We start from the raw sequence: 57,101 nt of genomic DNA, 5'->3' as shown, positions 1-57,101 counted from the left end.
ATTCGGCTCTCGCCTATGCGACGGCCTCGGAGCGTTGCGGCTGCGTCGAACCGCTGGCCGCGCCGGTCGATGCCGACGGCGCCGTCGGCATCCGTTCCGTCCTGGTGACGCGCGACGGAAGGCTCACCGACCTTGCGGCGATGGCTTCGCGCCGGATCGCGATAGCGCAGGCCGGAAATGTCGGTGCGCTGCTGCCGCTGGCGGCGCTCTCGGCCCAAGGCGTCAAAATCGCGCAGGATTCGCCCTTCCTGGCGCGCGCGGTGTCGGCGACGGCCGCCGAGACGATGCTGAGCGGCGGCGAGGCGGACGGCCTGTTCGGCTGGGAACCGGTCGATGCCGGTGGTCAGCCCACCCATGCCGACGGCACGGTCGCGCGGCTGGAGGCTGCCGGCATCCCGGGCGCGTCGCTTCGGGTGTTATGGACCTCGGGCTTGTTGCGCTACGGCCCGCACGCCGTCCGCAGCGATCTCGATCCCGAGGCAAAGCGCCGGCTGACGGTTTTCCTGACCAATCTCAAGTCCCAGACGCCTGACGTGTACGACCTGCTGGAATCGACGCATTCCGGTGGCTTTGTGCAGGCCGCACCGAAAGACTATGCGATGGCTCTGGCGATCGTGGAGCGGCAAACGGCCGGAAAGGAATAGTTCGTCAGCAGTCGCTGCAGGGAATCGTCGGGCTCCGGCGAGGCCGCAGGTAATAGGTTTCGCTCATCGATATGTTGCTGAAGGCCGAGGTCAGCCCAAGCGCCTGCGAATTGCTGGCCGACCAGGCGATGATCGGTTTGTAGCCGAGGTCGCTTTCCACGCGGATGAGGAAGGTATTGCGGATTTTCAACGTCGCTGGGACCGTGGTGACGCTGTTGACAGCCGCGTCGGCGCTGTAGGTGGTGCCTACCAATTTGCGTGACCATGCCACCAGCACTCTTGGTGTCGTCTCGTCCGTGATCTGGATGGCGGTGATGATGATCGACGGCGTCGAGCGGTTATAGGGCCGCAGCGTCGATGTGCCGATTTGCATGATCGCGTCGAGGTTCGCCTTCGCCACCGCCTGCTGTTGCGTGACGAGATCGGCCACCATGCTGCCGATACGGCTCACCTTCTTGCTGGTTTCGATGGCCTGCGAGGCTTCCATCGTGATGAAGTACATGATCAGCAGCACCGGCACGATGAAAGCGAACTCGATTGCCGCGACGCCGCGGCGATCGCGGCAAAACCGCTCCGCTTTCGCAGAAATCCCGCGCAGTGCCCCCGCACTAGACATATCATCCTCCACGCCGCGGTCTTGGCCGCCGAGCCGTCTCAATTGTCGTCGAATGGTTCGTTCTGCCAAGTCACCGATGCGAAATGCAGCGTGGTGCCATCGGTGAAATTGGCCATCTGTTTGGCCAGGAGATCGGTCATCACCGGCCATTTGTAGAATACCCGCAGCATGTTGATGGATTCTGCCAGCCCGGGTGCAACCGTGAAGTTCGTGTCGCTTCCCCCTTGCGTCAGAATGATCTGGTTGCCCGATATCCTGAAGCCTGCGCTGGCGGCGTTCGCAAAGCTCGAATATTCGCGCAGATCGACCTGCAATCCCGGGCAGTTCTGGGCCACTATGATCTGCAGGCGGCTGCAGATCAGCTGTTTTATCGAAGAGTCGGTGACGTTGCTCTTTTGCAGCTGTCCGGTCCGCAACTGACGCGCAACGTCATCGGTGACGTTGGCCATCACCTCCTGGCCGGCGAACGAAATGCAGCTCTCAAGGATGGCGAAGACCAGAAGCGCGAACGGAATGGCCAGCATCGCGAATTCCATCGCCGTGCTGCCGCGCCTGTCGCTGAAGAAGCCCGGGCGGGATTTGGCGCGCGCCTTGCTGTCCGTGCCGTCGCCGGATGTGGCATCCTTGCTCATTTTATGTTCCTGCCGATCCCCATTTCGGTACCGGCGGCAAGGTTAGAGAAAACCCATTGAGGTCCGGTTTTGATGATCGTTAAATTCGCCGGGACACCTTTAAGCTGTCTTTAACGCCTGCTGGTTTCGGCATCCGTTGGGATTAGTGCGACGCGCTCATTTCCGCTTCGGAAGCCTTCTCGGCCTCGGTCTTGAACGCGCTCTCGCAGTAGGGCGTGCAGGACATGGTCTGGACTTCGGCGCGTCTGTAGATGCGTACCGAGGAAGCTGCCTGTCGCACCACGGTCACCTGTTCATCGATGATAGGGCTGCCGTCGGAGTCGAGCACCACCAGATTTGTGACGCCGAAACCCTTACCGGTGAGAACGATGGTCGAGGCATCCTGGACCGAGGCGTCGGCGATCGCCGGATTGCCGACGACGACCGTGTCGGCCGCGCGTGACAGTTTGATGATCTTTGCCTGGTTCATGGTGACTTCTACGCCTGTGCCGGCTTTCGCCGGCATGACCAAGGCGGCAGTTGCCAGCAGCGCGGCGACTGGAAACAGCGATCTCGACAAGGTCATGAAGCGCTCCCGGTGGGCAGATTCTTCAACGGAACATGAACGAGATTGGTGAACCAACGGTTAAGTCGGGCCTGGTCACGATGAACGATTGGCTTGTCTCACGCATCGCGCATCGAGGGCGTTCGCTGTTTTAGCAATATTGCGGGAGCCGCTGGTTTGCGCTGTTTTGCGGGGCTCGCGGGCTGGCCGACAATGCTTAGGCGGCGGTTAACCACGCAACGCGTTCAGCACGGGAAAGGAATCGGTAAGGCTGTTTATTAAGCCGATTGAAAGGGCTTCTCCCTAGATTTGCAGCATCCGATCAACCGCAAAGAGAAGTTGACGGAAGTGCTGTAACACGTGGAGTAGGAGCTCTCGAATGTCTAATCTCATTGCACGTTTCGTGAAGGACGAATCCGGCGCGACCGCCATCGAATACGGTCTGATCGCCGCCCTCATCGCGCTCGCCATCATGGTTGGCGCTACCCAGCTCGGCGGCGCGCTGAACGCCAAGTTCGCGTCCATCGCGACCACGCTCAACGGCGCCACGGCTCCGTAATAGGCCGCGATATCGCGCCTTTTCGACAAGAGAAAAAAGGGCCGCCAACTGGCGGCCCTTTTCATGCCGTCGGCCGGTTTTGATCGTCCGGCCTCATCGATCGTTAATCCAGCGCGCCTAGGATGCCGCTGGAAAACCTGCCACGGGCACGCCGCATCCATGCTTGAAGCCGTGATCTTCGTCGTCTTTCCCTTCTGCATGTTGTTTGCTGCGATCTCGGACACCTTGTCGATGACGATCGCCAACCGCGTTCCCGTGCTCCTTGTGGCGACGTTCGCGCTTGTCGCGCCGCTCACCGGTATGGACTGGGCAACCTATGGCTGGCACTTCGCCGCCGGCGCCCTCGTGCTTGCGGTGACGTTCGGCCTTTTCGCGCTCGGCGGCATGGGCGGCGGGGACGCCAAGCTTCTGGCCGCGACCGCTCTATGGATGGGCCTCAACATCAACCTGATCGGCTATCTGGTGACATCGGCCTTCATCGGAGGCCTTTTGACGATCGCAATCGTTGCCTACCGGAAATCGCCGCTGGCGATGTATACCGGCCATAGCCGGTTTCTGCGCTATTTCGCCGACGAGAGCGTGGGCATCCCTTATGCCGTCGCGCTTGGCGCCGGCGGACTGATCACCTTCCCGGATTCGCCGCTGATGGTCTGGGCGCTGCAGACGCTCACGACTTAGGTTTCCAGGACATCGATTGCGGCGATCCCGGGCGGCATAGCCGCTTTTTTGTCAGATCCAAAGGCGGCCTGGCCGCCTTTTTTGTTAACGCCGGCGCCGTTCCATCTAATTTGAGTAAACCTTAAATTAATCACGATCGTAAGCATTGCATTAACCTTGTTTTGACGATTGCAGCTGCAAAGTCCGGCCTGGCGAGGTGGTTTGCCTCGAGGCGAAGGGTTTCGGACGAATGCCAGCATCCCGATTGATAATTCTCAGCGTGGCTGCGGTCGCGGCGGGTGGCGCGGGCTATGTCGCGAAGAACATGGTCGTGGCGCCGCCGCCCCAGGTCGTTGTCGATGCGCCCAAGCAGCCGGCGATCGCATTGCAGGAAGTGCTGGTGCTTTCCGGCGACGTGGCGATGGGCAGCCAGCTCGGCAATAACATCAGTTGGGAAGAATGGCCGGCCGACGGCATCAATGCCAATTTCATCACCCGCGCCGCCGAGCCTGATGCCGTCGAAAAGCTCAAGGGCTCCGTCGCGCGCGTCGCCATGTACACGGGCGAGCCGCTGCGACGCTCCAAGCTGGTCGGCGAGGGCCAGAGCTTCATGTCGTCGATCCTGCCTTCCGGGATGCGCGCCGTCGCGACCGCGATATCGGCCGATACGTCGGCCGGCGGCTTCATCCTGCCAAACGACTTCGTCGACGTCATCATGACCCGCCGCGCCGACACCGGCAATGGCGGCAGCGGCTTCAACACCTCGACGATCCTCAAGAACATCCGCGTGCTGGCTATCGACCAGACCATCCAGGAGGACGAGGAGGGCAAGAAGACCAGGGTCGGCCAGACCGCGACGCTGGAGCTGACGCCGCAACAGGCCGAGATCATCACGGTGGCGCAGCAGATGGCGGACCGGCTCACGCTGGCGCTGCGTCCGATCACCGACATCCATGAAAAGAGTACGGACGAAGCCGACTATCTGGTCAACGGCAGCGGCCGGCGCGGAACGGTGCGGCTGATCAAGTCGGGTGAGGTTTCCGAGGTGGGAGCAAGGAAATGAGGCTCAACGCTAAACTGCTTCCCTTCCTGGCGGCCGCGACGATCGGCTTGTTCCTGTTCGGCGCCAACGCTCCAGGACTGGTCGAAGCCAGGGCAGCGAGCGCCGGCGTATCGGCTTCCGTCGCCACGCAGCGCGTCAAGCTCGGCCTCAACAAGTCCGTGGTCATCGACCTGCCGAGCGACGCCTACGACATCCTTGTCGCCAATCCGGCGGTTGCCGATGCCGTGACCCGCACAGCGCGGCGCATCTACCTGTTCGGCAAGGCGGTCGGCGAGACCAACATCTTTGTTTTCGGACCCAATGGCGAGCAGATCGTCAGCCTCGACCTGGCCGTCGAGCGCGATGTCGCCGGGCTGGAGGACTATCTGAAGCGCTTCATCCCGTCCTCGCAGATCAAGGTCGAGCTGCTGAATGACAACGTCGTCCTGACGGGTATGGTCGACACGCCGCTCGATTCCAAGCGGGCCGTCGACCTGGCAACCATCTTCGTGTCAGGCGGTGAAGCGACGACGGGTCAATATTCGCAGACTGCCGCCGGCGGCTCGGTCAACGGCGGCGTCGACATCAACAACCCCGACCAGGAGCGCCGGACCTCCAAGATCGTCAACCTGTTGCAGATCATCGGCGACGATCAGGTGACGCTCAAGGTGACGGTCGCCGAAGTCAGCCGCTCGGTGATGAAGCAACTCGGCGTCAACATGGTGGGCAGCGGCAGCGCCAACGGCATAACCTTTGGCGCCACCGTCGACACCTATCCCGGCCTCGGCAAGCCACTGTCCGATTCGGGCCTCGGCATCAAAAGTTCATCCCTGCAAGGCACCATCAACGCCATGGAACAATCCGGCGTCATGAAGACCCTGGCGGAGCCGACACTGACGGCCGTGTCGGGCGAGAAGGCGACGTTCAAGGTTGGTGGCGAATACAACATGGTGAGCACCGTCACCAGCAACAAATCGACAGACAATCAGACTGGCGAAAGGACATGGACGGCAGACAAGGTCGAATACGGCATCGGGTTGGAGTTCCAGCCGGTGGTGTTGTCTGCCGGCCGTATCAGCCTGAAGGTAAGAACCGCGGTTTCAGAGCCGACTACGGAAGGCTCGTTCGCGTTGGGCGACACCAACATCATATCGCTGCGCAAACGCTTGGCGGATACGACGGTGGAATTGCCTTCCGGCGGCTCGATGATGATCGCCGGCCTCGTCCGCGACGATGTCCGGCAGGCTGTCGACGGCTTGCCGGGGCTGACAAAAATTCCGGTGCTCGGCACGTTGTTCCGCAGCCGCGATTTCGTCCGCAACGAAAGCGAGCTCGTCATCATCATCACGCCCTATCTGTCGCGCCCCGTGGCGCGCAACGACCTGGCCAAGCCGGATGACAATTTCAATCCAGCGAGCGACGGCGCCGGCATGTTCCTCGGCCGCGTCAACCGCGTCTACGGCACCATGCAGACCGACAGGCCGCCGGGCCGCTATCACGGCGTCGTCGGCTTCATCTACAAATGAGTGGGAATGCGGATATGTCCAAGTCAGCATCGAAGGTCATGACCGTCCGGACAGCATCCGGTATCGTAAGGATCCGTCGGCGGATGGTCCCGGCGCTGGCGATCGCCCTCGCGGCCTCGCTCGCCGGCTGTGCCAATCGCGACAGCATCACGGTCGGGTCAATCCCGGACGATTATCGCACCACCCATCCGATCGTCATCGCCGAGAAGAACCAGAAGATCGACCTGCCGGTCGGCGCCGGCGATCGCGGCATGACGGGCGCGCAGCGCGATGCGCTGCTCGGCTTCCTCGACGGCTACGACAAGAGCGCCGCGCCGACGCTGACGATCGCGATCCCGGCCGGGTCAGCCAACGAGCTTGCCGCCCGCTCGGCCGGCCGCGATTTTGCCAGGCTCGCCATGGCGGCCGGCGTCAAACGCAACCGCATCGTAATGACATCCTATCAGTCGGCCGTGCCGGAGGCATCCGCGCCGGTGCGCGTCGCCTTTGTCGCGGTGCGGGCCCAGACCGACAAATGCGGCCGTTGGCCAGATGATCTGACGGAGACGTCCGAGAACAAGCACTATGCCGACTTCGGCTGCTCCTATCAGAACAACCTGGCGGCCCAGGTGGCCAATCCCAACGATCTGATCGGGCCGCGCAAGCAGTCCGAAATCGACGCTGAGAATCGCGGCGCGGTGATCGACGTCTACCGGGCGAGAGGCATCTCGGACGAGTTCCTCGGCAACTCGGAAGTGACTTACTAAGCCGCGCCGGACGACGAAGAGAGCAGTCACGGAAAGAGCATGACGATGAGCAATCTTGCCTACGACACGCCCGCGGAGACCGGCGACCTTTCGCAGCAGGACATCGCCGCCATGCAGGCGCTGCGTCCGGTACCGCGCATTTCGATCCAGGCCTTCTGCGAGACCGAAGGCGTCGCCAACCCCGTGGAGCGCGCGGGCGAGGATCGCCGCATGGCCAAGGCCCATCTCAAGGTCCATATGGGCGGCGTCCCGACGGCGATCGAGTTCTACCAGTCGGCGCCGACGCCGAACCTGATCCTGCTGGAATCGCGCAGCGAGCCGCAGCAGCTGCTCGAACAACTCGGCCAGCTCGCGGAATATTGCGATCCGTCCTCCAAGGTCGTGGTCATCGGCCACTACAATGATGTCGGGCTCTACCGCGAGCTGATCCGTTCAGGCATTTCCGAATATGTCATCGCGCCGGTCTCGATGACCGATATCGTCAGCGTCGTGTCGTCGATCTTCGTCGATCCGGAATCCGAGCCGATCGGCCGCTCGATCGCCTTCATCGGCGCCAAGGGCGGCGTCGGCTCCTCGACCATCGCCCACAATGTCGCCTGGGCGATGTCGTCGCTGTTCAAATCCGAAGTCGTCATCGCCGATCTCGATCTCGCCTTCGGCACGGCCAACATCAATTTCGACCAGGACCCGGCGCAAGGCATCGCCGAAGCTGTATTTTCGCCCGAGCGGGTGGACGAGGTCTATCTCGATCGCCTGCTCGCGCAATGCGCCGAACATCTGTCGCTGCTCGCGGCTCCTTCCACGCTCGAGCGCGTCTATGATTTCGACGCCGAGGCCTTCTCGCAGGTCATCGAGACGGCGCAGCGCAGCGCGCCTCTGCTTGTTCTCGATATGCCTCACGTCTGGAGCGGGTGGACGAAGAGCACGCTGATCAAGGCCGATGAGATCGTCATCACCGCCACGCCCGAGCTCGCAAATCTTCGCAACACCAAGAACATGGTGGACATGCTGAAGCGGCTGCGTCCGAACGATCCGCCGCCGAAGCTGATCATCAACCAGGCAGGGGTGCCGAAGCGGCCGGAGATCGCGGCTGCCGATTTCGCCGAACCGCTTGGCATCACGCCGATGGCGGTGATCAACTTTGAACCGCTGCTGTTCGGCAATGCCTCCAACAATGGCCGCATGCTGAGCGAGATGGACGCCAAGAACCCGGTCGTCGCCACCATCAATGAAATCGCGCATGTGCTGACCGGACGCAGCGAAATCAAGGCAAAGAAGAAGGCAGGCCTGGGCTCGATCCTCGGCAAGCTCTCGCGCAACAAGAAGTGACGTTGATTGAGCGGCATCGGGTAGTCGATCATGTTTGGTAAAAGAGGCACAGACGACGGCAACCGGGTAACGCCCGAATTCCGTCCGCCGGCTGCTCCCGCCGCTCCCGCTCCAACCGGAACGATGACGGCCGAGCGGCCGCCCGCGCCGGCACCCAGCGCGCCAGCCGCGCCACCGACCCGCCGCCCTGTCGAGGCGCCGCCGATGGCGCCCGAGCCGCCGAGAAGGGTCCAGCGCGAGCGTTCCGAAACCTACTACGATACCAAGAGCCAGGTTTTTTCCGCGCTCATCGATACGATCGACCTGTCGCAGCTTGCTAAGCTCGATCCCGAGAGCGCGCGCGAGGAAATCCGCGACATCGTCAACGACATCATCGCGATCAAGAACTTCGCGATGTCGATCTCCGAGCAGGAAGAGCTGCTCGAAGACATCTGCAATGACGTTTTGGGCTACGGACCGCTGGAGCCGCTGCTTGCCCGCGACGACATCGCCGACATCATGGTCAACGGCTCCAAGAACGTCTACATCGAAGTCAACGGCAGGGTCGAACAGACCGGCGTCCGTTTCCGCGACAATCAGCAGCTGCTCAACATCTGCCAGCGCATCGTCAGCCAGGTCGGCCGCCGCGTCGATGAATCGAGCCCCATCTGCGACGCGCGCCTTCCCGATGGCTCGCGCGTGAATGTCATCGCGCCGCCGCTCTCGATCGACGGCACCGCGCTCACCATCCGCAAGTTCAAGAAGGACAAGCTGACGCTCGACCAGCTGGTAAAGTTCGGCGCTATCTCGCCGCAAGGCGCCGAAGTCCTCAAGATCATCGGCCGCGTTCGCTGCAATATAGTCATCTCGGGCGGCACTGGCTCCGGCAAGACGACGCTGCTCAATTGCCTGACCAACTATATCGACCGCGAGGAGCGCGTCATCACCTGCGAGGACTCGGCGGAACTGCAGCTGCAGCAGCCGCATGTGGTCCGTCTCGAAACCCGCCCGCCCAATCTCGAGGGCGAGGGCGAGGTGACCATGCGCGATCTGGTCAAGAACTGCCTGCGCATGCGGCCGGAGCGGATCATCGTCGGCGAGGTGCGCGGACCGGAGGTGTTCGACCTTTTGCAGGCGATGAACACCGGCCACGACGGCTCGATGGGGACGATCCACTCGAACAGCCCGCGCGAATGCCTTAATCGTATGGAATCGATGATCGCCATGGGCGGCTATTCGCTGCCGCAGCGCACGGTGCGCGAGATCATCGTCGGCTCGATCGACGTGATCATCCAGGCGGCCCGCCTGCGCGACGGCTCGCGCCGCATCACCCACATCACCGAGGTGATCGGCATGGAAGGCGATGTCATCATTACGCAGGATCTGGTCCTCTACAACATCAAGGGCGAGGACGCGGCCGGCCGGCTGGTCGGCGAGCATGTGTCGACAGGCATCGGCCGCCCGCATTTCTGGGACCGCGCCCGCTATTATGGCGAAGAGCAGCGCCTCGCCAATGCGCTCGAGGCGATGGAGAAACGTGCTGACTGATGCATTTGGAGGATTGAAGCAATTCCAGGAAAAGTGTGAAGCGGTTTTCCGTCCGGAATTGCGTCTAAACAAAGAGACAAGGCGGCTCGCCGTTTCGCCGAAACGGCGAAATGTCCTGGGAATCCCGATCGATGTTCGGAATTGACACCACCGTCCTGGCGTTCGTCGTGCTTGCCGGCCTCAGCGCCGGCGCGGTGGCCTATGCTTTCCTGTTCACGCGCATCGACAACGAGAAGCAGGCCGGCAAGCGGCTTCAGACCATCAAGACGGCCGAAACCGACCGGTCCGTGGTGAAAGCCACGCGCGACCGCGCGGCGGAAGCGGTCAAGCGGCGCAAGAGCCTTCAGGACTCGCTCAAGCAGCTGGACGAGAAGCAGAAGAGCAACGATCTCAACGTCAAGAAACCGCCGCTGAAGGTCCAGATCCGCCAGGCCGGGATGACGGTTTCGATCGAGCGCTTCTATATCTATTCCGCGGTTTGCGGCCTCGTGCTCACGGCCCTTCTCTTTTTCATCAACGCGCCTCTGTGGGCTCTGCCAGGCGCGCTGCTCGCGGGTGGCCTCGGCCTGCCGCGCTGGTTCGTGTCGTTTCGCCGCGCACGTCGCGTCAAGGCTTTCCTGGAAGAGTTTCCGAACGCGCTCGACATCATCGTGCGTGCGGTCAAGTCCGGCCTGCCGCTCAACGATGCGATCCGCCTGATCGCCAACGAATCGCCCGAACCGGTTCGGGCCGAATTCCGTCGTATCGTCGATTCCCAACAGATGGGCCTGTCGGTGCCCGACGCCGCCATGCGCATGTCCGAGACCATGCCGTGCACCGAAGCGGGCTTCTTCGGCATCGTCATCCAGATCCAGTCGCAGGCCGGCGGCAACCTGTCCGAGGCGCTGGGCAACCTTTCGCGCGTTCTGCGCGACCGCAAGAAGATGAAGGCCAAGGTCCAGGCGCTGTCGATGGAGGCCAAGGCGTCCGCCGTCATCATCGGCGCCCTGCCTTTCGTCGTCGCCTTCCTAGTCTATCTCTCGAGCCCGAACTACATCATGCCGCTGTTCACCACCAGTGTCGGCCACCTGATCCTGGGCTGCTCGGGTGTCTGGATGTCGATCGGCATCCTGGTGATGCGCAAGATGATGAACTTCGAAGTGTAGGGGCACGGGTCCAATGACAGAACAGGTCATCAAAACACTCACCGACCCTTCCTTCCTGATCGCGATGCTGGTCGCCATCGCGGTGTTCGCGACCGTCTTCACCCTCATGCCGGCGCTCGGCGGCACGTCGCTCAAGTCGCGCATGAAGAGCGTGGCGCTCGAACGCGACAAATTGCGCGCCGAGCAGCGTGCGCGGCTGGCCAGCGAGGCCGACCGCCGCCGCAAGGGCTTGCGCGAGGAACAGTCGATCGGCATGCGCAACATCGTCGACCGCCTGGATCTCAGGCGCGCGCTTGCCGACGAAAGCACGGTCCAGAAGCTCAAGGTCGCGGGCTTTCGCGGCCAGAACCCGCTGACGCGCTTCCTCTTTTTCCGCCTCGTCCTGCCATTCGTCGGCTTTGCGCTCGCGGCCATCTATCTGTTCGTGCTCGGCGGCCTGCCGCAGCAGCCGGCCTTCATCAAGCTGTTCGTCTGCGTCGTCGTTGCCTATGGCGGCTTCTACGCGCCGATCCTCTACGTCAACAACCGCGCGACCAAGCGCAAGCAGTCGATCCAGCTGGCCTGGCCTGACGCGCTCGACCTGATGCTGATCTGCGTGGAATCCGGCATGTCGGTGGAAGCGGCCCTGCGTAGGGTTGCCGATGAGATCGGCGCGCAGTCGGTGCCGCTTGCCGAGGAATTCGTGCTCACCAACGCCGAGCTGTCCTATCTGCAGGATCGCAAGATCGCTTATGAGAACCTGGCGAGCCGCACCGGCCTGGAATCGGTGAAGTCGGTCTCCCAGGCCCTGGTCCAGGCCGAACGTTACGGCACGCCGGTGGCGCACGCGCTGCGCGTGCTCGCCTCGGAAAGCCGCGACATGCGCATGAACGCGGCCGAGAAGAAGGCGGCGGCACTTCCGCCGAAGCTCACCGTGCCGATGATCCTGTTCTTCCTGCCGGTCCTGTTCGCCATCATTCTGGGCCCGGCCGGCATCCAGGTCAGCCAGCGCGGCATCTTCGGCGACCAGCACAGCTCCTCGAGCCAGTAAACTATCGGTTCGCCTGATCAAAAAAGCCGCGCGGGATTCGCGCGGCTTTTTTGATCAGGCAGCAGTCGACGCTTGCCGGCGCCCGCGGTCAGTTCGTGGCGACCTTCGCCTTGTCTTTGTTCTTGTCCTGGTCCTTCAGCTGGGTCCAGGCGTTCTGCTGGGCAAGCATCTGGCGCAAATAGGCGACGTTGGCCTGCGCCTGCTCGGGCGACAATTCCTGCGAGGCGATCTTCTCGGCCTCGTCGAAGCGGCCCTGCAGGCCCACCACCAGTGCCAGGTTCTGTCGTACCCGGCTGTCGGCGCCCGGCTGTTGCGCGGCCGAGCGCATATAGGTCTCGGCCGTGCGCAGGTCGCCTTCGAGCACATAAGACATACCGAGATTGGACAGCACCGAAGGCTCGTTCGGCTTCAGCTCCAGCGCCTTGCGGTAATCCTGCCGGGCCTCGTCCTTCTGTCCCATCTGGTCGAGAATGGCGGCTTCCGCCGACACCAGCTTCCAGTCCGGATATTCGGGCGTCTGCGCGCGGCGCACGGCGTCGAGCGCCGGCTCGAACTGGCCGTTGGCGGCGAGCGCCTTGCCATAGGCCGCCAGCACGTCTCGATCCTTGGGATAGGCGATCGCCAGCTTGCGCATCACGGCCAACGACTGGTCGGCATCGCCGTCCATCTGCAGCGCCGCCGCGAAATTGATCGCCAGGCGCTTGTCGTTCGGGTTGCGGGCGTAGGATTGGCCGAGCCTGGACGTCGCGGTGTGCAAGTCGCCGGCCGACATCGTTTCCAGCGGCTTGCTGTCGGAACGCGAGATGGAGCCGGTGGTGAACTTGCTGGTGCTGCCGCAGCCCGCAACGCTGGCTGCCAATGCCGCCATGAATGCCGTGGTGATCAGACGCTTGGCTGCAAGGTTCAAGGCTGTGGTAGGCATCTGCGCCTGGTCTCCATTCCTGTGCGGCCATTGCCTGGCCGTCTTCCCTCCCGCAGAAATATTCTGTTAACCCTAACGGACCGTTAAGAAGCGCTGACTCATCGTGTTCGGCCGGAGATCATCGCATGCCCGTCGAATTGGTCGAACAGAAGCCGCAAGCCGCCCTGCCAGTCTATCTGGTGGCAAAGGATGCCCTCGAAGCAACGGCATTGCCGCCAGCCGCCATCGCCTGGGCAAGGGCCAACGGTTTTTCCGGCGAGGCGGGGCGTACCCTGGTCTTGCCGGGCGAGGACGGTGGCCTTGCCGGCGCGCTGTTCGGCATGGGCGACGGCGAAAGCGCTTTGGCCCTCGGCGCGCTTGCAAGGGCGCTGCCGGAAGGCGATTGGCATTTTGCGTCGGACTTGCGCCAGCCCGACCTGGCCGCGCTCGCGCTGGTCCTCGGCGGCTATGTCTTCACCCGCTACGGCAAGAAGCCCGGCAAGGCTCTGCGCTTTGCGCTGCCGGAAGGCGCCGACGCGGCGCGTCTGCGCCGCATCGCCGACAGCGTGTTCCTGGTGCGCGACCTCGTGAACACGCCGACCAGCGACCTGGGGCCGGTCGAGCTGGAAGAAGCCGCCCGGCAGCTGGCGGCCGCCCATGGCGCCGATATCTCCGTGACCCATGGCGACGATCTTCTGGCGAGGAATTTCCCGATGATCCACGCCGTCGGCCGCGCCTCCACCGGCGCGCCGCGGCTGATCGACATGACCTGGGGTCCAAGCGATGCGCCGAAGGTGACGCTCGTCGGCAAGGGTGTCTGCTTCGACACCGGCGGCCTCGATATCAAGCCGTCGTCCGGCATGCTTTTGATGAAGAAGGACATGGGCGGCGCCGCCAACGTGCTGGGCCTCGCCTCGATGATCATGGCGGCGAAATTGAATGTCCGGCTGCGGGTGCTGATACCCGCCGTCGAGAATTCGATCGCCGGCAATGCCTTCCGGCCCGGCGACGTGCTCAGGAGCCGCAAGGGTATCACCGTCGAGATCGGCAACACCGACGCTGAAGGCAGGCTGATCCTGGCCGACGCGCTGGCGCTGGCCGACGAGGAACAGCCCGCCTTGCTGATCGACATGGCGACGCTAACCGGAGCCGCCCGCGTCGCGCTGGGCCCGGATTTGCCGCCTTTCTACACCAGCGACGAGACGCTCGCCGCCGACCTTGCCGCCGCGTCCGTGGCGGTCGAGGATCCGCTGTGGCGCATGCCTCTGTGGCGTCCTTACGATCAGAAGCTTTCCTCGAAGATCGCCGACATCAACAACGTCACCACCGACGGCTTTGCCGGATCGATCACCGCGGCACTTTTCCTCAAGCGCTTCGTCGAGAAGACTGGCAGCTGGGCGCATTTCGACATCTTCGCCTGGAACCCGGCCGATCGCCCTTACGGCCTGACCGGCGGCGACGCGCAGGGCATTCGCGCGCTGGAGCGCATCATTACGCAGCGATTTGCCTGAGCAATTGGCGGGCGTCCCCCACTGAAACGGAACCGAAACAATTTACCGGCATGCTTGGGCGATGTCGATCTCGATGCGCCCGAGCCAGGCCTTGCGACTGTGGCAGCAGGTGATGCTGGCGCAGGTGCGCGATGGCGAGCCCGATCTCACCATGCGCCAGACGGCGATCCTGTTCACCATCTATCTCGATCCGCCGCCCCATACCGTGCGCGGGCTAGCCGCCAGGCTCAACGTCACCAAGCCGGTCATCACCCGGGCGCTGGATACGATGGGGGCGCTGAAGCTGGTCTCGCGCCATCGCGACGAGCTCGACAAGCGCAACGTGCTGATCCGCCGGACGGTGGAAGGCGCGCTCTTTGTCGAGCGCTTCGGCGATGGTATCGTCGCCAGGGCCCAAGAACTGCCCATCTAGAGCATGTCCCGAACCGAAGGACCGCGTCAGCGAAAAGTGGGAGCCGGTTTTCGGATAAGATCATGCTCCGACAAAAAAATTCGACTGGATTATCGATTTGACCGCCAGGGATGCCCGCCTTCATGCTTTCCGTTCCGACCTTGCCGATGCGAGGCTGAAGGGCGAGGTCGCCGCGGAGCGCTTTGTCAGCGGCCGTCCGGCGCGGATCACGGCGTCGGTCGCCGATCTGCGCAAGGCGCCGCGCCCCGATGCGGGCGTCAATACGCAGGCGCTGTTCGGCGATGATGTGCTCGTCTTCGAGGACACGGAAGGCTGGGCCTGGGTGCAGGCCGAGCGCGACGGTTACGTCGGCTATGTCGCCGACAATCTTATAGGCGCGCGTGAGCATGCGCCCACGCACATCGTCTCCGTGCCGCGCACCTTCCTCTATCCCGGACCGGATCTGCGCTTCCCGATAGGCGGACAGCTGTCTATGGGCTCGACCGTCACGGTGACCGGCTCGGCCGAGACGCGCGGCACGCATTATGCGCTGCTGCCCTCCGGCCAGGCGATCGTCGCCGGACATCTGCGGCCGATCGGCGAGCTGGCCGACGACTATGTCACCGTCGCCGAGAGCTTCCTCGGCACGCCCTATCTCTGGGGCGGCGTCTCCGGCTTCGGCATCGACTGCTCCGGCCTCGTGCAGCTTGCGATGCGCATGACCGGCAAGGATGTCCTGCGCGATTCCGACATGCAGGCGGCGTCGATCGGCACGGCGTTCGAGCCGGGTCCGGATTATTCCGGACTCCGGCGCGGCGATCTCGTCTTCTGGAAGGGCCATGTCGCTGTCATGACCGACGCAAAAGACATGATCCACGCCAACGGCCACACCATGCTGGTCTCCCGCGAAGGTCTGAAAGAAGCCGTCGAGCGCATCGGCTATCTTTATGGCGGCCCGACCGGGTTCAGGAGGCCGTAGCGCCACTTCCCCTTCTCCCCTTGTGGGAGAAGGTGGCTCGGCGCGTAGCGCCGAGACGGATGAGGGGTGTTGGACAGATCGCTACGTTGAAGAGCTACGCATCTTTAGCACCTCTATCTTGTCAGGTCTCGTTTCTTCCAACACCCCTCATCCGTCTTGCCGCTGCGCGGCAATCCACCTTCCCCCACAAGGGGGGAAGGAAAGAATGACTGATCCCCTTTTGTTCCGATTTTCCTTGGCGATCGCGTGCCGCCGCGCTACCTGTTGCGCGTGACCGAGCAGCCGCGCCTTGCCGAACAGAACGCCGCCGTCCTGCTGCCTGAGCCATTCGTCAGATGGTTCGGCCAAAAGGGCTGGTCGCCGCGTGCCCATCAGCTCGAGCTGCTGGCGAAGGCGCAAAGCGGCCAATCGGTGCTGCTGATCGCGCCGACCGGCGCCGGCAAGACGCTGGCCGGCTTCCTGCCGTCGCTCACCGAACTCGCCAACCGTCCCAAGCGCAAGCCTGGCCAGGCCCATCGCGGCATCCACACGCTCTACATCTCGCCGCTCAAGGCGCTGGCCGTCGATATCGAGCGCAATCTCGGCAAGCCGGTCGAGGAGATCGGCCTGCCTGTTACCATCGAGACCCGCACCGGCGACACGCCCTCGCACAAGCGCCAGCGGCAGAAGCTGGCGCCGCCCGATATCCTGCTCACCACGCCAGAGCAGCTCGCGCTTCTGATCGCCTCGAACGATGCCAAGCGCTTCTTCGAGGATTTGCGCTATGTCGTGCTCGATGAGCTTCATTCGCTCGTCACCTCGAAGCGCGGGCATCTTCTGGCGCTTGGCCTGGCGCGGCTGCGCGCTTTCGTTCCCGATCTCCAGACCATCGGCCTGTCGGCAACGGTCGCCGACCCCGACGAATTGCGGCGCTGGCTGGTCAGCCAGGCTTCCCCCGGTGCCATGTCCGAGCTCATCGTCGTCGCGGGTGGCGCCAAGCCCGATATCTCGATCCTCGATTCCGAAGAGCGCGTTCCCTGGGCCGGCCATTCGGCCCGCTACGCCACGCCGGAAATTTACCGCGAGATCAAGCGGCACAAGACCACGCTGCTCTTCGTCAACACCCGCAGCCAGGCCGAGCTGCTGTTCCAGGAACTATGGCGCGTCAATGAGGACACCCTGCCGATCGCCCTCCACCACGGTTCGCTGGACGTCGCCCAGCGCCGCCGCGTCGAGAAGGCCATGGGCGAGAATGCGCTGCGCGCCATCGTCGCCACCTCGACGCTCGATCTCGGCATCGATTGGGGCGATGTCGACCTGGTGGTGCATGTCGGCGCGCCGAAGGGCGCCAGCCGGCTTGCACAACGCATCGGCCGCGCCAACCATCGCATGGACGAGCCGTCGAAGGCGATCCTCATCCCCGCAAACCGCTTCGAGGTTCTGGAATGCCGCGCCGCGCTCGACGCCAACTATCTCGGCGCCCAGGACACGCCGCCGCTGGTCAATGGCGGGCTGGACGTCTTGGCTCAACACGTGCTCGGCTGCGCCTGCGGCGCGCCGTTCCATGCCGATGCGTTGTTCGATGAAGTAAGGACGGCCGCGCCTTACGCTAGCCTTGATCGCCCGACATTCGACCGGATCATCGACTTCGTCGCCACCGGCGGCTACGCGCTCAGAAATTACGAGCGCTACGCCCGCATCCGGCAGACCAAGGAAGGCTTGTGGCGGGTTTCAAATCCGGCCGTCGCCCAGCAATACAGGCTCAATGTCGGCACCATCATCGAAGTGCCGGCGCTCAATGTGCGCTACGTCCAGGCCGGCAGCCGGGGCGCAGCCTCGCGCGGCGGCAGGGTGCTGGGAAAGATCGAGGAAGCATTCCTGGACACTTTGACCCATGGCGACACCTTTATGTTCGCCGGCAAGATCCTGCGCTTCGAAGGCATTCGCGAGAACGAGTGCTTCGTCTCGAACGCGCCGGGCAGCGACGCCAAGGTGCCTTACTATGGCGGCGGCAAATTCCCGCTTTCGACCTATCTGGCCGAGCAGGTCCGAGCCATGCTCGACGACCCGCAACGCTGGAAGAAGCTGCCCGAGCAGGTTGCGGATTGGCTGCGGTTCCAGGCGGACAAGTCCATCCTGCCGAAACGCGACGACCTGCTGATCGAGACTTTTCCGCGCGGCAACCGCTACTACCTCGTGGCCTATCCGTTTGAGGGCAGGCTTGCTCACCAGACGCTCGGCATGCTGCTCACCCGCCGGCTGGACCGGGCCGGAGCCAAGCCGGTCGGCTTCGTGGCCACAGACTATGCGCTTGCCATCTGGTCGCTGGCCGACATGGGCTGGATGTTCAAGAACAGAAAACCGTCGCTGGCCGCGCTGTTCGATCAAGACATGCTGGGCGATGATCTCGAAGCCTGGTTTGCCGACAGCTGGCTCTTGAAGCGCACCTTCCGCAACTGTGCGCTGATTTCCGGACTGATCGAAAAGCGCCACCCCGGCAAGGAGAAAAGCGGCCGCCAGGTGACCGTCTCGACCGACCTGATCTATGACGTGCTGCGCAGCCATGAACCCGACCATATTCTGCTGCAGGCCACCCGCACCGATGCCGCGACCGGGTTGCTCGATGTCAGCAGACTTGCCGAGATGCTCTCGCGCATCCGCGGTCGAATCATGCATAAGAACCTCGAACAGATATCGCCGCTCGCCGTGCCGATCATGCTCGAAATCGGCAAGATGCCGGTGAATGGCGAGGCAGACGAGATGTTATTGATGGATGCCGCCACCCTCGTCGAAGAGGCCATGGGGCCGGAGATGTTCGACTGAAAGAGAGGGACGAAGAGGGGATGAATTTTTCGCTGTCGCGCGCAACGCTGATCGCCGAGGCCGACCTTGTCGGCATCGCCGGCGAGCGCGCGGTCTGCGACCGGCGTGGCGTGCTCTATTTCCCCGACCTGCGCCTGCTCGCCGTCTCCGACCTGCATCTCGAAAAAGGCTCGTCCTTCGCCAAACGCGGCGCGCTGATCCCGCCTTACGACACCGGCGCGACCTTGCTGCGGCTGCAGGCGGTGATCGCCGACTATCAGCCGCGCATCGTCGTCAGCCTGGGGGACTCCTTTCACGATGGCGGCGGCGCCGAGCGCATGCATTCGAGTTTCCGCGAACGGCTGGAGGCGATGATGGCCGGCCGCGACTGGTTCTGGGTCGCTGGCAACCACGATCCCGAAGCGCCGGCCGACCTGCCCGGCGAAACAGTGCGGGAACTCGCCATCGGCTCGCTGCTCTTCCGCCACGAGCCCTCGAAGATGCGGGTGCAAGGCGAGATATCAGGTCATCTCCATCCTTGCGCGCGCATCGTCCAGCGCGGCCGCTCGGTCAGGCGGCGCTGCTTCGCCGGCGACGGCGGCCGCATGATCATGCCGGCCTTCGGCGCCTATACCGGCTCGCTCAACGTGCTCGACCGCGCCTATGCCGGTCTGTTCCGCCTGGAAACGCTTGTTGCCTATATGCTCGGCGCCGAACGCATCTTCGCGATATCCGGCTCGATGCTCAGGCCGGGCTGAGGCGCTACTCTCGTCCATAGTAGAGCGTGACCGTATGCTTCGCTTCAGCGAAGAACAGCCAGCGCTCGACCAGCATGCCCGCGAATTGCGAGATAGCCGCCAGAACGGACGCTACCGCCGTCAAAGGCCATGGCGCCATGAAGACGAGAATGAGCAGGACGATCGGCGCAATAAACGCCAGAACCTGCGTGATCCGCCGCAGCTTCGCGCTGTGCTTGCGCGCGATGCGGAAGCCCATTTCCTTGAGCAGGTAGTTTTCTTCCGTATGCGGCCATTCGATCGACCGCACGGTGCCGCCAGCCAGGCCCGTCGCCGTGTTGCCGGTGGTCGGGATCGCTAGCTGGTCGTTGTACCGCCAGGTCGCAATCTTCCAAGTCCAGCCGGCGAACGTGGCAAGTATCGCTCCTGTCAACACCGCCGCCGAACCCATGGCGAAACCCTGGAGAAGGGCGTTCAGCAACACATCGCCTGTCATGCCAGCGAAAATAAAATAAGCCGGCAAAGTGTAGCGGCTGTGCCACTGCGCGATCGGCTTCAGCGAGGCGTAGATCATGCCCGTGGTGCAAACAGTCACGACGGCACCTGCCGCTGCAAGCAGGCCGGCGACCGCCACCCAGCCGCCGCCCTTGCCGAAAAACACCCAGCCGATGCCGAACAGCCCGGCCGGGATAAACGTCGCGACCGACGCCACGCCCTCGCGCGACAGCCACGAACTGCGCCATTGCGAGAAGGCCCGCCAGGCACGCTCGGTCCGGCCGAGATGACCGGTCGAGGACAAGAGTCCGGCGACGATCAAACCGAGCGCCAGCGCCACGCCGACAAGGCCAAGCCAGAAATCCGCGGGAATGAATCCCAACCCGCCAAGCACGCCGAGCAAGGCCAGCAGGCCGTAGCCGGCGCCGGTGGCGGTGGTGAAGAAGACGACCGAGAAAGCGGGATGCATGATCAGTTCGAAAGCATGCGGTCGATCCAGCCGAGGAAGCCGCCTTCGGCCCGGATCGGCTCCAACGCTGGCGCGTCGACCCTGGCGGCGCGACCGCTTTGGGCGCGTGGCGGCAGGTATTTGTTGGTCGGCTTGTAGCCAAGCTCCGGCATCAGCTCGACGCCGCCGCGCGCCGCCACCAATTGCGAGATGGCGGAGGCTGGATCGCCGAGATCGCCGAAATGCCGGGCGCTGGTCGGGCAGGCGGCGACGCAGGCCGGTACACGGTCATCCGCCGCCAGATTGTCATTGTAGATCCGGTCGACGCAGAGCGTGCATTTCTTCATCACGCCGACATCGGTGTCGAACTCGCGCGCGCCATAGGGACAGGCCCAACTGCACAGTTTGCAGCCGATGCATTTATCCTCGTCGACCAGCACGATGCCGTCGGAGGCGCGCTTATAGGAGGCGCCGGTCGGGCAGACGGTGACGCAGGCCGGCGTCTCGCAATGCAGGCAGGAGCGCGGGAAGTTCACCGTGCGGCCGCCTAACTCCGTCGTGTGCTCGTAGGCATGCACGCGGTTGAACCACACGCCGTCGACATGCCCGCCATAGGGATCGATATCGGTCAGCGGCGCCATGTGGCCGCCGGTGTTCCACTCCTTGCAGGCGGTCACGCAGGCCTGGCAGCCGACGCAAGTGTCGAGGTCGATGACGAGGCCGAGCTTTTTCTCGGTCCGGGCGGGAAGGCAGGTCATTCGGCGGCTTCCCTCTTCATGCGAAACGCGGCGCCAAAGCGAAGCACATCCGGCGAAGGTTCGAAATGCGGCGGCCGCCGGAAACGCTCGAATTGCGGTTCGGTGAAGCCGGCTTCGTCCGCCGTGCATTTGACGATGCGCACGCGCATGTCGAACCACGCCGCCTGTCCCGTGACCGGGTCTGAATTCGAGTAGCGCTTGCCGTTGGCGTCGGCCTCTGTCTGGTCGCCGATGATGTGGTTGAGCAGGAAGCCGCGATTGCTCTCGGCCGCATCATCCTTCAGCCCCCAGCTGCCGCGCCGCTTTCCGATCGCGTTCCAGGTCCACACCGTGTCCGGGTTGACGCCGTCGATCAGCTTGATCTGCCCCTTCACCCGCCCGTTGATGCTTTCGACCCACACCCAGTCATCGTCAACAAGGCCAAGTCCGGCGGCCGTCCGGCAATGGATGAATAGCCGGTTCTGGCTGGTGATCTGCCTCAGCCAGGCATTCTGCGATCCCCACGAATGGTACATGTGCATCGGCCGCTGCGTCAGCGCATGCAGCGGATATTTTTGCAGGTCGACGGCGTCGTCCTCAAAGGGGGCGTACCAGAACGGCAGCGGGTCCATATAGGCTTCGATGCGGCTGCGTTCGGCGTCCGGCGGCTGGGCCTTGCCATGACCGCGCGCGGCGAGCCGGAAGCGCTGCATCGGCTCCGAATAGAGCTGGAAGATGATGGGCTCGGCCCTGGCGATGAACCCCATCTGCACGGCGAAGTCGAGATAGGCGCGGTTGCCCATTTTGTAGTAGCGCTGGTCGTCCGAAAAATCGTGGTGCCAGAAGCCGCCATTGTCGATGTAGCGCTGCAGCTGGTCGGGGTTGGCGTCGCCCCTGCCGATCGATCCGCCATCCTTGCCGCGCCAGCCGGCTAAAGGGCCGATGCCGGGCGTGCGCTCGTGGTTGACGATGTAGTCGGCATAGTCGCGGTATTTCGCCGAGCCGTCCTCGTTGACGAAACAGGGCAAGCCGAGCCGCGCGCCAAGCTCGATCAGCACCGACTGGAACGGTCGCACGTCGCGGTCCGGCTGCACCACCGGATGGCGGATGGCGTCGCCCGGACCGTCGGCATGGCTGATCGGCCGGTCGAGCAGGCTGATGCAGTCATGCCGCTCGAGATAGGTGGTGTCGGGCAGCACCAGATCGGCAAACGCCACCGTCTCGGAATAATAGGCGTCGGAATAGATGATGAAGGGGATCTTGTAGGCGCCGGCCTCGTCCTTGTCGGTCAGCATATGAATCGTCTCGACCGTGTTCATCGAGGAGTTCCACGCCATATTCGACATGTACATCATCAGCGTGTCGATCGGATAAGGATCGCCGGCCCAGGCGTTGCGGATGACCGAGTGCATCAGCCCGTGCGCGGCGAGAGGCGCTTCCCAGGAATAGGCCTTGTCGATGCGGGTGGGCCGGCCGGCTTCGTCGACGAGAAGGTCGTCCGGGCCGCAGACGAAGCCGAGCGGCATGCCGTCCAGCGGCGTCATCGGCCGGACGTTTTTTCCGCATGGCTTCGGTCCCGGCGGCGCCGGGCGCGGGTAGGGCGGCTTGAAGCGGAAGCCGCCTGGAACGTCGATCGTGCCGAGCAGCACCTGCAGCAGATGGATGGCACGGCAGGTATGAAAGCCATTGGAATGGGCCGAGATGCCGCGCATGGCATGCATCGACACGGGCCGTCCCTTGATCGTCTCGTGCCGGCGGCCTGCCCAGTCGGTCCAGGCGACCGGCAGTTCGATCGCCTGCTCGAAGGCGATATGCGCCAGCTCCGCCGCGATGCGCCGGATCGTTGCGGCGTCGACGCCGCATCGCTCAGCCACGGCATCCGGCGAATGGCTGTCATCCAGATAGCGATCTGCGATGAGTTGGAACACCGGCACGCAGCGCCGGCCACCGACGTCATAGCTGCCGGCCAGCGCCGGCTTTGCTTCGGGGTCGGCTGCCTTGACCGACCGCTTCGCCACCCTGTCCCAGGCCAGCGGGTTGCCGTCGCCGTCGCGAACGAACAACCCGTCATCGGCGGATCCCGACTCCTGCACGACCAGCACCGGCGCATTGGTGTAGCGCAGCAGATAGTCGAGATCGACGCGGCCGGCCCTGAGCAATTCATGGACCAGCGCCAGCACGAACAGGCCGTCCGTGCCCGGCCTGATGCCGATCCAGTCGTCGGCGATGGCATTGTAGCCCGTGCGGCAGGGATTGATCGAAACCACTTTGGCGCCGCGCGCCTTGAGCTTGCCGAGGCCGATCTTGATCGGGTTGGAATCATGGTCCTCGGCGACGCCGAACAGCATGAAGTATTTCGTATTGTCCCAGTCGGGCTCGCCGAACTCCCAGAACGAGCCGCCGATGGTGTAGAGCCCGCCGGCAGCCATGTTGACCGAGCAGAAGCCGCCATGCGCGGCGAAGTTCGGCGTGCCGAATTTCGACGCCCACCAGCCGGTCAGCGATTGCGACTGGTCGCGCCCGGTGAAGAAGGCGAGTTTTTTCGGATCGGTGCGGCGGATCGTCGACAGCCTTTCAGCGGCGATGGTCAAGGCTTCGTCCCACTCGATCTCGCGGAATTCGCCCGAGCCGCGCGGCCCTGTCCTCAGCAGCGGTTTCTTCAGCCGCGCCGGGCTGTAATGCTGCATGATGCCGGCGCTGCCCTTGCCGCAGATCACGCCGCGGTTCACCGGATGGTCCTTGTTGCCGTTGATGTAGCGCACCTTGCCGTCCTTGATATGGACGTCGATGCCGCAGCGGCAGGCGCACATGTAACAGGTGGTCTTGGCGATGTGGTCGGAGACGGTTGGCGAGGTTTCGACGCCGTCGCCTTCATCCGGCGCGCGGCTGTCGGCCAGCGGCCGTTGCGAGGGTGCGGAATTGGCGCCGCGCGGCGCGGCTTTGCTCATGATTGGCGAACGCTCTTGCCGTTCGCCAATTTGGCCTTCGTCTTCGGTCCCGGGCCGCGCATGTAGTGAAGTTCAGGATGATAGCGCTCGCCGGCAAACTGCCGCTTCAGCCGGCGGCTCCAATGCGCGAACAGGGGTTTGAAGCGCCCCACCATTTCCAACTCTCGGCCGTCTGACGGCCAATTTTTTCCAACTTCAAGCAAAAACTTAGAACAAAGCAATTGATCCGTCTAACAAGCAGCTCTTGTAATTCCGATCGATTTTGCTTCTTAGTTGCGCCTATGACTCTCGATCAGTTGCGCATCTTCGTCGCCGTCGCCGAGCATGGCCACATGACCAAGGCCGCCGAGCGGCTTGGCATCTCGCAATCGGCGGCCTCTGCCGCCATCCGCGCGCTCGAAAGCCAGCATGGCGTGCGCCTCTTCAACCGGGTCGGACGCAACATCGAACTGGCCCAGACCGGCCATCGTTTCCTGCCCGAGGCGAAGGCGGTTCTCGATCGCGCCGCGGCGGCCCGCGGCGTGCTGGAAGATGTCTCGCAGACCGTCGCCGGCAGCCTCTCGATTGCGGCCAGCCAGACCATCGCCAGCTACTGGCTGCCGCGTCGCCTGGCCTCCTTCCACGAAGCCTATCCCGCCGTGAAGCTAAGCGTGACGATCGGCAACACCAGGCAGGTCGAGACCAACGTGCTGGACGGCCGCGCCGATTTCGGCCTGGTCGAGGGCCGCACCGAGTCCGACATCCTGCGTCGCGCCACGGTCGACGAGGATCGCATGATGCTGGTGGTGGCGCGCTCGCATCCCGAGATTCCGATGACGCGGGCGGGAAACCTGGACATCAGAGCCTTGCGCTGGATCATCAGGGAAGGCGGGTCGGGCACGCGCGAGGCGCTTGAGGATTTTGCGCTAAGCCAGGGCGTTCCGCCGGCCGAACTGCAGATTTTCCTCGTCCTGCCCAGCAACGAGGCCGTACGTCAGGCGGTAGAGGCCGGCGCGGGCGCCACGATCATTTCGGAGCTCGTCGTCGCCCGCTCCTTGGCGGAAGGCAGCCTCAGGGCCGTGCCGGTCGAATTGCCCAATCGCGACTTCGCCATGATCACGCACCGCGACCGCCAGCCGAGCCTCGCCCAGATGGCGCTGAAGGCGCATCTCACCAGCAAGGCGGAAGCGCCGGCAAGCGCGGAATAATCAGGCGTATTTGCGCTGTGCGTCGAGCGCCAGGCCGAGGCCGACCGAGCCGAACATGTCGCCCTCGATGACAGCAGCCTGCGGCACCAGCGACAGGATTTCGCGCTTGGCCAGCGGGATGGCGGTCGAGCCGCCGGTGAGGAACACGGCGGTGACGGCCGAGGCTGGAACGCCGGCGTCGGCGATCGTTTGTCTGACCGTCGCGGTCACGCGCTCGATGTCGCCGGCAATCGTTTCCTCCAGGCCGGCGCGCGTGATCTCGGCCGCGAAGCGCGCGCCGGGCAACGACACCTTCACTTCGGCCGAAGACCGGTCGGTCAGCGCGATCTTCGCCCTTTCGACCAGGCCCGCCATCGCATGGCCGTAGCGATGCTCGACGACATGGATAAAGCGGTCGACCAGTTCGGCACGCTCGGCCTCGTAGCGGATTTGTCTCAGATCCGACATCGACTTGGCGGTGTAGACGAGGTTGATGCGCTGCCAGGTCGCAAGGTCGATGAAATAGGCCGCCGGCAGATTGCGCTTGTGGTCCTTAGTCCGCGTCAGGTAGCCAAGCTCGGGCATGACATGGGCGATGCTGAGCAGCCGGTCGAAATCGGTGCCGCCGATATGGACGCCGCGATTGGCGAGGATATCCGCCTTGCGGTCGGTCGAGCGGGCGCGCTCCGGCGAGACCCGCACGATCGAGAAGTCGGAGGTGCCGCCGCCCATGTCGACGATCAGCGCCAACTCTTCGCGGGTGACCTTTTGCTCATAATCGAGCGCCGCGGCGATCGGCTCGAACTGGAAGGCGATGTGCTTGAACCCTTGCGCGCGGGCGGCCTTCTCCAACTCGCCTTGCGCCTTCGCATCGGCGGCCGTGTCATCGTCGACGAATTGCACCGGCCGGCCTAGCACCACGCTCTCGACCGGACCGCCCGCGTCTTCCTCGAGCCGCTTCTTCAAATGATCGACGAACATGCCGACAATGTCGATGAAGCCGATCTGACGCGCCTTGATGCGGGTCTTTTCGTTGGCAAGAGAACTGCCGAGCACGCTCTTCAGCGAGCGCATCAGCCGCCCTTCGATGCTGTCGGTGTAGTCGCTGATCGCGCGACGGCCGAAATAGGTGTAGCCGTCCTCGAAATTGAAGAACACGGCGCTCGGCAAGGTGGGCTGTTCGCCCTCCAATGCCACCAGTCGCGCCCGGCCGTCGCGGATCACGCCCACGGTCGAATTGGACGTACCGAAATCGATGCCGCCGAATGCTGGTTGCATCGCAGCCTCCTGTCATTGCTTCATGGCGGCAGGGCGACGCGGCCGGAACGCTCTGCCGAATTGATTGTCTGCTAGGCCCTGAGATTGGGAGGCGGCGATTTATCGCAAAAGCGGGAAATGGGGAAGCCCTCCTTCCCGACAAAGATCAATCCTTGCGGAAGATGATCCGGCCCAGCCAGCCGGTCAGCATGGCGAGCGATATGGCGAACACGCCGTAGAGGAAGGAATAGTCATGCGCGACGCGAAAGACCGATTGCTCGAAACCGGATTTGCGGATTTCGAGCTGGGCCGAGCTTTCCTTGACGAACATGCCGCTCTTGAACAGGAAGGCGCGTGCCTTGTGCGTGCCGACCGGAACATTGGGCGCCAGCCGCACCGTGGCGCGAAACAGGTTCTGCGACAGGAACTGCACGCCGCCGACATTCTCACTGTAGAGGCCGGTCGCCGCCTTGCGCTCGCGAAGTGCTGCGGTGAATTCCTCGATGGTTGCCGGGCTGTCGGTCTCGTCGGCGGGCTTCAGGTAGAGGTTCTGCGCCCCGAGCGAGAGCTGCTTGTATTTGGCAGGCTCGGCGATGTCCTGCAGCGGCCGCGTCGTCGCGACGGAATAGGAGACCGGCACGTTCTCGAAGGTTTCGGAGTCCAGGTTGATCCAGACGCCGAGCACGCGGTCCTTGCGCCGGACGACCACAGGTCGTGGCGGTCCTTCGAGCACGACGACCACGTCGTAGCGTCCCTGGCGCGCGACCAGCGGATCGGGGTTTTCCAGCGATCCGAAGATCGTCAGATCGGCGCCGGAGAAACCCGCCGTGATCGAAATGGCGTCGGTCGACAGGCCGATCTGGATGCTTTCGGTGGGCGGCGTCTGTGCCGTCGCCGGGGAAATGGCGAAGAGCATCGACAACGGGATGGCGGCTGCAAACGCTCTCATTCCCGCCATCAGTTGAGGCCCGCGGCGGAGAGCGAATAGAGATTGGGCGGCGTCACAAAAAGATCGACGGCAAGGCGTATGGCGACGGCCAGCACGAGCATAGCCAGCAGCGCGCGCAACTGTTCGCCGCGCAGCCGCTGGCCGGCCTTGGCGCCATATTGCGCCCCGGCGACACCGCCGGCCATCAACAGGAAGGCCAGGATCACGTCGACGGTCTGGTTCGTCGTGGCGTGCACCAGCGTGGTGTAGGCCGAGGTGAAGATGATCTGGAACAGCGAGGTGCCGATAACGACATTGGTAGGCACCTTCAGCAGGTAGATCAGCGCCGGCACCATGATGAAGCCGCCGCCGACGCCCATGATCGACGACAGGAAGCCGATACCCGCGCCGAGCCCGAGCACCGGGATGACGCTGACAAAGAGCTTGGAGGCGCGGAAGCGCATTTTGAACGGCAGCCGGTGGATCCAGTTGTGCTGACCGGATTTCTTGAGCACTGGCGCGGCTCCGCTGCGCGAGGCGCGCAGCGCGTTGACGCTTTCGACCAGCATCAGTCCGCCGACGGTACCGAGCAGCACGACGTAAAGCAGCGAGATGAACAGATCGAGCTGGCCGAGCCGGCGCAACAGCGCAAAGACGTAGATGCCGGCCGTCGAGCCGACGATGCCGCCGGCCAGAAGCACGCCGCCGAGCTTGAAGTCGAGCGTGCCGCGCTTGAAGTGCGATAGCGCGCCGGAGAAGGATGAGGCGATGACCTGGTTGGCGCCGGTGGCGACGGCGATCGCCGGCGGGATGTTGTAGAAGATCAAAAGCGGCGTGATCAGGAAGCCGCCGCCGACCCCGAACATGCCCGACAGGAAGCCCACCGCCGCGCCCATCGCCAGCAGCACGAAGACATTGACGGAAATTTCCGCGATCGGGAGATAGATGCCCACCCGTCTGTCTCGATCAGTTTGCTTGTCGGCGCATAGTGCCGTCCCCGGACAATAAAGCACCGAAAAGCCAATTTTTTATTGCGCCGGCGCGGCGGCGGTGCCAAACCCCGCCGCCGCGCCGAAACAAAAACCATCTCAATCAGTTAACAGGCAAATGTATGGCAGGGCGTCGCGTATGCGACGCGTCTGCCGTTATTTGTGCGCCAGGAGCGCCTTGACGAGCGGCGCGTCGACCTCTCCGGTGGGCTTCATCTTGTTGTCGGTCTGGAAGGCCATGATGGCGGTCTTGGTCTTGCCGCCCATCACGCCGTCGGCGCTGCCCGCATCATAGCCGTTCTTGTTGAGGATCAGCTGGATGTTCTTGACCGCCTTCTTCATGTCGATGCCGGCGGTCGTCTGCGGCGCGCTGTCCTGCCAGGCTTCCGGAACATCGGCCGAGTTGGCGGCCGCGTTGAGCGGCTTGGCCTTCCACAGTTCCGTGGCGGCGCGTGCGCGCTCGAGCTGCTCGGGCCGCAGCGCATTGGCGATCTCGTCCCGCTTGCCGGCGGCGTCCTTGTCGCCGGTCTTGGCGACCAGCGCGAACCACTTGTAGGATTCTTCCAGGTTCTGCTTCATGCCGACGCCCTTGGCGGCCATGATGCCGAGGTTGAACTGGCTGTCCTTGACGCCGAGGTCGGCGGCTTCCTGGAACCAGTGGGTAGCCGATTCATTGTCGGTCACGCCGTCCGCCGCCATGGCAAACAGCACCGCCAGATTGTGCATGGCGCTGGCGTTGCCCTGTTCGGCGGCGAGCTGGTAATACGTCTTGGCCTTCTTGATGTCGCGCGCGACGCCGATGCCTTTTTCGTAGAAATTGCCGATGCGGTATTCGGCCGGCGCGAAGCCGAGCTCGGCCGACTGCTCATACCATTTCGCGGCTGCCTTCATGTCTTCCTTCACGCCGCGCGATTCCGCGTAGCGCGAGCCGATCTCGAACAGCGCCTTGGCGTCGCCGCCGGCGGCCGCGTCGTGCAGCGCCACCGGGCCGATTTCGGACGGAATGTCGAACTTGGCTGCGGCCGCCTGGCTGCTGGCCGGCGGCACCGCGCCTGTCGTGTCGGCGGAGGTGGTCGCCGGAGCACTGGCCGCGGCACCGTTGGCTACCGGACTGGCCATCGTGGGTTCCTTGGCCGCCGGCTGGGTGTCGCCGTCCGTGTCCGTTGTGGTTGCAGCCGCTGTAGGGGGCTCGGGCGGCATCGCGGAAGCCATCGGCGCTGGCGCCGGTTGAGCAGGCGTTGCAACCGCCACCGGTGCGGGCGCCGGTTCGGCCGGCGTGCCAGCCGCACTTTCGGGACTAGTGGGGACAGCTGCGGCCGGTGTCGTCTCCTGGACGGGCTCCGCCTGCCTGACGGGGCGGGCAGGCGCGTTTTCGGCCTGTGCTGCCCCGGCATCGGCTTTCGGTGTGTCGGCCTTCGGCGCGCCGGCTTGCGACGCGGCTGCTGTATTGAACGAAGCCGTGTCCACCGTCTGCGTCGTGACGAGCGGCGCGGGCTGGTTGTTGGCCACTTCGACCGGATCGGACAAGAACGCCTTGCCCAACTGCAGGCCGGCCAGCGCCAGCATGATCGCGGCCGCCGCCATCAGGATAGGCTTGCGCCGCGCCTTGAGCAGGTCGCCGATCCTCAGCGCCTTCACCGGACCGGTCACGGTCGATTGCCGCTTCAGCGTATCGGCTTCCGCGGCGGCGGCCTGGGCCGCGCGGCGGGCCGCGGCGATGAAATCGGACTTCGCGGCGTCGCTTTCGCTGCGCTTGACCGGCTGGCCGCCGCGCTCGTCACGCACGCGCTTCATGATGGCGTTGAGGTCCGGCGCGCCAGAGCCGGGTTCCAACGGCCGGTTGGCGGCCTTGGGGTCGAGCGGCTCGTCTATGTCGACGCTTGGCACGTCGGCGACGGGCTCGGAGCCGGCAAGCGGCGGCATGTCCGCGTCCTTCTTGCCTTTGAAGGCGCGCGTCAGACCGCTGAACATTGATTTCTTGCGTCCGGCGGTTTTGCCCTTGTCGCGGGCCACGTCCGGCCCGAGGGCGGCCATGGCGGCCGCGGCCGCCGCTTCTGCAGGCGTCCGCGCCGAAGCGGGCTCGCTGCGCATGATGGCCGAGGCGCGGCCTTCGAGATCGGCCATGTCGCCGGTAAGCGGCAGCGGCTGGTCGATATCCATCGAAGGCGCATCCTGCACCGCGATCTTGCCGCCACCGCGGCCGCCGCGCTTGCTTGCCGGTTGGTCGACCAGTTCGCTGACCGCTTCGCTGGTCTCGGTCGATTCAAGCGAGCCCAGCCGGTCGACGATCTTGAGCAGCGTGTCGTGGATCGCCTCGAATGTCCGCGAGTTGCGCTCGTCGGAGCGGCGGGTGAGGGCTTCCAGCGTCTTCAGGTCCTGGGCGAGGCCGGCAACGGCGGTCGCATTGGTTTGGGCCGTGCTGGACGTCGACTCGGCGAGTGATTTGACGGCGCTCTCGGCGGCCTCGCGCGCCACGCTCAGAATGGAATCGCGCGTGCCGGCCAGCGACTTCTCGATCTCGTTGAGGCGCGGGCTGATGTCCTCGAATTCGGGCAGCGGTGTGCCGGGCTTGGAAAGATGCGCCGACAGGCCCGCGACCTGCGCCTCAAGGCTGCGGATCAGCGCCGGATCGATGCCCGCGACCTGCTGTGCGGACGATTCCAGTCGGCTGGAGATATCCTCGAGCCGGCTTTCCAGGCCACGGATCGCCCTTTCGTTGGCGGGATCTGGCTGGCGCGTCTCGATGCGCTGGGCAAGCGCGGTAAAGCGGGCGTCGATCGCTTCCATGATGCCGGCGCCGTCGTCCTGGCGCATGCGCTGGTCGAGCCTGTCCGCCACCTCGTCCAGCCGACGCTCAAGATCGTGGAACAATGCGTTGCTTTGTTCGATTGCGTCGCCCTGGCGGCGCTCGAGCAGCATCGACAGCGCGTCGAAACGCTGCTCCAGGCCCTGGAAGATCTGGTCCGCATCGGGCATGGCCGGCGCGCGGTCCATCTTGTCGGTGATGGAGGCGATCTGTTTGCCCAGCCGCTCCATGGCCTGTTCCGGCAGGTCGGCGCGGCCGGCCAGCTCGTCGACCCGGCTGGTAAGAAGATTGAGGCGGTCGAGGACCTCGGCGCCGGGCCGCGACTGCGCGACCTCCTCGATCTGCACCGCCAGCGAGGCCATGCGATTCTCGATCCGGCCGAAGGTCTCGGGGTCGAAGGCGTTGGACTGCGCGGCCACCGTCGAGGCGACGATGGCGCGGGAAATCTCGTCCAGCCGCTCGTCGATCATGGCGAGGGTTTCGCCGCCGCGCGCGGTCTGCTGGCCGGCGAAACGGTCGACCGCGCCGGCGAGCGTGCGCACCTTTTCCTCCAGCGAGCGCAGCGAAAGCGATTCCGGCAGGCTGTTGACGGCGCTGCTGATCTGCTCGAGCCGGTCTGTCAGCACTGAAAGGCTCGGGCCTTCCGCGCGCTTGCGCTGGTCGGCGTCGACGCGGTCCTCGAAGGCGCTCCAGCGGCGGTCGAAATCGTCCCAGCGGCGGTCGACCTTCTGCACGCTTTCCTCGCGCGCCAGCGTGTCCAGTGCGCCCTTCACCTGTTCCAGTTCGAGCCGCAGCAGGTTGACGCTGCGGTCGTCGCTTTTTTCGGCGAGCGAGTGGATCGCTCCCGAAAGCCGCTCGAATTCGAGGCCGAGCTCGGCGCTGCTCTTGTCCGGCAGGCCGTTCGCGCCGCGCTGGCTGTTGGCCTGCAGGGCGCGGTCGATGTCCTGGCGGAACGCTTCGAACTCGCGCTGCAGGCCAGCCGTCATCTGGTGGCGCAGTTCCTCACGTAGCCCGCGCAGCTCGACGGCGATCTTGCCGACCATGGCGACGCTGTCTTCCTGGCCGCGCACCCGGTCGATGTCGCGCGCGATCGCCTGATAGGCGGGCGCGGGGTTTTGCGGAGCACGTTCCTGTGGCCGCGGATTCTGCGGCGCCCGGTCCAGAGGCCTTTGCGCGGAATAAGGATCCTCGTACCAGCGCGGCGCCTGGCCGTAAGGCTGGGTGCTCGGGTAACGCGGCTCGGCGGTCGGCCGCCGCAGGTCGGGGCGATCGGGCATGTCGGCGCGCGTGCGGTCCAGCCGCTGCTCCAGCGTTTCCAGCGAGCGGTTCAGGTCTTCGAGCGAGGCATGCGGCCGGCGCTGCCTGCCGGCATTGAGTGTATCGAGATAGGACCGCTTGCTGTTCATCGATGCGCCCGTGTTCAGAATGGCCGGCCAGAGGCCGGTTTCCCAGTAGCCTGCCGGGAACGAAGCGAGCCGAGCGGTTTTGCTGCGGAGGAAGACGGGCTTCCCGGGCTTTCACCCGCGCTTCGAAAAACCGTGAGAAATTCGCTACAGGATAAACACGGGTGACCGACATGCGCACATTTCGCCCAACGTGGTAAACAAGGCGTTAACCAAGCTTAAGAACTCGCGCATAAATCGTGAGCCGCCTTGCCGGGTGCGGCATAAAGGTCTGCTTTGACAACGCCCTTGCGTCACCCTGCGGCTGTCGATATAGGATTTACGTAAACGTAAAAGGTGCGAAGCCGTGCCTCTTGCGATTGATTTGTTGTTGCAACCACGATTGGAAGCACGCCCCCGCTTCCATTCAGGCGACGCTTGGTCCGCGACCGCGACGCCACCAGGGGAAAGCCAGTGACCATGAAACTTGTTTCGCCCGGCGAAGCCGCGGCCAATACCAATGACATACCAGCCGAAGCAGGCGAGGAATTCGTCCGCATCGGCGAGATGGCCAAGAAATACGGCGTGACGCTGCGCACGCTGCGCTTCTACGAGGACAAGGGCCTGCTCAATCCGCATCGCGACGGTTCGACCCGGCTCTATACGCGCCGCGACAAGGCCCGGCTGAAGCTGATCCTGCTCGGCCGCAAGGTCGGGTTCTCGCTGCGCGACGTCAAGCAGATGATGGATCTCTACGACCCGACCGGCACCAACACCAAGCAGTTGCGGCTGGCGCTCGACAAGTCGGAGAAGCAGCTCGTCCGCCTGCAGAAGCAGCGTGCGCTGATCGACGACGCGATCGGCGAGTTGAGCAACTCGATGAAGACCGTGCGCCAGATGCTCAGCGAGCGCACGGCGGTGCCGCAGGCCAGCGCCGCCGGCTGATCGCCGGCATTGAACCGCGACAACCCGGAATGGAAAGCCGCGTGGCTATAGCCGCGCGGCTTTTTTGTCGCCACAATGCCTGACCGCTCACAAAAATTTTTGGCTGCGACGAAGTTGACGTTTACGCAAACGTCAATATTTGCTATCGGGCATCGACATTGGCCCGGCCTCCTGTCCAGGACGTGGACAGGCGACTTGCTGGTCGGGCCGGGACCGTAAGGGCGGAGGAAGGCATGACGATCTACAGGGCGCCGATCCAGGACACGCTGTTCGTGCTCAACGATGTGCTGGGCTATCAGCGCTATTCCAATCTTCCGGGATTCTCGGACGCGACGCCCGACGTGATCGAGGCGATCCTCGCCGAAGGCGCCAAGCTCGCCGAAAACGTCATGCATCCGCTCAATCGCGTCGGCGACATGGAGGGCTGCGTGCGCCATGACGATGGCTCGGTGACGACGCCCAAGGGCTTCAAGGACGCCTACGACCAGTATCGCGAGGGCGGCTGGATGGGACTTGCCGCACCCGCCGAATTCGGTGGCCAGGGCCTACCCTACGCGGTCCATACCGCCGTCTCCGAATACATGATCTCGGCCAACATGGCGCTGATGATGTATCCGGGCCTGACGCAAGGCGCGATCGCGGCCATCGTCACCCATGGCAGCGACGAGCAGAAGGCCACCTGGCTGCCGAAGCTCATCGAGGGCGGCTGGACCGGCACCATGAACCTCACCGAGCCGCATTGCGGCACCGACCTCGGCCTGCTGCGCGCCAAGGCCGTTCCCAATGGCGACGGCACCTACAGGATTTCCGGCCAGAAGATATTCATCTCAGCCGGCGAGCACGACATGTCGGACAACATCGTCCATCTGGTGCTGGCCCGCGTCGAGGGCGCGCCGGAAGGCGTCAAGGGCATCTCGCTGTTCATCGTGCCGAAATTCAAGCCCGATGCCTCCGGCAATCCCGGCGAACGCAACACGCTCTCCTGCGGCTCGATCGAGGAGAAGATGGGCATCCACGGCAACTCGACCTGCGTCATGAATTATGACGAGGCGGAGGGCACGCTGCTCGGCGAATTGAACGGCGGCCTGAAGGCCATGTTCACGATGATGAACGAGGCCCGCCTCGGTGTCGGTCTGCAAGGGCTTTCAGTCTCCGAGATCGCTTATCAGAACGCCGTTTCCTATTCCAAGGACCGGCTGCAGGGCCGTTCGCTGTCGGGCGCCAAGGCGCCGGACAAGAAGGCCGACCCGATCATCATCCATCCCGATATCCGCCGTTCGCTGATGACCATGAAGGCCTATAACGAGGCCGGCCGCGCGCTGGCGCTGTGGACGGCAATCAAATCCGACGTCGCGCATCGCTCCGGTGACGACAAGGACCGCCAGGCGGCTGACGATTACACCGGGCTGATGACGCCGGTGGTCAAGGGCGTGCTCACCGACAAGGGGTTCGACCACGCGGTGATGGCGCAGCAGGTGTTCGGCGGCCATGGCTATATCGAAGAGCACGGCATGAGCCAGTTCGTGCGCGATGCTCGCATCGCCATGATCTATGAAGGCGCCAATGGCATCCAGGCGCTCGACCTCGTCGGCCGCAAGCTGGCGCAGAATGGCGGTCGAGCCGTGCAGGCCTTCTTCAAGGAAGTCGGCGAGTTCTGCGAGGAAAACCGCGCCGATGAGAAGATGGCGCCCTTCACCAAGGCGCTGAAGAAGGGCCTCAACGACCTGCAGGCGGCCACCATGTGGCTGGTGCAGAACGCTATGGCCAAGCCCGACAATGCGGGCGCGGCTTCGACCGACTACATGCATCTCTTCGGCCTTGTCGCGCTGGGCTATATGTGGGCGCAGATGGCGAAATCCGCGCAGACGAAGCTCGCGGAAGGCGCCAATGGCGCTGCGTCGTTCTACGACACCAAGCTGGTCACGGCGCGCTTCTTCATGGAGCGCATCATGCCCGAAACGGCGACGCGCCTTGCCCGCATTTCCAGTGGCGCGGACACGCTGATGGCGCTGCCGGCGGAAGCGTTCTAGGTTCGGCGGGCCGGCGCCGCCGGCCCACAATCGTCGGAACGCGGAGGAAATCGTGGCGACAAATCCAGCCGAAATTCTTGGCCTGCCAAAGCCCGCCTGGGCGGCGGACGAGGTCGGCATGCTTTACGACATGGCGTCCCGCTTCATGGCCGAAGAGATCGCGCCGCGCTACGACGAGTTCGAGAAGAACGAGATGTTCGATCGCGAGAGCTGGCTGAAGGCCGGAGCGGCCGGCCTGCTCTGCGCTTCGATGCCGGAAAAATACGGCGGCTCGGGCGGAACTTTTGCGCATGAGAGCGCCATCATCGAGGCGATCGGCCATGTCGGCGTCGACGGCTTCGGCATTGGCCTGCACAATTCGATCGTAGCACCCTACATCCTGCATTACGGCTCCGAGGAGCAGAAGCAGAAATGGCTGCCCAAGCTCGCGACCGGCGAGTTGATCGGCGCCATCGCCATGACCGAGCCAGGCGCCGGTTCCGACCTGCAGGGCGTCAAGACCCGCGCCGAGAAGGACGGCAACCATTACAAGATCAGCGGCTCGAAGACCTTCATCACCAACGGCCAGCTCGCCAATCTTATCATCGTCGTCACCAAGACCGATCCGGACAAGGGCGCCAAGGGCACCTCGCTGATCGTCGTCGAGACCGACGAGGTCGAGGGTTTTCAGCGCGGCCGCAACCTCGACAAGATTGGGCTGAAGTCGAACGACACCTCCGAGCTGTTCTTCAACGACGTGCGCGTGCCGACCTCCAACCTGCTTGGCCACGAAGAGGGCAAGGGCTTCGTCCAACTGATGCAGCAACTGCCGCAGGAGCGGCTGCAGATCGGCACCGGCGCGATCGCCATGATCGAGCGGGCCCTGGCGCTCACCATCGACTACGTCAAGGAGCGCAAAGCCTTCGGCAAGGCGGTCATCGATTTCCAGAACACCCAGTTCAAGCTGGCCGAATTGAAGACCGAGGCCACCATCGGCCGCGTCTTCTACAATGACTGCGTCGCCCGCCACATCGATGGCGGCCTCGACCCGGTGACCGCCTCGATGGCCAAATACTGGCTTTCCGACCTGCAGGGCAAAGTCGTCGACGAATGCCTTCAACTGCATGGCGGCTATGGCTACATGAATGAATATCCGATCGCCCGCATGTATCGCGACGCCCGCGTCCAGCGCATCTATGGCGGCACCAACGAGATCATGAAATTGCTGATCGGGCGCTCTCTCTGAGCGTGGCGGCCGGCAAAGCCAAGGAGCACGAAAATGGCAGAAGCTTACGTCTATGACGCCGTGCGAACGCCGCGCGGCAAGGGCAAGAAGGATGGCTCGCTGCACGAGGTGCCGGCGGTGCGGCTTGCCGCCAGGACGCTCGAGGCGCTGCGCGACCGCAACGGGCTCGACACCGGCAACGTCGACGACATCATCTTCGGCTGCGTCGATCCGGTCGGCGAGGCGGGTTCGGTCATTCCGCGCGCCGCCGCCTTCGAGGCCGGCTACGATACCAAAGCGCCGGGCATGCAGATTTCGCGTTTCTGCGCCTCTGGCCTGGACGCGATCAATTTCGGCGCAGCCAAGATCGCGCAAGGGGCGGACGAGATCGTCATTGCCGGCGGCGTGGAATCGATGTCGCGCGTCGGCATGGGCATGTCCGGCGGCGCCTGGTTCATGGATCCGTCCGTCGGCTTGCCCGGCTGGTTCGTGCCGCAGGGCATTTCGGCCGACCTGATCGCCACCAAATACGGTTTTTCCCGCGACGACGTCGACGCCTATGCCGTCGAAAGCCAGAAGCGCGCAGCGAAATCCTGGTCCGAGGGCCGCTTCAAGAATTCGGTCATCCCGATCAAGGATCAGAACGGCCTTACCATTCTCGATCATGACGAGCACATGCGGCCTACGACCGACATGCAGTCGCTGGCTTCGCTCAACCCGTCCTTCGTCATGCCTGGCGAAATGGGCGGCTTCGATGCGGTGGCCGTGCAGAAGCATCCGGAAGTCGAGGAGGTCAACCACGTCCATCACGCCGGCAATTCGTCGGGCATCGTCGACGGCGCCGCCGCCGTGCTGCTCGGCTCGAAGAAGGCAGGTAAGGCGATGAACCTGAAGCCCCGCGCCCGCATCCGCGCCTTCGCCAATATCGGCTCCGAGCCGGTGCTGATGCTGACCGGCCCGGTCGACGTCACCGAGAAGCTCTTGAAGCGCGCCAAGATGAAGCTGTCGGACATCGACCTGTTCGAGCTCAACGAGGCTTTCGCCTCCGTCGTGCTGCGCTACATGCAGGCCTTCGACATTCCGCACGACAAGATCAACGTCAATGGCGGCGCCATCGCCATGGGCCATCCGCTCGGCGCCACCGGCGCCATGATCCTGGGCACGGTGCTGGACGAGCTGGAGCGCCGCGACCTCAACACCGCGCTGGTCACGCTCTGCATCGGCGCCGGCATGGGCACGGCCACCATCATCGAACGCGTCTGAAGGGGAGAGAGACGATGAGCTACACCAATTTCACCTTCGACGTGGATGCCGACGGCATTGCCCTGATCACCTGGGACATGCCGGATCGCTCGATGAACGTCTTCACCGAAGAGGTGATGCGCGAGCTGAATGGCATCGTCGATCATGTGGCCGGCGATGCCACCATCAAGGGCGCGGTCATCACCTCCGGCAAGGACTCTTTCTCCGGTGGCGCCGACATCACCATGCTGCAGAAGATGCTCGCCACCTTCGCCGTCGACAAGGAGAAGGATCTCGACAAGGCGACCAAGACGCTGTTCGAGAATGCCGGCTATATGACCGGCCTGTTCCGCAAGATCGAGACCTGCGGCAAGCCGTTTGTCTCTGCAATCAATGGCATCTGCATGGGCGGCGCCTTCGAGATGTCGCTCGCCTGCCATGGCCGCGTCGCCGCCGACAGCGACAAGGTGAAGATGGCGCTGCCCGAAGTGAAGATCGGCATCTTCCCCGGCGCCGGCGGCACCCAGCGTGTGCCGCGGCTGACCGATCAGCAGCAGGCGCTGCAAATGCTGACCACCGGGCAGAACCTTTCGCCGCAGAAAGCGAAGCAGATGGGTCTGATCCACGAGATCGCGGAGCCTTCGAAGCTCGTCGAGACCGCCAAGGCGATGATCAGGAACGGCCTGAAGCCGGTGGCGCCTTGGGACGAGAAAGGCTTCAAGCTGCCCGGCGGCCCGATCTATTCGGCAGCCGGCGCCAATCTCTGGCCGCCGGCGATCGCCATCCTGCGCCGGGAGACCTACGGCAATTACCCGGCCGCCGCCGCGATCCTGAAATGCGTCTATGAAGGCCTGCTTGTGCCGTTCGATACGGCGCTCAGGATCGAGCAGCGCTATTTCACCGAGATCATGCAGACCAAGGAAGCGGCGGCGATGATTCGCTCGCTGTTCCTTTCACTCCAGGAATTGAACAAGGGGGCGCGCCGGCCGGCCGGCGTGCCCGACACCAAGTTCAAGAAGATCGGCATTCTCGGCGCCGGCTTCATGGGCGCCGGCATCGCTTATGTTACGGCAAAAGCCGGCATTCCGGTGGTGCTGCTCGACCGCGACCTGCCGTCGGCCGAGAAGGGCAAGGCGCATTCCGACAGCCTGACGGCGGACCAGGTCAAGAAGGGCCGCGCCAAGCCGGAAGACAAGGACAAGCTTCTGTCGCTGATCACGCCGACGGCCGACTACGCCGACCTCGCCGGCTGCGACCTTGTCGTCGAGGCGGTCTTCGAGGATTCGGGCGTGAAGAAGGATGCCACCGAGAAGGCCGAGGCGGTGCTGAAATCGTCGGCGATCTTCGCGTCGAACACGTCCACCATTCCGATCACCGCTCTGGCGAAGAATTCGGCGCGGCCGAAGAACTTCATCGGCATCCACTTCTTCTCGCCGGTCGACAAGATGATGCTGGTCGAGATCATCCTCGGCAAGAAAACCGGCGACAAGGCCTTGGCCGTCGCCTTTGACTTCGTGCGCGCCATCAAGAAGACGCCGATCGTCGTCAACGACACGCGCGGCTTCTACGTCAACCGCTGTGTGCTGCGCTACATGTCGGAAGCCTACAAGATGCTGATCGAAGGCGTGCCGGCACCGATGATCGAGAATGCCGCCAAGGCCGCCGGCATGCCGGTCGGTCCGCTGGCCCTGACCGACGAGACCGCCGTCGACCTCGCCCAGAAGATCATGACGCAGACCATCCGGGATCTGGGCGAAAAGGCCGTCGATCCCAAGCAGATGGCGCTGATCAACACCATGGTCGACACGCATGGCCGTTTCGGCCGCAAGAACGGCAAGGGCTTCTACGACTATCCGGCGAAGCCCGCGAAGAAGAAGCTCTGGCCTGGCCTGAAGGAGCTCTACCCGCAGCTCAACCCCGAGAAGGTCGACTATGAGGAGCTGAAACAGCGCCTGCTGGTCACGATAGCGCTGGAAGCGGCGCGCGTGATGGAGGAAGGCATCGTCACAGACCCGCGCGAGGCCGATGTCGGCTCGATCCTCGCCTTCGGCTTCGCGCCCTTCACCGGCGGCGCGTTGTCCTACATCGACGGCATCGGCGCCAAGCGTTTCGTCAAGATCGCCAAGGGCCTGCAGAAGAAATACGGCGCCGAGTTCAAGGCGCCGAAGCTCCTGCTCGACATGGCCGAGAAGGGCGAGACCTTCTACCAGCGCTTCGACCCCTACCAGAAGGGCGAAGTCCGAGAGGCGGCCTGACGACACCCGACCATGTATGTCTGGGGGCGAATGGCCCGCACCATGGCCACGGCGTCTAGCCGTGGCCCTTATGTTGTCGGCGATGAGAGCCGGCTGGCCTTTCGCTGCCTGCCGACCGACATCGACTTCAACCTACATCTCAACAATGCGCGCTACATGATGCTGGCCGATCTCGGCCGCATCGACATCTTCCTGCGCGTCGGCCTCATCGCGCTGGCGCGCAAGAATGGCTGGGCGCCGATGATCGGCGGGCTGCAGGTCGCCTATGTGCGCGAGATCAAGCTATGGCGGCGCTTCGAGGTGGTGTCGTCGATCGAAACCTGGGAAGGCACGTCCGTCATCGGCAGGCACCGTTTCGTCCTGGATGGCGGTGAGGCCGCGGCGCTGATCCTGACCACGGGCGGCGTCTATGACCGCAGCAGTCGCCGCTTCCTCGACATCGACGAGGTCGTCGCGGCGCTTGGCCATTCCGCCAAGCCACGCCCGCCCACCGAAGCCGAGCGGGCTTTCATGATTTCACACAAGAACCTGCGCGAGCAGGCGAAGCAGGTCCGATCGTAGACGATCCGACCCTTCGCCAGTGGACAATCAGATAGTCGCGCGCTAGACAGGCAGAGGCATTTTTTCCTGTTTTGAAGGAGAGCGCGCGTGCTCTCACACGATCGCGTATGGGCCGCAATCGACGCTCTTGCCGAGCGCTATTCGCTGTCGGCTTCCGGCCTTGCCCGGCGCGCGGGCCTCGATTCGACGGCCTTCAACAAGTCGAAGCGCCTGTCGTCCGACGGCCGGCCGCGCTGGCCGTCGACCGAATCGCTGGCCAAGATCATCGAGGCTACCGGCGCTTCGCTCGAGGAATTCACCGGACTGGTCGAGGGGCGCGTCGGCCCTTCCGTCGCCCAACAGCGCAGCGCCGTCCCCTTGCTTGGTTTCGCTCAGGCCGGCGCGGGCGGCTTCTTCGACGATGCCGGCTATCCGGCGGGGCAGGGTTGGGATCTGGTCGAGCTTCCGGCGCGCGCGACCGAGACGTCCTACGCGTTGCAGGTGCAGGGCGATTCCATGCTGCCGCTCTACCGCAATGGCGACGTGCTGATCGTCGAGCCAGGCGCGCCGACGCGCAAGGGCGACCGTGTCGTGGTCAAGACCACCGCTGGCGAAGTCATGGCCAAGGTGCTCGACCGCCAGACGGTGAAATCGATCGTGCTGGTGTCGCTCAATCCCGCGCATCCGGATCGCGATATCCCGACGCGCGATATCGAATGGGTAGCGCGCATCGTCTGGGCGAGCCAATAGGGTCGGGCGGGTGCGGCTTCTCAAGACAGCCCTGGCGGTTCTGGCAATTCCGGTCATGGCGGCGCTCGTCATTGCCGGCGGCCGCGCAGTCAAAGGCCATGAGAGCGTGATCGCCGTGGACCAGATCGATCCAGATGCGATCGCCGATCCCGGCGCCGGCGCGCCGCTGGAAGAGCCGGCGACCTCTGCCATTCCCGCGCCTGCAGCTCCGCAGCCACCCAAGCCCGCTGTTCATTCGCGAGCCATCGATCCCGGCGTGGTGGCGCCGCCTGCTCTCTCGAACGACGACCTGGAACGGGTGGAGCCGCGCGCGCCGCTCAGCGATCTGTCGCTGGCAGGGCCGCCCAAGCCACCGAAGTCGAAGATGCCGGGCGACTGGAACGGCACCAAGCTTTTCCAGCCGGTCGCCACGGCCGCCGGGCTGATCGAGGCAAAGGGCTTCGCGATTGCCATCACCGGCGTCGACGTCGTCAAGGCGGACGAAACCTGCAGCGACGCGGGCAAGAGCTGGGCTTGCGGCGCGCGTGCGCGGACGGCGTTCCGCTCCTTCCTGCGCGGTCGGGCGGTCGCCTGCACGCTGCCGCCGGAAGGCGGCCGCGATACCATTTCGGCCGACTGCCATATCGGTAATCAGGATGTCGGCCAGTGGCTGGTTGAGAACGGCTGGGCCCGCGCCGCACAGGGTGGCCCCTATGTCGAGGCCGAGAACAAGGCGCGCACGGCGAAGAAGGGCATTTTCGGCCCGGCGCCAAACCTCGGCGGCCTGCCGGCGCTGCCGGCCGCGGCGGAACCGGCGCCGGTCGCGCCGGATTCCATCCTACCGGCGGAAGGCGACGCCGCTACGCCGCCAACTGACCAGCCAGCGCCCGCTCAATGAGCGCGCGCGTCTCGGCAATGCCGTAGAGCGCCGCGAAGGAACCGAAGCGCGGTCCGCGCTCCTGGCCGATCAGCACCTGGTAGATCATCTGGAAGAAGGCGACCGACACGCCCGGTCCGCCTTCCGGGCTCTGCTTGGAATGGTCCTGATAGCGCTCGATCTTGCGTGCCACGTTGAGCGCGGCGTTCTGGATCGCTTCGCCGTCGGCGCCTTGCGGCAGCGCGCCGAGCGCCTCGGAAAGCCTCGCCAGCGCCTCGCGCTCCACCTCGTCGGCGGCGCGGAAAACCTTGGTCGGCTTCACGAAGTCGTCGAAGTAGCGGATCGCGTAGCCGGTCAGCCGGTCGAGTTCCGGATGCGTCTTCGGCGTCACGCCCGGCGCATGCCGCGAGATGAAGCCCCACAGCACCGACTTGTCATGCGCGTTGGAAGCACTCACCAGGTTGAGCAGCAGCGCGAACGGCACCGGTAGGTCGATCGCCGGCGGGTTGCCGTCATGCATGTGCCAGACCGGATTGCCGAGCCGCTCCTTCCAGTCCTGGCGCGGATAGGCGCTGAGGAAGGCGTAATATTCGTCCACCGCCTTCGGGATGACGTCGAAATAGAGCTTCTTCGCCTGCCGCGGCCGCTGGTACATATAGAGGCCGAGGCTCTCGGTCGGCGCGTAGGTCAGCCATTCGTCGATGGTCAGCCCATTGCCTTTAGACTTCGAGATCTTCTGACCTTCCTCGTCGAGGAACAGCTCGTAGACGAAATGCTCCGGCGCGCGTCCGCCGAGGATGTTGCAGATGCGGTCGTAAATCGCCGCGTTGGTCTGGTGGTCCTTGCCGAACATCTCGAAATCGACGCCGAGCGCCGCCCAGCGCATGCCGAAATCCGGCTTCCACTGCAGCTTCACATGGCCGCCGGTTACCGGCAGCGTCGTTTCGGTGCCTTCATCGTCGAAGGTGATGGTGCCGGCCTTGGCGTCGACCTGCTTCATCGGCACATAGAGCACGCGTCCGCTCTTCGGCGAGATCGGCAGGAATGGGCTGTAGGTCGCCTGACGCTCCGGCCCGAGCGTCGGCAGCATCACGCCCATGATCTCGTCGTAGCGCGCGGCGGCGCGCAGTAGCACCTCGTCGAAGCGGCCGGCCTTGTAGTACTTGGTCGCGCTGGCGAATTCGTAATCGAAGCCGAACGTGTCGAGGAAGCGGCACAGCATCGCATTGTTGTGGTCGGCGAAGCTGGCATAGTCGCCGCCGAACGGATTGGGCACCGACGTCAGCGGCATGTGCAGATAGGGCTCGAGCGCCGCGCGGTCCGGCACGTTGTCCGGAATCTTGCGCATGCCGTCCATATCGTCTGAGAAGCACAGAAGCTTGGTCTTGACCTTGTCTTGCGTCAGCACCCGGAAGGCATGCCGCACCATGGTCGTGCGCGCCACCTCGCCGAAGGTGCCGATATGCGGCAGGCCGGACGGGCCGTAGCCGGTCTCGAACAGCACGGTTTCCGGGAAATCCTTGCCCTTGTAGCGGCCGATGATCTTCTTCGCTTCCTCGAAGGGCCAGGCCTTGCTCTCGGCCGCCGCCGCAAGCATCTCGGGCGTGAGATCGATGATGTTTGATCCCGTCATTTCACAGTTCCAATCATGGCCGTCTTTGCGGCGGATAAGATTTGTTGACCGGTCTCTAGGCGCGACAGGCCGGAGCGTCAACGATTTGCGGCGGTTTTCCTTGCGGCGCCACAATCGCGCTCCTACGTTCGAGCCGCACACTCAAGGAGTTTTGAATGCCTTTGCTGACGACGCACGAAGCCTTGATCTACCTGATGGTCATCACCTCGGCTTCCGATCGCGACATGACCGATGTCGAGCTGGCGCGGATTGGCGACGTTGTCCGCTCGTGGCCGGTGTTCGTTGACTTCAACCAGGACAGGCTGGTTCAGGTGGCGCAGGCCTGCCAGAAGGCGCTGAATGACAAGGAAGGGCTGGAGGGCGTGCTGGCGCGCGTCGCCGCGGCGCTGCCGGAGCGGCTGCGCGACACCGCCTACGCTGCCGCCTTCGAGGTCGCCGCGGTGGATCTCGAAATGCGTATGGAGGAGGTGCGCGTGCTGCAGCTCATCCGCCTGAAGCTCGACCTCGACACGCTGACCGTGGCCGCGATTGCGCGGGCGGCCAAGGCGCGGCTACGCACCCTGACTTAGGCTGGCAGCAACCTTCAGAAGAAGCTGACCGGAAAATAGCGCAGATAGAACTCGGCAAAGGTGCCTTTGATCGAGATTTCCTGCAGCGCGTAGTCGAAGGCGGCGGCAAGCGCGGTATCGCTCTTGCGGGTGGCGATCGCCATGCCCGAACCCAGATATTCCGGCGCCAGATACGGACCGCCGGCAAAGCGACAGCAACTGCCGGCATCGGAGCCGCCCAGCCAGAAGGCAAAGCGCATGCCGTCGCCGAAGGCGGCGTCGACCTTGCCGGCCTTGAGGCCGGCATAGAGGTGTTCCGGCGTGTCGAAGGTCACGACCTGCACGGTGTTGAAGTAATCGCGCAGCATTTTCTCATGCGCCGAGGCGGCGACGACGCCGACCCGCTTGCTGCGCAATTTGTCGAGGATCGGCTCGCCGAAGGCCTTCGCCTTTGGCATGATGAAACGCGCCGGAAATTGCATATAGGCGCGCGAGAAGGCATATTTCTCGCGGCTCTCCGGCGTCGCGGCGATGCCGGCAATGATCGCCTCGCCTTCACCTTTCTGAAGAGCGTCCTCGAGTTCGTTCCATGGCAGGGCCTGGACCTGACATTTCTCGACGACGTCCAATTCCGCGCAGATCGCTCGCGCCAGATCGATGTGGAAGCCCGACAGGCGGCCCGAGCCGTCGAGGAAGTTGAAGGGCGGAAAATCGGTGGTGGTGAGGAATCGCAGCCGCGGCAGCGCTGAGAGATCGGGTTTCGGCAGCCGCTCCTTGGCGTCCCACAGCACCGGCACCTGCGGCTCGGCAGCCTGAGTCGCGCCGGCAAACGGCAGGACGCCGGCCAGCGCGGACATCAGGGCCAGAGTTATCCACCGCAAGATCACGATATGGCTCCGAGCTCGTCCCCGTTCGGAGGCTTTTCGTATGAAAATGCGGCAGGCACAACGGTTTTTGATTTCAAGCGGCCAAATTAGGCGTATGGTTTAGCGTGTTTGCAAATGACCACGCGCGCCGGAAGGGGGAAGCTACCGGCTTTGCAGGGGAGATTGCGATCCGGGGGTTGATGGCGAAGGGTGGTTCGGCCATCTACCGTCGGTAACGAAAATGCAGAAGCAACATGGGGTAGATGTTGCGATGGGCCTGTTTGACAGAACTCTGGAATACATAGACCAGCTGCAGAATGCCGGCACCGCGGCTGCGGTGTGCGAGCGGCTGCTGGGCATCACCTCGAATTTCGGCCTGACCGCCTTAATGGCGGGAACCGTGCCGCAGCCCGGCACGCCACGCGGCCAGCAGAAACAGCATGTGATGCTTTGCGATTGGCCCGGCGAGTGGCTGGAGCGCTATGTGGCGCGCAACTATGTCGACCACGATCCGGTGGTCAGTCACATGAAGCAGCTGCAGGCGCCTTTCCAGTGGCGCGATGCCTCCAAGAACGCCGTGAGCGACAAAAGCAGCGACGAAGTCATGGGCGACGCGCGCGAGTTCAAGCTGCGCGACGGCCTGGCGTTTCCGCTAGTCACGCTCGACGGCCAGATCGTCATGGTCTCGCTGGGCGGTGAGTCCGTGGAACTGTCGGATACGGAATTCGGAATGGTCTCGCTGGCGTCGACCTATGCGATCGGCCGCGCTATGCAGCTGCACACCAAGGCCGACAACGTCATCGATCACATAGTATTGACCGCGCGTGAGCGGGAATGCCTGCAATGGGCAGCCGTCGGCAAGTCCGAGTGGGAGATTTCGCAAATCCTCGGCATCTCGGAGCACACATCCGAGAAACACCTTCTTAACGCCAAGAGCAAACTCGGCGCAGCCAACCGAGTACAGGCGGTCGCGGAGGCCATTAGGCGCGGCTATATCAGTTAGGCCGGCCGTGCCGACCTGGAAATTTCAGCTTACGCGATCACGTGATATTTTCAGAAAAAGCGCAGCCGAATCTCCCTCTTGGGAGAGGGCTAATGATTTCTTAACGCCAAATCAAACTGGGCACCACCAACCGTGTGCAGGCAGTCGCGGAGGCCATTAGGCGTGGCTATATTAGCCAGGTCGGCCGTGCTGGCCTAGAATTCTTGCCTACGCGTTCGCGTAATATTTTCGGGAGAGCCCGGCCGTATCATCCTCTTAAGCCCAGGAGACGGCTAATGCTTTTCGCCCTTACCACTCAGGAATTGATGGAACGTCCCGACCTCTGGGAGGCTGTCCACCGCCTGCGCTACAAGATCTTCGTCGAGGAGATGGGATGGACCGATCTCGATCGTCCGGACCAGCTCGAGATCGACCAATTCGACCATGACGAGGCCGAGCATCACCTCGTCATCCGCAATGGCGAGCTTGCTGGCTACCAGCGCATGCTGCCGACCACCCGGCCGCATCTTTTAACCGACGTGCTGTCGGATCTCTGCGAGGGGCCGTCGCCCTCGGGGCCGAATGTCTGGGAACTGACCCGTTACGCGGTGGCTCCCGGCTTTCGCGACGGCAAGCGCGGCGTCTCCACGGTCGGCACCGAACTGATCGCCGGCTTCGTCGAATGGGGCCTGAAGCGCAACGTCAATCAGGTCATCATCGAGTTCGAGCCGATGTGGGTGCTCAGGGCGCTGCAGCTGCACTTCCTGGCAAAGCCGCTCGGCTACCAGCGCACCTATGGCAACCAGCAGGTCGTGGCGACGCTGCTCACCTTCACCGAGCATACGCTCGATATCGTGCGCCAGCGCCGCAACCACTTCCTGCCGGTGCTCAACCGGGGTTATCCCGGCCTGCTCGGCCTGAAGCAGGCTTCGTGAGGGAGGCGGTCATGAGCTTCCATCCCGAACCGGAACTACGCGGCCATACGCTGGTCGTCACGGTGTCCTCGCATGACGGCAGGCCGGTGCTCGACAGGCATGCCTATGCGAGCCTTGCCAGGACCTTGCACGAGGCGGCCGTCAACGACGAGATCCGCGTCGTCATGCTGCGCGGTCTTGCCGGCTGCTTCTGCCTCGGCGGCGACTTCTCGGAGTTCCTCGACGCCACCAAGCACCGAGAGCTGATCGCCGCCGTCACCGATATGTTTCGCATGCTGGCGACCTTCCCCAAGCCGGTGCTTGCCTGTGTCGACGGCGATGCCGTCGGCGTCGGCTGCACCATTCTGTTCCATTGCGACATGGTGATCGCTTCCAAGGGCAGCACGTTCAGGGTGCCGTTCGTCGATTTCGGCCTCGTGCCGGACGCGGCGACCAGCATCCTGGCGCCCCAGAAGCTCGGCTATGCCGGCGCCTTCCGCTTCTTCTGCCTGGGCGACACGCTCGGCGCCGAGGATGCCAAGGCGCTCGGCCTGGTCGGCGAGATCGTTACGCAAGGCAGCGCCGAGGAGGCAACGCTGGCGAGGGCGAAACATCTCGCCAAGAAGCCGGTGGCGGCATTGCTGCAGACGCGCAGTCTCCTCAAGGGCGATACGGCGGTGTTGTGCGACCGCATCGACCACGAGATCACGCTATTCCAGCAGGCGCTTCAGGATGACACCACGCTGAAGCGGCTGCAGCGGATCGCGCGCCTGGCCGCCTGACCGGCCGGCATGAAAGTCTCAGCGCCGCGCGAGCCGAAAGCCGCGCGGCGCTGTAATTTATCCAGAGCAATTCCAGGAAAAGTGTGAGCGGTTTTCCCCGCAATTGCGTAAAAACAAAGAGATGGAGCGGTTCGCCGTTTCCGTGACGGTAGAAATACTTTAGTCCTTCAGGAACCCCGGCCCTTCGCCGATGATCTTCTTGTCGGCCTTGCCGATGGCGTCGAGGTCGCGGCCGTCATAGGGCAGCGACAACAGGATGCGCTGGATCACCGCCAGCCGGGCGCGGCGCTTGTCGTTGGCCCGCACGATAATCCAGGGCGAGAACTCCTTGTGCGTGCGCTCGATCATCTTGTCGCGCGCCTTGGTGTAGTCATCCCATTTGCTGATTCCTGCGACGTCCATCGGTGAGAACTTCCAGTTCTTCAGCGGCGACCAGCGGCGGTCGTGGAAGCGTTCGAGTTGCGTCTCGCGGCCGATGTTCAGCCAGAATTTGAAGAGATGAATGCCCTCATTGGAGATCATCCGCTCGAAATGCGGCGTCTCGTCGAGGAATTTCTCGTGCTGCTCCGGCGTGCAGAACCCCATGACCGGCTCGACACCAGCCCGGTTGTACCAGGAGCGGTCGAAGGTGACGAATTCGCCCGAAGTCGGGAAATGATCGACATAGCGCTGGTAGTACCATTGCCCGGCCTCCGTCGGCGTCGGCTTGGTCAGCGCCACATTGCGCGCCGTGCGCGGGTTCATGTATTGCCGCAGCACGAAGATCGTGCCGCCCTTGCCGGCCGCGTCTCGGCCCTCGAACAGCGCCATCACCCGCTTGCCGGTCGCCTGCAGCCAGGCCTGCGCCTTGACCAGTTCGATCTGCAGCCGCTCGAGCTCCTTTTCGTAGTCCTCGCTCTTCAACTTCTTGTCGTAAGGATAGCCGCCGGCGGTCAGCTTGTTGTCCTCGATCCAGTCCGGCAGCACCGGATTGTCGATGTCGAACGCGCGTTCCGTGCCCCCGATCTTGATCTTGATCGGTCCCGTGGCCGGCACCGCTTCAGCCGTTTGCTTGGCTTTTTTCATCCAGACGAACCTTCCCAGTTTGCGGACTCATGCTATGGAGCCTTGGCGGCGTGGCGCCCCTCCGGACGCAAACACGCTGTAGCATTTTGATTTTGCGCATGAACCTTCGCGAAAATCGATCCTGATTTTCAAAAGGCTATGCGCCGGGCCGATCCAGCGAACCGCTGACCGGTCGACGGGATGCGGGGTGACGCGGGCCTATGGCAGAGACGGGCGCGGGGCAAGAGAGCAGGGGGCAAGCCTTGGCGGCGCGGCTTTGGCGCAACCGCTGGCTGCTTGCCGCCGGCGTCGTCGCGGTCCTTGCGGTTTATTCGTTCGCCGGCGCCCCCGTCTATGTGCCCCTGCTGGCCGTGGCCCTGTTGGCGGCCGCGGCAATGCTGCCCGCCGATGCCGAGCGCCAGTCGGCCGCGGCGGCGGCCGCGATCGAGGCCGGCGGGCTGCAGCGGCTCTCCGGCGAGTATCTGGCGGCCGCGGTCGCCGATCCGCTGATCATCTTCGACCATTCCGCGGCCATCGTTCACGCCAACGCCGCCGCCTTCGCCGCCTTTGGCGGGCTGGCCCCGGGCATGTCCCTGGCGCTGAAGTTTCGCGCGCCGGAAATGCAGGCCTTGCTGGACGGCATCCTGTCGGGCAAGGTCGCCGCCGATGCGGTCGACTACACTGAGAAGCTGCCGGTGGAACGGACATACCGGGTCAGCGCGTCCACGGTCGGCCATGCCACCGGCCTCTACGTGCTGGTGTTCAAGGACCAGAGCGAGACCCGCCGCATCGATCGCATGCGGGCCGACTTCATCGCCAATGCCAGCCATGAGCTGCGCACGCCGCTCGCCTCGATCGCGGGCTTCATCGAGACGCTGCGCGGGCCGGCTCGCAGCGACCCGGCCGCGCGCGACCAGTTCCTGCAGATCATGCAGAACCAGACCGGCCGCATGGCCCGCCTGATCGACGATCTGCTCTCGCTGTCGCGGCTGGAGATGAAACCCTATCTGAAACCTGGCACCGAGGTCGATCTTCGCCAGACGATCGACAGCGTCATCGACTCGCTCGGACCGCTGGCCGCGGAGAACGGCGTCGTCGTCGAGCGGGAGTTCGCCGAGGGGCGGCTTGTCGTGCCCGGCGATCGCGACGAGCTGTTCCAGGTTTTCGAGAATCTGCTGGAAAACGCCTGCAAATACGGCCAGTCGGGCGGGCACGTCACCGTATCGATTGCCGGCGCGGAGGACCCCCAGCAGCCGGGCTTCGACGTCACGATCAGGGACTACGGCCCGGGCATTGCCGAAGAGCATATCCCACGCATCACCGAGCGTTTTTACCGCGTCGACGTCGAAAACAGCCGCACCCAGAAAGGCACCGGGCTTGGCCTTTCGATCGTCAAGCATATATTGACTCGTCACAATGCCAGGCTGTCGATCAAGTCGGAAGTCGGCAAGGGCGCGGCGTTTACGGTTCATTTGCCGGCTCGCTGATCCTGTACTGGTTACCAACCGGCTTTTCTTCTTTCTGTCATGCGGTTCGCGTATCAGCGACGGATTGAGGAAGCGAACAAACCGGCAGAAGCTGGGAAGGCATGCCTATGCAGTCCGTGCACATCATGAGTGCCTATGACGAGGAATTGAAGTTCCTCTCCAAGCGCATCGCCGCGATGGGCGGGCATGCCGAGCGCATGGTCGAACAAGCGGTTGCCGCCCTGGTCAATGTCGACCATGGCCTGGCCCAGAAGGTGATCCAGGACGATCTGGTCCTCGACGAAGGACAGCGCGAGATCGACGACAAGGCAATCATCATCATTGCCAAGCGCCAGCCGATGGCGACGGATCTGCGCGAGATCGTCGGCGCCATCCGCATCTCGGCCGATATCGAGCGGGTTGGCGATCTCGGCAAAAACGTCGCCAAGCGGGTCGCCTTGATCGATGGCCGCCAGCCCAACAGCCTTTTCCGCGGTCTCGAGGCATTGGCCAACCTGGCGCTGACGCAGCTCAAGGAAGTGCTGGACGTCTATGCCTCTCGCTCGGTCGAGAGGATCGGCTTCGTGCGCGACCGCGACGACCAGATCGACGCCATGTACACCTCGCTGTTCCGCGAGCTTTTGACCTACATGATGGAAGACCCGCGCAACATCACGCCCTGCACGCATCTCTTGTTCTGCGCCAAGAATATCGAGCGGATCGGCGATCACGCGACCAACATCGCCGAGACCATCTATTACATCGTCACCGGCGATCAGATGCCCGCCGACCGGCCGAAGGGCGACAAGACCGACCAGGTCGTGCTTCCCGGCGCGGTGCCGGCTAAGTGAACAGGCGCCTCTCGAACGGCTTCCTAATTTAGGCTAAGCTCTTTGAGGCATAGCGATTTGTCAGTCGCAGTCTCGGGAGGTTTGCGATGGAACAAGTTCGAAACCTGACTCCAGCCTCGCAGCCGACATCGGGCATCATCGCCTCAAGCGTCTATTCCAGCGGCAAGCGCGTCGCCGATATCGCGATCGAACAGGCCGGCGAATGGGCGGCAAAACCCGGTCATGTCGTCTGGATCGGCCTGCTCGAGCCCGATCGCAACCTTCTGCTGAGGGTGCAGGCGCAGTTCCACCTGCACGACCTGGCGATCGAGGATGCCGAGCATCCGCATGCGCGCCCGAAGATCGAGCAATATGGCGATGCCCTCTTCATCGTCGCGCGCACCGCGCAATTGATCGACGGCCGCGTCACTTTCGGCGAGACGCATCTGTTCGTCGGCACCGGCTACATCGTCAGCGTCCGGCACGGCCCTTCGACCTCCTACGCAGCCGTGCGCCAGCACTGGGAAAGCTGCCCGCATTCACTAGCCAAGGGCGAGGATTTCGTCCTCTACGCCATTCTCGATTTCATCGTCGACAATTACATGCCGGTGCTGGAGCAGATCGAGGACGAGGTCGAGGCGATCGAGGACAAGGTGCTTTTGAAGCCGATGACCGGTTCCGACATCGAGCGGCTTTACATGTTGCGCCGCGACCTGCTGCGGCTGCGCAATGCGGCGCTGCCGCTGGTCGAGGTCTGCCGCCGGCTGACCAGCGCCGAACTGCCGCAGATCCATGCCGCCATGCATCCGCTGTTTCGCGACGTGACCGACCACATCCGCACCGTGCAGGAAAAGATCGACTCCCTGCGCGAGGTCCTGGCCTTCGCCTTCGAAGCCAGCCTGCTGGTCGGGCAGAGTCAGGAAACCGCGATCTCCAAGAAGCTCGCGTCATGGGCCGCCATTCTGGCGGTGCCCACGGCCTTCGCCGGCATCTACGGCATGAATTTCGCCGACATGCCCGAACTGAAGATGGAATACGGCTATCCCGTCATCCTGCTGGTGATGGCCTCGATCTGCTCGTTCCTGTACTGGCGGTTCAAGCAGAATGGATGGCTGTGAAGAGAGGGGAGTAGGGGAGTAAGGCAGTAAGGGAGTAGGTAATACGAAGCGATCAACTGGCGAAACGTCGCACGCGAAGCGCTCTTTCCCCTACTCCCCTACTGCCTTACTCCCCTATTCCCCTAATCTTACCTTGCCCTGCGCCGTTCGGCCGCCGGCTGGAACGCGACGCGGGAATGGTACTTGCAGTACGGTCCCGTCTCGGCGGCGTCGTTGCCGCAGAAGCTGAAATCTTCCGACAGCGGATCGCCGTTCGGCCATTTGCAGGTGCGCTCGGTCAGTTCGACGAGCTGCAGGTTGCGCGAGATCGGCACGACCACGTTCTCGACCGGGCGGATATAGTGGCGGGCCACCGGCTCGGCGTCGAATTGCACCTGCAGCGCAGTGGCGCCGATGGTGGTCGTTACATGGCGCGTCGCGTTTGCAGCACGCGTCACCGATTTCTGCATCGAGGCGCCTTGCGCCACCTTCTTCTGGCGTGCCGGGGCGGCCGTCGCGCGGCCACGGCCCGACAGCTTCAGGCGATGCACCTTGCCGATGACGGCGTTGCGGCTCACTCCGCCAAGCTGTGCGGCAATCTGGCTTGCACTCAGACCCTCCGACCACAATTTCCTGAGAAGTTCTACCCGCTCGTCAGTCCAGTTCATGAGACCGCGCTCCTGCTAATGCGTGCGGCAGCCAGAATCCTTTCCCGAGCCGGCTCTCGCCGGGCAAACGACACCACATGTACCGGGTGATTTAGGTCCGCCGCACGAAATATAGTTATTTCTCGACTACAATTACCTTATACGCTGACTCGGTGACAAGAGTCCCAAAGGCAACACCGATTCGGTTTTTACGGTTTTCCCCAACTTGCCTGACCACTGATGAGCCGGCGCGGCGTCGGGGCTTGCCACGCGCTTCTGCGTGACGTTTTCGTTGACTTCATGGCCGAAAAACACGATAAGCCGCAAAGGCCGCCGCATTGGCGGCTTTTTTGATTTCCGGTTCCGGAGACGCATATAATGAGCGGTTCGGCGCTTTACGAGACCTTTGCCCGCGCACCCCTGGCTTTCGATCGTGGGGAGGGGACCTGGCTGGTCACAGACAAGGGCGAGCGATATCTCGACTTCGCCGGCGGCATCGCGGTGAATTCGCTGGGCCACAGCCATCCGCACCTGGTCGCGGCGCTCACCGAGCAGGCGGCCAAGCTCTGGCACGTCTCCAACCTCTATGAGATCCCGGAACAGCGCCGGCTGGGCGAACGGCTGGCCGACGCCACCTTCGCCGATAAGGTGTTCTTCACCAATTCGGGTGCCGAGGCGCTGGAATGCGCCATCAAGACGGCCAGGCGCTATCACTTCGTCAAGGGCCATCCCGAGCGTTTCCGCATCATCACCTTCGAGGGCGCCTTCCACGGCCGCACGCTGGCGACAATCGCGGCCGGCGGCCAGTACAAATATCTCGAGGGCTTCGGCCCGAAGGTCGAAGGCTTCGACCAGGTCGCTTTCGACGACATCGACGCCGCCGAGAAGGCGATCACGCCGGAGACCGCCGCGATCCTGATCGAGCCGGTTCAGGGCGAGGGCGGCATTCGCCCGGTGCCGACGCAATCGCTGAAGCGCCTGCGCCAGCTTTGCGACCAGCACGGCCTGCTCCTGATCTTCGACGAGGTCCAGTGCGGCATCGGCCGCACCGGCAAGCTGTTCGCGCATGAATGGACCGGCGTCACGCCCGACCTGATGGCGATCGCCAAGGGCATCGGCGGCGGCTTCCCAATGGGCGCCTGCCTTGCCACGGACGAGGCGGCGACCGGGATGACCGCCGGCGTGCATGGCACAACCTTCGGCGGCAATCCGCTGGCGATGGCGGTTGGCAACGCGGTGCTCGATGTGGTGCTGGAGGACGGTTTCCTTGAGGACGTGCAGCGCAAGGCGCTGCTGTTGAAGCAGGGGCTTGCGGCGGTTGCCGACGAATTTCCCGAAGTCATCGAAGGCATCAGGGGAACAGGCCTGATGCTTGGCCTCAAATGCGCGATGCCCAACACCAAGGTGAACATGGCGCTGCGCGACCAGCATTTGCTTGCCGTGCCGGCGGGCGACAACGTTATCCGTCTCCTGCCGCCGCTCACCGTCACCGACGAGGAGATCGGCGAGGCGCTGAAGCGCATCCGAGGCGGCGCCAAGGGCTTGACCGACGCGATTGCGGCCGAAGCCGCGAAATAATTTCTGGAAACCTGCCGATGAGTGTTCGCCACTTCACCGATCTATCCGCCGTTTCCGCGGGCGACCTGCGCGTCATGCTGGACGACGCGGTGGCGCGAAAGACCAGGCTCAAGGCAGGCGAGCGTTCGAAACCGCTCGACGGCAAGGTATTGGCGATGATTTTCGACAAGCCGTCGACGCGCACGCGCGTGTCCTTCGATGTCGGCATGCGCCAGCTCGGCGGCCAGACCATCATGCTGACCGGCACCGAGATGCAACTCGGCCGCTCCGAGACCATCGCCGACACGGCAAAGGTGCTGTCGCGTTATGTCGACGCCATCATGATCCGCACCACCTCGCATGACCGGCTGCTGGAGCTGACCGAGAACGCCACGGTTCCCGTCATCAACGGGCTGACCGACGACACGCATCCCTGCCAGCTCATGGCCGACATCATGACCTATGAGGAGCATCGCGGTCCGGTGGCCGGCAAGACCTTCGCCTGGACCGGCGACGGCAACAATGTGCTGCACTCGCTTCTGGAGGCTTCGGCGCGGTTCCGATTCAACTTGAACGTCGCGGTGCCGGAAGGCAGCGAGCCTTTCGAGAAATATGTCAACTGGTCGAAAGCCAATGGCGGCAAGGTCCGTTTTTCCAAATCGGCCGAGGAAGCCGTCGACCAGGCCGATTGCGTCGTCACCGACAGCTGGGTCTCGATGGGCCAGGAGCACCGCGCCCGCGGCCACAACGTCTTCCTGCCCTATCAGGTCAATGCGGCGCTGATGGCCAAGGCCAAGCCCGATGCGTTGTTCATGCACTGCCTGCCGGCGCATCGCGGCGAAGAGGTCACCGACGATGTGATCGACGGGCCGCATTCGGTGGTGTTTGACGAGGCCGAGAACCGGCTGCACGCCCAGAAGGCGGTGCTGGCCTGGTGCCTGGGCGCTTGAGAGGGGCGGACCTGACCGCTTCCGGCCCTATCGGGGTCGACTTGATCCGGGGATATGTGATGCCTATCTGCGGGCCATCATGTAAATTGAACGCGCTTCGACGCATGCGGCTCATCGGGTTGCATGGCTGCGCCCCGGAGTTTTGTCATGTTGGAAACCCAGACCTTGGCTGCTGAGCATAAACCCCAACTCGGTGAATTCGGCTTCGCCGGCGACGACCACGTCGTACCTTACGAGGTCGCGCCGCTCGACGTGCGCGGCCGCACAGTGCAGCTCGGGCCGATGCTCGACGCCATTTTGAGCCGCCACGACTATCCCGAGCCGGTCGCCCGTCTTTTGGCGGAAGCCTGCGTGCTCACTGTCCTGCTCGGCACCTCGCTGAAATTCGAGGGCAAGTTCATCCTGCAGACCCGCACCGACGGTCCGGTCGATATGCTGGTGGCCGATTTCAGCACGCCACACGCGCTGCGCGCCTATGCGCGCTTCGATGCCGACCGGCTGCAGGCGCTGATCGCCTCGGGCGCGACCTCGCAGCAGACGCTGCTCGGAAATGGCGTGCTGGCTTTGACCATCGACCAGGGCGCGCATACGCAGCGCTATCAGGGCATCGTCCAGCTCGACGGCACCTCGCTGGAGGATGCCGCGCGCACCTATTTCCGTCAGTCGGAGCAGATCCCGACGGAGATCAGGATGTCGGTCGCCAAGCTGGTCACGCCAGGTCCTGGCGGCGCGCGCGAGCAGTGGCGCGCCGGCGGCATCCTGGCGCAGTTCCTGCCGCAGGCGCCGGAGCGCATGCGCGTGCCGGACATTTCCGGAGGCGACGGCGATGCGCGAGAGGTTGCGGACCATCCGGCCGACAATTCCTGGCAGGAATTGCTGGCGCTGCTCGGCACGATCGAGCCGACCGAGCTGATCGATCCTACTGTCGGGGCCGAGCGGCTGCTTTACCGGCTGTTCCACGAACATGGCGTGCGCGTGTTCCGCGGCGTTCCGGTCGCCGACCAGTGCTCCTGCTCGCGCGACAAGATCCGCGGCATCCTCGGGGGCTTTTCGGCCGAGGAGATCAAGGACTCGACCGAGGACGGCGGCATCCATGTCGCCTGCGAGTTCTGCTCGACGCAATACGACTTCGACCCAGCCGAGTTCGCGGCGGAGTAACGCCCCTCCCTTCTCCCCGTTTCACGGGGAGAAGGTGCCCGAAGGGCGGATGAGGGGCGGCGCCAACGCCGGCCATGTGGGAAGCCTTGCCCCGTCCTAAGAAATTCTCAGAATTCGGCGCTGCCCCTCATTGCCCTGCCGGGCATTTCTCCCCGTAAAACGGGCAGGGGAATCGCATATGGGTTTTTGGGACTTGAAGTTGGCTTGAGAAGCGATTCTTTGGGCAGGCAGTCGAATTGAGGAGAGACTGCCATTTCGAGCCTTGAGAGCTATTTCGGCGCGCTGCCCGATCCGCGCGCTGGCAACGCCACGCATCGGCTTGGCGACCTGATCGTGATGATGATCGCCGCAA

Annotated in this window: 51 protein-coding genes (1 of these 51 running past the window's edge); 34 read left to right on the top strand and 17 right to left on the bottom strand. The window is 64.0% G+C overall.

Annotated features, from left to right (window positions below; all coding sequences use genetic code 11):
- Nucleotides 1-644, top strand: partial view of a PhnD/SsuA/transferrin family substrate-binding protein gene (locus EN869_RS20910; RefSeq protein WP_127227611.1) — the 3' portion only. The gene continues 265 nt to the left of window position 1, outside the view; only the last 644 of its 909 coding nucleotides appear in the window; the start codon falls outside the window, past its left edge; its stop codon occupies nt 642-644.
- Between the two features lie 4 nt (nt 645-648).
- Here the strand turns inward: EN869_RS20910 and EN869_RS20905 are convergent, their stop codons facing one another.
- The 3 genes from EN869_RS20905 to EN869_RS20895 form a co-directional block, all read right to left on the bottom strand.
- The gene (locus EN869_RS20905) at nt 649-1,260 is read right to left on the bottom strand and encodes a TadE/TadG family type IV pilus assembly protein (RefSeq protein WP_127227840.1); all 612 of its coding nucleotides are present in this window, start codon (nt 1,258-1,260) and stop codon (nt 649-651) included.
- A 38-nt stretch (nt 1,261-1,298) separates the two neighbouring features.
- Complete coding sequence (locus tag EN869_RS20900; RefSeq protein ID WP_127227610.1) at nt 1,299-1,892, bottom strand: TadE/TadG family type IV pilus assembly protein; 594 nt, start codon at nt 1,890-1,892, stop codon at nt 1,299-1,301.
- Between the two features lie 142 nt (nt 1,893-2,034).
- Nucleotides 2,035-2,457: a pilus assembly protein N-terminal domain-containing protein gene (locus EN869_RS20895; RefSeq protein WP_127227609.1), complete on the bottom strand. Its 423-nt coding sequence runs from the start codon at nt 2,455-2,457 to the stop codon at nt 2,035-2,037.
- Between the two features lie 358 nt (nt 2,458-2,815).
- Here EN869_RS20895 and EN869_RS20890 point away from each other — a divergent pair, with 358 nt between their 5' ends.
- The gene (locus EN869_RS20890) at nt 2,816-2,995 is read left to right on the top strand and encodes a Flp family type IVb pilin (protein WP_127227608.1); all 180 of its coding nucleotides are present in this window, start codon (nt 2,816-2,818) and stop codon (nt 2,993-2,995) included.
- Nucleotides 2,996-3,154: 159 nt separating this feature from the next.
- Nucleotides 3,155-3,673, top strand: a complete 519-nt coding sequence (locus tag EN869_RS20885) for a prepilin peptidase (protein ID WP_127227607.1) — start codon at nt 3,155-3,157, stop codon at nt 3,671-3,673.
- Here EN869_RS20885 and EN869_RS34505 read toward each other — a convergent pair.
- On the bottom strand, nt 3,670-3,819 hold the full coding sequence (locus EN869_RS34505; RefSeq protein WP_167498528.1) for a hypothetical protein: 150 nt from the start codon (nt 3,817-3,819) through the stop codon (nt 3,670-3,672). The genes EN869_RS20885 and EN869_RS34505 overlap by 4 nt on opposite strands.
- An 83-nt stretch (nt 3,820-3,902) precedes the next feature.
- On the opposite strand from EN869_RS34505, the gene cpaB reads away from it, so the two are divergent.
- The 7 genes from cpaB (at nt 3,903) to EN869_RS20850 (ending at nt 11,997) form a co-directional block, all read left to right on the top strand.
- On the top strand, nt 3,903-4,715 hold the full coding sequence (cpaB, locus tag EN869_RS20880) for a Flp pilus assembly protein CpaB (RefSeq protein ID WP_127227606.1): 813 nt from the start codon (nt 3,903-3,905) through the stop codon (nt 4,713-4,715).
- A complete protein-coding gene (locus tag EN869_RS20875) occupies nt 4,712-6,220 on the top strand; it encodes a type II and III secretion system protein family protein (protein ID WP_127227605.1) in 1,509 nt (502 codons plus the stop codon). Before cpaB ends, EN869_RS20875 begins: the two co-directional genes overlap by 4 nt.
- A gap of 14 nt (nt 6,221-6,234) precedes the next feature.
- Entirely contained in the window at nt 6,235-6,966 is a 732-nt protein-coding gene (locus tag EN869_RS20870) for a CpaD family pilus assembly protein (RefSeq protein ID WP_127227604.1), read from the top strand.
- A 45-nt stretch (nt 6,967-7,011) separates the two neighbouring features.
- Entirely contained in the window at nt 7,012-8,295 is a 1,284-nt protein-coding gene (locus tag EN869_RS20865; protein WP_189341245.1) for a CpaE family protein, read from the top strand.
- Between the two features lie 30 nt (nt 8,296-8,325).
- The gene (locus EN869_RS20860) at nt 8,326-9,822 is read left to right on the top strand and encodes a CpaF family protein (RefSeq protein WP_127227602.1); all 1,497 of its coding nucleotides are present in this window, start codon (nt 8,326-8,328) and stop codon (nt 9,820-9,822) included.
- A gap of 131 nt (nt 9,823-9,953) precedes the next feature.
- The gene (locus EN869_RS20855) at nt 9,954-10,967 is read left to right on the top strand and encodes a type II secretion system F family protein (protein ID WP_127227601.1); all 1,014 of its coding nucleotides are present in this window, start codon (nt 9,954-9,956) and stop codon (nt 10,965-10,967) included.
- Nucleotides 10,968-10,980: 13 nt separating this feature from the next.
- Nucleotides 10,981-11,997, top strand: coding sequence for a type II secretion system F family protein (locus EN869_RS20850; RefSeq protein WP_127227600.1), 1,017 nt, complete (start codon nt 10,981-10,983; stop codon nt 11,995-11,997).
- A gap of 88 nt (nt 11,998-12,085) precedes the next feature.
- Here EN869_RS20850 and EN869_RS20845 read toward each other — a convergent pair whose 3' ends face one another.
- Nucleotides 12,086-12,919 carry a tetratricopeptide repeat protein gene (locus EN869_RS20845; protein ID WP_127227599.1) on the bottom strand — a complete coding sequence of 278 codons (834 nt, stop codon included), beginning with the start codon at nt 12,917-12,919 and terminating at the stop codon, nt 12,086-12,088.
- A 125-nt stretch (nt 12,920-13,044) separates the two neighbouring features.
- Between EN869_RS20845 and EN869_RS20840 the strand changes: the two genes are divergently transcribed.
- The 5 genes from EN869_RS20840 (at nt 13,045) to pdeM (ending at nt 19,318) form a co-directional block, all read left to right on the top strand.
- On the top strand, nt 13,045-14,409 hold the full coding sequence (locus EN869_RS20840; protein WP_127227598.1) for a leucyl aminopeptidase family protein: 1,365 nt from the start codon (nt 13,045-13,047) through the stop codon (nt 14,407-14,409).
- A gap of 61 nt (nt 14,410-14,470) precedes the next feature.
- Nucleotides 14,471-14,821, top strand: a complete 351-nt coding sequence (locus EN869_RS20835; protein ID WP_112127927.1) for a MarR family winged helix-turn-helix transcriptional regulator — start codon at nt 14,471-14,473, stop codon at nt 14,819-14,821.
- Between the two features lie 97 nt (nt 14,822-14,918).
- Entirely contained in the window at nt 14,919-15,779 is an 861-nt protein-coding gene (locus EN869_RS20830) for an NlpC/P60 family protein (RefSeq protein WP_127227597.1), read from the top strand.
- 270 nt (nt 15,780-16,049) lie between these two features.
- On the top strand, nt 16,050-18,581 hold the full coding sequence (locus tag EN869_RS20825) for a ligase-associated DNA damage response DEXH box helicase (RefSeq protein WP_127227839.1): 2,532 nt from the start codon (nt 16,050-16,052) through the stop codon (nt 18,579-18,581).
- Between the two features lie 20 nt (nt 18,582-18,601).
- Nucleotides 18,602-19,318: a ligase-associated DNA damage response endonuclease PdeM gene (gene pdeM, locus EN869_RS20820; RefSeq protein ID WP_127227596.1), complete on the top strand. Its 717-nt coding sequence runs from the start codon at nt 18,602-18,604 to the stop codon at nt 19,316-19,318.
- 4 nt (nt 19,319-19,322) lie between these two features.
- Here pdeM and EN869_RS20815 read toward each other — a convergent pair whose 3' ends face one another.
- The 3 genes from EN869_RS20815 to EN869_RS20805 are packed head-to-tail and all read right to left on the bottom strand — an operon-like array spanning nt 19,323 to nt 23,925.
- Entirely contained in the window at nt 19,323-20,261 is a 939-nt protein-coding gene (locus EN869_RS20815) for a DmsC/YnfH family molybdoenzyme membrane anchor subunit (RefSeq protein ID WP_127227595.1), read from the bottom strand.
- A gap of 2 nt (nt 20,262-20,263) precedes the next feature.
- On the bottom strand, nt 20,264-20,998 hold the full coding sequence (locus EN869_RS20810; protein ID WP_127227594.1) for a 4Fe-4S dicluster domain-containing protein: 735 nt from the start codon (nt 20,996-20,998) through the stop codon (nt 20,264-20,266).
- A complete protein-coding gene (locus EN869_RS20805; protein ID WP_127227593.1) occupies nt 20,995-23,925 on the bottom strand; it encodes a molybdopterin oxidoreductase family protein in 2,931 nt (976 codons plus the stop codon). The genes EN869_RS20810 and EN869_RS20805 overlap by 4 nt, the downstream gene beginning before the upstream one ends.
- A 281-nt stretch (nt 23,926-24,206) precedes the next feature.
- Between EN869_RS20805 and EN869_RS20800 the strand changes: the two genes are divergently transcribed.
- On the top strand, nt 24,207-25,112 hold the full coding sequence (locus tag EN869_RS20800; protein WP_127227592.1) for a LysR family transcriptional regulator: 906 nt from the start codon (nt 24,207-24,209) through the stop codon (nt 25,110-25,112).
- Here the strand turns inward: EN869_RS20800 and EN869_RS20795 are convergent, their stop codons facing one another.
- The 4 genes from EN869_RS20795 to EN869_RS20780 form a co-directional block, all read right to left on the bottom strand.
- A complete protein-coding gene (locus EN869_RS20795) occupies nt 25,113-26,369 on the bottom strand; it encodes an Hsp70 family protein (protein ID WP_127227591.1) in 1,257 nt (418 codons plus the stop codon).
- A gap of 145 nt (nt 26,370-26,514) precedes the next feature.
- Nucleotides 26,515-27,306, bottom strand: a complete 792-nt coding sequence (locus EN869_RS20790; RefSeq protein WP_127227590.1) for a TIGR02186 family protein — start codon at nt 27,304-27,306, stop codon at nt 26,515-26,517.
- On the bottom strand, nt 27,306-28,229 hold the full coding sequence (locus EN869_RS20785; protein WP_112127918.1) for a sulfite exporter TauE/SafE family protein: 924 nt from the start codon (nt 28,227-28,229) through the stop codon (nt 27,306-27,308). The genes EN869_RS20790 and EN869_RS20785 overlap by 1 nt, the downstream gene beginning before the upstream one ends.
- 192 nt (nt 28,230-28,421) lie before the next feature.
- The gene (locus EN869_RS20780; protein ID WP_127227589.1) at nt 28,422-32,477 is read right to left on the bottom strand and encodes an SEL1-like repeat protein; all 4,056 of its coding nucleotides are present in this window, start codon (nt 32,475-32,477) and stop codon (nt 28,422-28,424) included.
- A gap of 456 nt (nt 32,478-32,933) precedes the next feature.
- On the opposite strand from EN869_RS20780, the gene EN869_RS20775 reads away from it, so the two are divergent.
- From EN869_RS20775 to EN869_RS20740, 8 genes are all read left to right on the top strand, one after another.
- Entirely contained in the window at nt 32,934-33,398 is a 465-nt protein-coding gene (locus EN869_RS20775; protein WP_127227838.1) for a MerR family DNA-binding transcriptional regulator, read from the top strand.
- Between the two features lie 233 nt (nt 33,399-33,631).
- A complete protein-coding gene (locus tag EN869_RS20770) occupies nt 33,632-35,428 on the top strand; it encodes an acyl-CoA dehydrogenase (protein WP_127227588.1) in 1,797 nt (598 codons plus the stop codon).
- Nucleotides 35,429-35,480: 52 nt separating this feature from the next.
- The gene (locus EN869_RS20765; protein ID WP_112127916.1) at nt 35,481-36,653 is read left to right on the top strand and encodes an acyl-CoA dehydrogenase family protein; all 1,173 of its coding nucleotides are present in this window, start codon (nt 35,481-35,483) and stop codon (nt 36,651-36,653) included.
- A gap of 33 nt (nt 36,654-36,686) precedes the next feature.
- Entirely contained in the window at nt 36,687-37,895 is a 1,209-nt protein-coding gene (locus EN869_RS20760; protein WP_127227587.1) for an acetyl-CoA C-acetyltransferase, read from the top strand.
- A gap of 14 nt (nt 37,896-37,909) precedes the next feature.
- Nucleotides 37,910-40,129: a 3-hydroxyacyl-CoA dehydrogenase NAD-binding domain-containing protein gene (locus tag EN869_RS20755; protein WP_127227586.1), complete on the top strand. Its 2,220-nt coding sequence runs from the start codon at nt 37,910-37,912 to the stop codon at nt 40,127-40,129.
- Nucleotides 40,130-40,141: 12 nt separating this feature from the next.
- Nucleotides 40,142-40,690, top strand: coding sequence for a thioesterase family protein (locus EN869_RS20750; protein WP_127227585.1), 549 nt, complete (start codon nt 40,142-40,144; stop codon nt 40,688-40,690).
- Nucleotides 40,691-40,777: 87 nt separating this feature from the next.
- On the top strand, nt 40,778-41,419 hold the full coding sequence (locus tag EN869_RS20745; RefSeq protein ID WP_127227584.1) for a helix-turn-helix transcriptional regulator: 642 nt from the start codon (nt 40,778-40,780) through the stop codon (nt 41,417-41,419).
- A 10-nt stretch (nt 41,420-41,429) separates the two neighbouring features.
- Entirely contained in the window at nt 41,430-42,296 is an 867-nt protein-coding gene (locus EN869_RS20740) for a thermonuclease family protein (protein WP_245489466.1), read from the top strand.
- On the opposite strand, the gene EN869_RS20735 is transcribed toward EN869_RS20740, so the two are convergent.
- Complete coding sequence (locus tag EN869_RS20735; RefSeq protein WP_127227583.1) at nt 42,259-43,908, bottom strand: lysine--tRNA ligase; 1,650 nt, start codon at nt 43,906-43,908, stop codon at nt 42,259-42,261. The two genes, EN869_RS20740 and EN869_RS20735, sit on opposite strands and share 38 nt — an antisense overlap.
- 155 nt (nt 43,909-44,063) lie before the next feature.
- Between EN869_RS20735 and EN869_RS20730 the strand changes: the two genes are divergently transcribed.
- Nucleotides 44,064-44,477, top strand: a complete 414-nt coding sequence (locus EN869_RS20730) for a tellurite resistance TerB family protein (RefSeq protein ID WP_127227582.1) — start codon at nt 44,064-44,066, stop codon at nt 44,475-44,477.
- Nucleotides 44,478-44,491: 14 nt separating this feature from the next.
- On the opposite strand, the gene EN869_RS20725 is transcribed toward EN869_RS20730, so the two are convergent.
- Nucleotides 44,492-45,313 carry a transporter substrate-binding domain-containing protein gene (locus EN869_RS20725; protein WP_189341248.1) on the bottom strand — a complete coding sequence of 274 codons (822 nt, stop codon included), beginning with the start codon at nt 45,311-45,313 and terminating at the stop codon, nt 44,492-44,494.
- Nucleotides 45,314-45,593: 280 nt separating this feature from the next.
- Between EN869_RS20725 and EN869_RS20720 the strand changes: the two genes are divergently transcribed.
- The 3 genes from EN869_RS20720 (at nt 45,594) to EN869_RS20710 (ending at nt 48,000) form a co-directional block, all read left to right on the top strand.
- Nucleotides 45,594-46,325, top strand: coding sequence for a LuxR family transcriptional regulator (locus EN869_RS20720; protein ID WP_127227580.1), 732 nt, complete (start codon nt 45,594-45,596; stop codon nt 46,323-46,325).
- 275 nt (nt 46,326-46,600) lie between these two features.
- Complete coding sequence (locus EN869_RS20715) at nt 46,601-47,239, top strand: GNAT family N-acetyltransferase (protein WP_127227579.1); 639 nt, start codon at nt 46,601-46,603, stop codon at nt 47,237-47,239.
- Nucleotides 47,240-47,250: 11 nt separating this feature from the next.
- On the top strand, nt 47,251-48,000 hold the full coding sequence (locus tag EN869_RS20710) for an enoyl-CoA hydratase-related protein (RefSeq protein WP_127227578.1): 750 nt from the start codon (nt 47,251-47,253) through the stop codon (nt 47,998-48,000).
- A 159-nt stretch (nt 48,001-48,159) separates the two neighbouring features.
- Here the strand turns inward: EN869_RS20710 and ppk2 are convergent, their stop codons facing one another.
- Entirely contained in the window at nt 48,160-49,065 is a 906-nt protein-coding gene (gene ppk2 / locus EN869_RS20705) for a polyphosphate kinase 2 (protein ID WP_127227577.1), read from the bottom strand.
- 200 nt (nt 49,066-49,265) lie between these two features.
- On the opposite strand from ppk2, the gene EN869_RS20700 reads away from it, so the two are divergent.
- The 3 genes from EN869_RS20700 to EN869_RS20690 all read left to right on the top strand — a co-directional run bounded on the left by EN869_RS20700 (nt 49,266) and on the right by EN869_RS20690 (nt 52,458).
- On the top strand, nt 49,266-50,531 hold the full coding sequence (locus tag EN869_RS20700) for an ATP-binding protein (protein WP_127227576.1): 1,266 nt from the start codon (nt 49,266-49,268) through the stop codon (nt 50,529-50,531).
- A 107-nt stretch (nt 50,532-50,638) separates the two neighbouring features.
- The gene (gene phoU, locus EN869_RS20695; RefSeq protein ID WP_127227575.1) at nt 50,639-51,361 is read left to right on the top strand and encodes a phosphate signaling complex protein PhoU; all 723 of its coding nucleotides are present in this window, start codon (nt 50,639-50,641) and stop codon (nt 51,359-51,361) included.
- Nucleotides 51,362-51,447: 86 nt separating this feature from the next.
- Nucleotides 51,448-52,458, top strand: a complete 1,011-nt coding sequence (locus EN869_RS20690) for a magnesium and cobalt transport protein CorA (protein ID WP_127227574.1) — start codon at nt 51,448-51,450, stop codon at nt 52,456-52,458.
- A gap of 128 nt (nt 52,459-52,586) precedes the next feature.
- Here the strand turns inward: EN869_RS20690 and EN869_RS20685 are convergent, their stop codons facing one another.
- Nucleotides 52,587-53,105 carry a GcrA family cell cycle regulator gene (locus tag EN869_RS20685; RefSeq protein WP_127227573.1) on the bottom strand — a complete coding sequence of 173 codons (519 nt, stop codon included), beginning with the start codon at nt 53,103-53,105 and terminating at the stop codon, nt 52,587-52,589.
- A 357-nt stretch (nt 53,106-53,462) separates the two neighbouring features.
- Between EN869_RS20685 and EN869_RS20680 the strand changes: the two genes are divergently transcribed.
- From EN869_RS20680 to EN869_RS20670, 3 genes are all read left to right on the top strand, one after another.
- Nucleotides 53,463-54,662, top strand: coding sequence for an aspartate aminotransferase family protein (locus EN869_RS20680; RefSeq protein ID WP_127227572.1), 1,200 nt, complete (start codon nt 53,463-53,465; stop codon nt 54,660-54,662).
- 17 nt (nt 54,663-54,679) lie between these two features.
- On the top strand, nt 54,680-55,591 hold the full coding sequence (argF, locus tag EN869_RS20675) for an ornithine carbamoyltransferase (RefSeq protein WP_127227571.1): 912 nt from the start codon (nt 54,680-54,682) through the stop codon (nt 55,589-55,591).
- Nucleotides 55,592-55,738: 147 nt separating this feature from the next.
- Nucleotides 55,739-56,749, top strand: a complete 1,011-nt coding sequence (locus tag EN869_RS20670; RefSeq protein ID WP_167498530.1) for an Hsp33 family molecular chaperone — start codon at nt 55,739-55,741, stop codon at nt 56,747-56,749.
- 96 nt (nt 56,750-56,845) lie between these two features.
- On the opposite strand, the gene EN869_RS34790 is transcribed toward EN869_RS20670, so the two are convergent.
- Nucleotides 56,846-57,101: hypothetical protein (locus tag EN869_RS34790; RefSeq protein WP_210235023.1), on the bottom strand; the 256-nt coding region annotated here is incomplete at its 5' end.

The sequence above is a fragment of the Mesorhizobium sp. M2D.F.Ca.ET.226.01.1.1 genome (assembly GCF_004022705.2).
Lineage (GTDB): Bacteria > Pseudomonadota > Alphaproteobacteria > Rhizobiales > Rhizobiaceae > Mesorhizobium.
Note: the sequence above shows the minus strand (reverse complement) of the source record. Positions and strands in the feature narration are given on the sequence as shown.

Excerpts from the sequence above, each read along its gene's own strand:
- EN869_RS20905 (WP_127227840.1), bottom strand. The coding sequence starts at position 1,260 with ATGTCTAGTGCGGGGGCACTGCGCGGGATTTCTGCGAAAGCGGAGCGG.
- EN869_RS20900 (WP_127227610.1), bottom strand. The coding sequence starts at position 1,892 with ATGAGCAAGGATGCCACATCCGGCGACGGCACGGACAGCAAGGCGCGC.
- EN869_RS20895 (WP_127227609.1), bottom strand. The coding sequence starts at position 2,457 with ATGACCTTGTCGAGATCGCTGTTTCCAGTCGCCGCGCTGCTGGCAACT.
- EN869_RS20890 (WP_127227608.1), top strand. The coding sequence starts at position 2,816 with ATGTCTAATCTCATTGCACGTTTCGTGAAGGACGAATCCGGCGCGACC.
- EN869_RS20885 (WP_127227607.1), top strand. The coding sequence starts at position 3,155 with ATGCTTGAAGCCGTGATCTTCGTCGTCTTTCCCTTCTGCATGTTGTTT.
- EN869_RS34505 (WP_167498528.1), bottom strand. The coding sequence starts at position 3,819 with ATGCTTACGATCGTGATTAATTTAAGGTTTACTCAAATTAGATGGAAC.
- cpaB (WP_127227606.1), top strand. The coding sequence starts at position 3,903 with ATGCCAGCATCCCGATTGATAATTCTCAGCGTGGCTGCGGTCGCGGCG.
- EN869_RS20875 (WP_127227605.1), top strand. The coding sequence starts at position 4,712 with ATGAGGCTCAACGCTAAACTGCTTCCCTTCCTGGCGGCCGCGACGATC.
- EN869_RS20870 (WP_127227604.1), top strand. The coding sequence starts at position 6,235 with ATGTCCAAGTCAGCATCGAAGGTCATGACCGTCCGGACAGCATCCGGT.
- EN869_RS20865 (WP_189341245.1), top strand. The coding sequence starts at position 7,012 with ATGAGCAATCTTGCCTACGACACGCCCGCGGAGACCGGCGACCTTTCG.
- EN869_RS20860 (WP_127227602.1), top strand. The coding sequence starts at position 8,326 with ATGTTTGGTAAAAGAGGCACAGACGACGGCAACCGGGTAACGCCCGAA.
- EN869_RS20855 (WP_127227601.1), top strand. The coding sequence starts at position 9,954 with ATGTTCGGAATTGACACCACCGTCCTGGCGTTCGTCGTGCTTGCCGGC.
- EN869_RS20850 (WP_127227600.1), top strand. The coding sequence starts at position 10,981 with ATGACAGAACAGGTCATCAAAACACTCACCGACCCTTCCTTCCTGATC.
- EN869_RS20845 (WP_127227599.1), bottom strand. The coding sequence starts at position 12,919 with ATGCCTACCACAGCCTTGAACCTTGCAGCCAAGCGTCTGATCACCACG.
- EN869_RS20840 (WP_127227598.1), top strand. The coding sequence starts at position 13,045 with ATGCCCGTCGAATTGGTCGAACAGAAGCCGCAAGCCGCCCTGCCAGTC.
- EN869_RS20835 (WP_112127927.1), top strand. The coding sequence starts at position 14,471 with ATGTCGATCTCGATGCGCCCGAGCCAGGCCTTGCGACTGTGGCAGCAG.
- pdeM (WP_127227596.1), top strand. The coding sequence starts at position 18,602 with ATGAATTTTTCGCTGTCGCGCGCAACGCTGATCGCCGAGGCCGACCTT.
- EN869_RS20815 (WP_127227595.1), bottom strand. The coding sequence starts at position 20,261 with ATGCATCCCGCTTTCTCGGTCGTCTTCTTCACCACCGCCACCGGCGCC.
- EN869_RS20810 (WP_127227594.1), bottom strand. The coding sequence starts at position 20,998 with ATGACCTGCCTTCCCGCCCGGACCGAGAAAAAGCTCGGCCTCGTCATC.
- EN869_RS20805 (WP_127227593.1), bottom strand. The coding sequence starts at position 23,925 with ATGAGCAAAGCCGCGCCGCGCGGCGCCAATTCCGCACCCTCGCAACGG.
- EN869_RS20800 (WP_127227592.1), top strand. The coding sequence starts at position 24,207 with ATGACTCTCGATCAGTTGCGCATCTTCGTCGCCGTCGCCGAGCATGGC.
- EN869_RS20795 (WP_127227591.1), bottom strand. The coding sequence starts at position 26,369 with ATGCAACCAGCATTCGGCGGCATCGATTTCGGTACGTCCAATTCGACC.
- EN869_RS20790 (WP_127227590.1), bottom strand. The coding sequence starts at position 27,306 with ATGGCGGGAATGAGAGCGTTTGCAGCCGCCATCCCGTTGTCGATGCTC.
- EN869_RS20780 (WP_127227589.1), bottom strand. The coding sequence starts at position 32,477 with ATGAACAGCAAGCGGTCCTATCTCGATACACTCAATGCCGGCAGGCAG.
- EN869_RS20775 (WP_127227838.1), top strand. The coding sequence starts at position 32,934 with ATGAAACTTGTTTCGCCCGGCGAAGCCGCGGCCAATACCAATGACATA.
- EN869_RS20770 (WP_127227588.1), top strand. The coding sequence starts at position 33,632 with ATGACGATCTACAGGGCGCCGATCCAGGACACGCTGTTCGTGCTCAAC.
- EN869_RS20760 (WP_127227587.1), top strand. The coding sequence starts at position 36,687 with ATGGCAGAAGCTTACGTCTATGACGCCGTGCGAACGCCGCGCGGCAAG.
- EN869_RS20755 (WP_127227586.1), top strand. The coding sequence starts at position 37,910 with ATGAGCTACACCAATTTCACCTTCGACGTGGATGCCGACGGCATTGCC.
- EN869_RS20750 (WP_127227585.1), top strand. The coding sequence starts at position 40,142 with ATGTATGTCTGGGGGCGAATGGCCCGCACCATGGCCACGGCGTCTAGC.
- EN869_RS20735 (WP_127227583.1), bottom strand. The coding sequence starts at position 43,908 with ATGACGGGATCAAACATCATCGATCTCACGCCCGAGATGCTTGCGGCG.
- EN869_RS20730 (WP_127227582.1), top strand. The coding sequence starts at position 44,064 with ATGCCTTTGCTGACGACGCACGAAGCCTTGATCTACCTGATGGTCATC.
- EN869_RS20725 (WP_189341248.1), bottom strand. The coding sequence starts at position 45,313 with ATGTCCGCGCTGGCCGGCGTCCTGCCGTTTGCCGGCGCGACTCAGGCT.
- EN869_RS20720 (WP_127227580.1), top strand. The coding sequence starts at position 45,594 with ATGGGCCTGTTTGACAGAACTCTGGAATACATAGACCAGCTGCAGAAT.
- EN869_RS20715 (WP_127227579.1), top strand. The coding sequence starts at position 46,601 with ATGCTTTTCGCCCTTACCACTCAGGAATTGATGGAACGTCCCGACCTC.
- EN869_RS20710 (WP_127227578.1), top strand. The coding sequence starts at position 47,251 with ATGAGCTTCCATCCCGAACCGGAACTACGCGGCCATACGCTGGTCGTC.
- ppk2 (WP_127227577.1), bottom strand. The coding sequence starts at position 49,065 with ATGAAAAAAGCCAAGCAAACGGCTGAAGCGGTGCCGGCCACGGGACCG.
- EN869_RS20700 (WP_127227576.1), top strand. The coding sequence starts at position 49,266 with ATGGCAGAGACGGGCGCGGGGCAAGAGAGCAGGGGGCAAGCCTTGGCG.
- phoU (WP_127227575.1), top strand. The coding sequence starts at position 50,639 with ATGCAGTCCGTGCACATCATGAGTGCCTATGACGAGGAATTGAAGTTC.
- EN869_RS20690 (WP_127227574.1), top strand. The coding sequence starts at position 51,448 with ATGGAACAAGTTCGAAACCTGACTCCAGCCTCGCAGCCGACATCGGGC.
- EN869_RS20685 (WP_127227573.1), bottom strand. The coding sequence starts at position 53,105 with ATGAACTGGACTGACGAGCGGGTAGAACTTCTCAGGAAATTGTGGTCG.
- EN869_RS20680 (WP_127227572.1), top strand. The coding sequence starts at position 53,463 with ATGAGCGGTTCGGCGCTTTACGAGACCTTTGCCCGCGCACCCCTGGCT.
- argF (WP_127227571.1), top strand. The coding sequence starts at position 54,680 with ATGAGTGTTCGCCACTTCACCGATCTATCCGCCGTTTCCGCGGGCGAC.
- EN869_RS20670 (WP_167498530.1), top strand. The coding sequence starts at position 55,739 with ATGTTGGAAACCCAGACCTTGGCTGCTGAGCATAAACCCCAACTCGGT.